At 36.3% G+C, this 57,671-nt stretch carries 44 protein-coding genes (1 of these 44 only partly in view); 22 read left to right on the forward strand and 22 right to left on the reverse strand.

Annotation, left to right across the window (positions count from 1 at the left end):
- Positions 1 to 461 precede the first annotated feature (461 nt).
- The 10 genes from D017_RS00040 (at position 462) to D017_RS00085 (ending at position 11,827) form a co-directional block, all read left to right on the forward strand.
- Positions 462 to 1,094 (forward strand): DUF2306 domain-containing protein, encoded by a 633-nt coding sequence (locus D017_RS00040; RefSeq protein ID WP_035333960.1) that lies wholly within the window; start codon positions 462 to 464, stop codon positions 1,092 to 1,094.
- A 721-nt stretch (positions 1,095 to 1,815) separates the two neighbouring features.
- Positions 1,816 to 2,067 (forward strand): DUF6364 family protein, encoded by a 252-nt coding sequence (locus tag D017_RS00045; RefSeq protein WP_035333961.1) that lies wholly within the window; start codon positions 1,816 to 1,818, stop codon positions 2,065 to 2,067.
- Complete coding sequence (locus D017_RS00050; protein WP_035333962.1) at positions 2,068 to 2,490, forward strand: PIN domain-containing protein; 423 nt, start codon at positions 2,068 to 2,070, stop codon at positions 2,488 to 2,490.
- Positions 2,491 to 2,882: 392 nt separating this feature from the next.
- Positions 2,883 to 3,839 (forward strand): hypothetical protein, encoded by a 957-nt coding sequence (locus D017_RS00055; RefSeq protein ID WP_035333963.1) that lies wholly within the window; start codon positions 2,883 to 2,885, stop codon positions 3,837 to 3,839.
- A 275-nt stretch (positions 3,840 to 4,114) separates the two neighbouring features.
- Complete coding sequence (locus D017_RS14860; protein ID WP_051583747.1) at positions 4,115 to 4,432, forward strand: hypothetical protein; 318 nt, start codon at positions 4,115 to 4,117, stop codon at positions 4,430 to 4,432.
- An 85-nt stretch (positions 4,433 to 4,517) separates the two neighbouring features.
- A complete protein-coding gene (locus D017_RS00065) occupies positions 4,518 to 6,692 on the forward strand; it encodes a TonB-dependent receptor (RefSeq protein WP_035337720.1) in 2,175 nt (724 codons plus the stop codon).
- A 284-nt stretch (positions 6,693 to 6,976) separates the two neighbouring features.
- Positions 6,977 to 8,461: a S41 family peptidase gene (locus tag D017_RS00070; RefSeq protein WP_081804605.1), complete on the forward strand. Its 1,485-nt coding sequence runs from the start codon at positions 6,977 to 6,979 to the stop codon at positions 8,459 to 8,461.
- Positions 8,462 to 8,856: 395 nt separating this feature from the next.
- Positions 8,857 to 9,990 (forward strand): aspartyl protease family protein, encoded by a 1,134-nt coding sequence (locus D017_RS00075; protein ID WP_035333966.1) that lies wholly within the window; start codon positions 8,857 to 8,859, stop codon positions 9,988 to 9,990.
- 386 nt (positions 9,991 to 10,376) lie between these two features.
- Positions 10,377 to 10,574, forward strand: coding sequence for a hypothetical protein (locus tag D017_RS00080; protein WP_035333967.1), 198 nt, complete (start codon positions 10,377 to 10,379; stop codon positions 10,572 to 10,574).
- Between the two features lie 146 nt (positions 10,575 to 10,720).
- The gene (locus tag D017_RS00085) at positions 10,721 to 11,827 is read left to right on the forward strand and encodes a two-component regulator propeller domain-containing protein (protein WP_081804607.1); all 1,107 of its coding nucleotides are present in this window, start codon (positions 10,721 to 10,723) and stop codon (positions 11,825 to 11,827) included.
- Between the two features lie 74 nt (positions 11,828 to 11,901).
- On the opposite strand, the gene D017_RS00090 is transcribed toward D017_RS00085, so the two are convergent.
- The gene (locus D017_RS00090; protein WP_035333969.1) at positions 11,902 to 15,321 is read right to left on the reverse strand and encodes a methylmalonyl-CoA mutase family protein; all 3,420 of its coding nucleotides are present in this window, start codon (positions 15,319 to 15,321) and stop codon (positions 11,902 to 11,904) included.
- A 143-nt stretch (positions 15,322 to 15,464) separates the two neighbouring features.
- Between D017_RS00090 and purU the strand changes: the two genes are divergently transcribed.
- The 3 genes from purU (at position 15,465) to D017_RS15220 (ending at position 17,416) form a co-directional block, all read left to right on the forward strand.
- Positions 15,465 to 16,319, forward strand: coding sequence for a formyltetrahydrofolate deformylase (purU, locus tag D017_RS00095; protein WP_035337724.1), 855 nt, complete (start codon positions 15,465 to 15,467; stop codon positions 16,317 to 16,319).
- Between the two features lie 81 nt (positions 16,320 to 16,400).
- Complete coding sequence (locus D017_RS00100; RefSeq protein ID WP_035333970.1) at positions 16,401 to 17,111, forward strand: DUF4197 domain-containing protein; 711 nt, start codon at positions 16,401 to 16,403, stop codon at positions 17,109 to 17,111.
- Between the two features lie 137 nt (positions 17,112 to 17,248).
- The gene (locus D017_RS15220; protein ID WP_013749631.1) at positions 17,249 to 17,416 is read left to right on the forward strand and encodes a Lacal_2735 family protein; all 168 of its coding nucleotides are present in this window, start codon (positions 17,249 to 17,251) and stop codon (positions 17,414 to 17,416) included.
- Here D017_RS15220 and D017_RS00105 read toward each other — a convergent pair.
- The 6 genes from D017_RS00105 to D017_RS00130 all read right to left on the reverse strand — a co-directional run bounded on the left by D017_RS00105 (position 17,396) and on the right by D017_RS00130 (position 23,389).
- Positions 17,396 to 18,193 (reverse strand): helical backbone metal receptor, encoded by a 798-nt coding sequence (locus tag D017_RS00105; RefSeq protein WP_035333971.1) that lies wholly within the window; start codon positions 18,191 to 18,193, stop codon positions 17,396 to 17,398. The two genes, D017_RS15220 and D017_RS00105, sit on opposite strands and share 21 nt — an antisense overlap.
- 1 nt (position 18,194) lies before the next feature.
- Entirely contained in the window at positions 18,195 to 19,016 is an 822-nt protein-coding gene (pyrF, locus tag D017_RS00110) for an orotidine-5'-phosphate decarboxylase (RefSeq protein WP_035333972.1), read from the reverse strand.
- A 42-nt stretch (positions 19,017 to 19,058) separates the two neighbouring features.
- On the reverse strand, positions 19,059 to 20,138 hold the full coding sequence (gene prfA, locus D017_RS00115; protein ID WP_035333973.1) for a peptide chain release factor 1: 1,080 nt from the start codon (positions 20,136 to 20,138) through the stop codon (positions 19,059 to 19,061).
- A 104-nt stretch (positions 20,139 to 20,242) separates the two neighbouring features.
- The gene (locus D017_RS15225) at positions 20,243 to 20,653 is read right to left on the reverse strand and encodes a hypothetical protein (RefSeq protein ID WP_152023831.1); all 411 of its coding nucleotides are present in this window, start codon (positions 20,651 to 20,653) and stop codon (positions 20,243 to 20,245) included.
- 562 nt (positions 20,654 to 21,215) lie between these two features.
- Positions 21,216 to 21,941: a hypothetical protein gene (locus D017_RS00125; protein WP_035333975.1), complete on the reverse strand. Its 726-nt coding sequence runs from the start codon at positions 21,939 to 21,941 to the stop codon at positions 21,216 to 21,218.
- Between the two features lie 266 nt (positions 21,942 to 22,207).
- Positions 22,208 to 23,389 carry an AIR synthase related protein gene (locus D017_RS00130; RefSeq protein WP_035333976.1) on the reverse strand — a complete coding sequence of 394 codons (1,182 nt, stop codon included), beginning with the start codon at positions 23,387 to 23,389 and terminating at the stop codon, positions 22,208 to 22,210.
- Between the two features lie 325 nt (positions 23,390 to 23,714).
- On the opposite strand from D017_RS00130, the gene D017_RS00135 reads away from it, so the two are divergent.
- Complete coding sequence (locus D017_RS00135) at positions 23,715 to 27,050, forward strand: ankyrin repeat domain-containing protein (RefSeq protein WP_035333977.1); 3,336 nt, start codon at positions 23,715 to 23,717, stop codon at positions 27,048 to 27,050.
- An 81-nt stretch (positions 27,051 to 27,131) separates the two neighbouring features.
- Here the strand turns inward: D017_RS00135 and D017_RS00140 are convergent, their stop codons facing one another.
- From D017_RS00140 to D017_RS00170, 7 genes are all read right to left on the reverse strand, one after another.
- The gene (locus D017_RS00140) at positions 27,132 to 28,658 is read right to left on the reverse strand and encodes a carboxypeptidase-like regulatory domain-containing protein (protein WP_035333978.1); all 1,527 of its coding nucleotides are present in this window, start codon (positions 28,656 to 28,658) and stop codon (positions 27,132 to 27,134) included.
- Between the two features lie 24 nt (positions 28,659 to 28,682).
- Positions 28,683 to 30,092 carry a CsgG/HfaB family protein gene (locus tag D017_RS00145; protein ID WP_035333979.1) on the reverse strand — a complete coding sequence of 470 codons (1,410 nt, stop codon included), beginning with the start codon at positions 30,090 to 30,092 and terminating at the stop codon, positions 28,683 to 28,685.
- Positions 30,093 to 30,101: 9 nt separating this feature from the next.
- Entirely contained in the window at positions 30,102 to 30,506 is a 405-nt protein-coding gene (locus D017_RS00150; protein ID WP_035333980.1) for a curli assembly protein CsgF, read from the reverse strand.
- A gap of 1 nt (position 30,507) precedes the next feature.
- Positions 30,508 to 31,272: a CsgE family curli-type amyloid fiber assembly protein gene (locus tag D017_RS00155; protein ID WP_035333982.1), complete on the reverse strand. Its 765-nt coding sequence runs from the start codon at positions 31,270 to 31,272 to the stop codon at positions 30,508 to 30,510.
- Positions 31,273 to 31,297: 25 nt separating this feature from the next.
- Positions 31,298 to 31,846 (reverse strand): hypothetical protein, encoded by a 549-nt coding sequence (locus D017_RS00160; protein ID WP_035333983.1) that lies wholly within the window; start codon positions 31,844 to 31,846, stop codon positions 31,298 to 31,300.
- A 125-nt stretch (positions 31,847 to 31,971) separates the two neighbouring features.
- Positions 31,972 to 33,495: a hypothetical protein gene (locus D017_RS00165; RefSeq protein WP_035333984.1), complete on the reverse strand. Its 1,524-nt coding sequence runs from the start codon at positions 33,493 to 33,495 to the stop codon at positions 31,972 to 31,974.
- Positions 33,496 to 33,906: 411 nt separating this feature from the next.
- Positions 33,907 to 36,090, reverse strand: a complete 2,184-nt coding sequence (locus tag D017_RS00170) for a glutamine synthetase III (RefSeq protein WP_035333985.1) — start codon at positions 36,088 to 36,090, stop codon at positions 33,907 to 33,909.
- Between the two features lie 309 nt (positions 36,091 to 36,399).
- Between D017_RS00170 and D017_RS00175 the strand changes: the two genes are divergently transcribed.
- Positions 36,400 to 37,410: a glutamine synthetase beta-grasp domain-containing protein gene (locus D017_RS00175; RefSeq protein ID WP_035333987.1), complete on the forward strand. Its 1,011-nt coding sequence runs from the start codon at positions 36,400 to 36,402 to the stop codon at positions 37,408 to 37,410.
- 161 nt (positions 37,411 to 37,571) lie between these two features.
- Here D017_RS00175 and D017_RS00180 read toward each other — a convergent pair whose 3' ends face one another.
- A complete protein-coding gene (locus D017_RS00180; RefSeq protein ID WP_035333988.1) occupies positions 37,572 to 38,522 on the reverse strand; it encodes a calcium/sodium antiporter in 951 nt (316 codons plus the stop codon).
- A 215-nt stretch (positions 38,523 to 38,737) separates the two neighbouring features.
- On the opposite strand from D017_RS00180, the gene D017_RS00185 reads away from it, so the two are divergent.
- The 5 genes from D017_RS00185 to D017_RS00205 all read left to right on the forward strand — a co-directional run bounded on the left by D017_RS00185 (position 38,738) and on the right by D017_RS00205 (position 45,615).
- Positions 38,738 to 40,948 carry a RelA/SpoT family protein gene (locus D017_RS00185; RefSeq protein ID WP_035333989.1) on the forward strand — a complete coding sequence of 737 codons (2,211 nt, stop codon included), beginning with the start codon at positions 38,738 to 38,740 and terminating at the stop codon, positions 40,946 to 40,948.
- 29 nt (positions 40,949 to 40,977) lie between these two features.
- Positions 40,978 to 41,433, forward strand: a complete 456-nt coding sequence (locus tag D017_RS00190) for a transcriptional repressor (protein ID WP_035333992.1) — start codon at positions 40,978 to 40,980, stop codon at positions 41,431 to 41,433.
- Between the two features lie 7 nt (positions 41,434 to 41,440).
- The gene (locus D017_RS00195) at positions 41,441 to 42,715 is read left to right on the forward strand and encodes an adenylosuccinate synthase (protein WP_035333993.1); all 1,275 of its coding nucleotides are present in this window, start codon (positions 41,441 to 41,443) and stop codon (positions 42,713 to 42,715) included.
- Between the two features lie 180 nt (positions 42,716 to 42,895).
- Complete coding sequence (locus D017_RS00200) at positions 42,896 to 44,722, forward strand: OstA-like protein (protein WP_035333994.1); 1,827 nt, start codon at positions 42,896 to 42,898, stop codon at positions 44,720 to 44,722.
- Between the two features lie 197 nt (positions 44,723 to 44,919).
- The gene (locus D017_RS00205) at positions 44,920 to 45,615 is read left to right on the forward strand and encodes a redoxin domain-containing protein (RefSeq protein WP_051583748.1); all 696 of its coding nucleotides are present in this window, start codon (positions 44,920 to 44,922) and stop codon (positions 45,613 to 45,615) included.
- Here the strand turns inward: D017_RS00205 and D017_RS00210 are convergent, their stop codons facing one another.
- The 3 genes from D017_RS00210 to D017_RS00220 form a co-directional block, all read right to left on the reverse strand.
- The gene (locus D017_RS00210; protein WP_035333995.1) at positions 45,616 to 45,984 is read right to left on the reverse strand and encodes a sulfite exporter TauE/SafE family protein; all 369 of its coding nucleotides are present in this window, start codon (positions 45,982 to 45,984) and stop codon (positions 45,616 to 45,618) included.
- A 109-nt stretch (positions 45,985 to 46,093) separates the two neighbouring features.
- A complete protein-coding gene (locus D017_RS00215) occupies positions 46,094 to 47,059 on the reverse strand; it encodes a lytic transglycosylase domain-containing protein (protein WP_035337729.1) in 966 nt (321 codons plus the stop codon).
- Between the two features lie 8 nt (positions 47,060 to 47,067).
- Entirely contained in the window at positions 47,068 to 47,736 is a 669-nt protein-coding gene (locus tag D017_RS00220; RefSeq protein WP_035333996.1) for an alpha/beta hydrolase, read from the reverse strand.
- 201 nt (positions 47,737 to 47,937) lie between these two features.
- On the opposite strand from D017_RS00220, the gene D017_RS00225 reads away from it, so the two are divergent.
- Together D017_RS00225 and D017_RS00230 are read left to right on the forward strand one after the other, a co-directional pair.
- Complete coding sequence (locus D017_RS00225) at positions 47,938 to 48,237, forward strand: hypothetical protein (protein WP_035333998.1); 300 nt, start codon at positions 47,938 to 47,940, stop codon at positions 48,235 to 48,237.
- A 104-nt stretch (positions 48,238 to 48,341) separates the two neighbouring features.
- A complete protein-coding gene (locus D017_RS00230) occupies positions 48,342 to 49,001 on the forward strand; it encodes an esterase (RefSeq protein WP_035334000.1) in 660 nt (219 codons plus the stop codon).
- Between the two features lie 95 nt (positions 49,002 to 49,096).
- On the opposite strand, the gene D017_RS00235 is transcribed toward D017_RS00230, so the two are convergent.
- The 4 genes from D017_RS00235 to dnaK form a co-directional block, all read right to left on the reverse strand.
- Positions 49,097 to 51,121, reverse strand: coding sequence for an OmpA family protein (locus D017_RS00235; protein WP_035334002.1), 2,025 nt, complete (start codon positions 51,119 to 51,121; stop codon positions 49,097 to 49,099).
- A 1-nt stretch (position 51,122) separates the two neighbouring features.
- A complete protein-coding gene (locus D017_RS00240) occupies positions 51,123 to 52,043 on the reverse strand; it encodes a type IX secretion system membrane protein PorP/SprF (protein WP_035334003.1) in 921 nt (306 codons plus the stop codon).
- 15 nt (positions 52,044 to 52,058) lie between these two features.
- Entirely contained in the window at positions 52,059 to 55,862 is a 3,804-nt protein-coding gene (locus tag D017_RS00245; protein ID WP_081804608.1) for a gliding motility-associated C-terminal domain-containing protein, read from the reverse strand.
- 445 nt (positions 55,863 to 56,307) lie between these two features.
- Positions 56,308 to 57,671: the 3' portion of a molecular chaperone DnaK gene (dnaK, locus tag D017_RS00250; protein ID WP_035334012.1), read on the reverse strand. The gene runs 541 nt beyond the window's last position; the window shows 1,364 of its 1,905 coding nt (coding positions 542-1,905); its start codon lies beyond the right edge, outside the window; the stop codon is at positions 56,308 to 56,310.

Genomic DNA, 57,671 nt, shown 5'->3' on the forward strand with positions numbered 1-57,671 from the left:
ATTCCCGCCGTCGTATGGCTCCGCTTCAAAATCAGAACACCTCAAAAATCGTTGAAGTATCGAAGAGTTAGGTATAGATCGAGTAAGGAGTAAATCCGCTAGGATTTTAAAGCTCTTGGTGCTCTCTATTGATAAACGATTTGGGGTGGCTAAGCGGTTCTTTAATGCCTTCCTCTCGCTATGCTCGTCGGAGGCAGGACTCAAAAATGTCTAGAGAAATCATCTAAAGCATAGAAACCTCGAAACGTGGTTGCAACCAGCCACAACTACAGCATAAAGCGAATGAGACATTTTTGAAAGCTCTACGCGCGGCGACAGATCCACAAATAACTGTATATTTAGACAATCAATTAATAAACAAATAAATACAGGCTATCCAGCAAAATGCCGCACTCGCTTTATGCAGTGGCCTGTTGGCAACAAGCTAAAAGCACTGTAACATTTCAGAAAACTATTGAAAAATGAAAAAAGCTTCTTGGTTTATAATTGGAATTTTATCCACGCTTGTTGGTCTATATCCTAGTATTTACTTTTTGATTGACAGGCGATTTGGGCTATTAGCATCAAAGTCAGCAGAACTTTTAAGTGACAGCGTATGGAATATTGCATTTTATGGACATATACTTCTCGGAGGACTTGCACTATTAATCGGATGGTTACAGTTTAGTAAAAAGTTGAGAAGAAAGAATATTAAAATACATAGAACAATTGGAAAAATATATGTGGTTTCTGTTTTAATAAGTGGAGTTTGTGGGCTTTTTATTGCATTATACGCGACAGGTGGAATTATCAGTATACTTGGCTTTTTCACATTGGGAATAATCTGGTTAAGCACAACTATTCTAGGTTTTAAAGCAGTTAAAAATGGAAATGTTGAATTACACGAAAAATTTATGATTTTTAGTTATGCAGCTTGCTTTGCAGCGGTAACCTTAAGAATTTGGCTTCCCGTATTGACAGGAATAATGGGCGAATTCATTGGTGCTTATAGAATAGTTTCTTGGTTATGTTGGATTCCAAATATAATTGTTGCAATCCTCATTGTAAGAAATAAAAGAACACGAACAAAAAAGCCAGTTGCCAACACCGTATAAAATTAATTGCTTGTGCAAGCCTACTTACGAAAATCCTCGCGGATTTTCTATCTGGTTTGTATTTGCTAAATTAGGTACTTAAACACGCAACTAATCTTATACAAGACCGTGGACGGCTGATTGCCAAAGGACATGTTTTTCATCTCAAGATAAGCCACATCCAAAGCAGTAGCATATTTGTAAATTCCCGCCATCGTATGGCTCCTCTTCAAAATCAGAACATCTCAAAAGTCGTTGAAATATCTAAGATTTGGGTATAGATTGAGTAAGGAGTATATCCGCTAGGATTTTAAAGCTCCCACCCTACCAATCAGCCGTCCACAGGCCACTACTCAAAAATGCCTAGGGCATACATCTCAATTATAGAAAGCTCACACGTAGTTGCAGCCTGTGTATTCCTCTCGCTCGTATGTCACTCGTCGGATGCATGAACTACAGCATAAAGCGAATGTTGTGCCTTCCTCTCGCTGCGCTCGTCGGAGGCAAGTTTGAAAGCTCTACGCGCGGCGCACAACTCCAAAATTCATTGTATATTTAGATCAAACAAACAAGACCGCAAATTAAAGCAAACCAGCAATCCCGATAGCTATCGGGAGCCCAACTCGCTTTATGCAGTGGCCTGTTAGCTACAAGTTAACAGCACGTGTTTAAATATAAATATTTACACGTATTCAATAGCTATTTTGTAACTTTGTGAACAGTAACTCATAAACTGATTATTATGAACACAAAGTTGACATTAACAATAGAAAGAGAAATAATTGAAAGAGCTAAAAACTATGCGAAAGAAAAAAATCGCAGTTTATCAGATATTATCGAAAACTATTTAAAAACACTCACCAAAGAAGAACGGAAAAACAAAAGCAAAAAGCTTAATCCTGCGGTAGAATCTCTAAGAGGTTCTTTCAAGATGCCTAAAGATATGGATTATAGAAAAGAGCTTAAAAATCGATTAGAAAAAAAATATATTTAAATGGATAAAGTTCTAATTGATACTGATGTTTTACTCGATTTCTTTTTTGATAGAAAACCATTCGCCGAATATTCAGCAGGAATTTTAAACCTTTGCGCTGAAAAAGAAATAAAAGGATATACAACACCAGTTATAATTTCTAATGTTTATTATTTACTCAGAAAAACTGCAAAGCATGATATTATAGTTGAAAAGATTAAACAACTTCTGAATATAATTGATATTATTAAAATGGATAAAAATGCTGTCTTGGATGCATTAAACTCTCAATTTAAAGATTTTGAAGATGCATTGCAAAACTTTTCCGCCATACAAAATGGTCAAATAAAGATTGTTTTAACAAGAAACTTAAAAGATTTTAAAAAGAGTGAGTTAGCTATTTTGACACCAGAAACTTATCTAAAAGGAAAATCTAGTGACTAACAAAGAACTGAGTTAAAAAAAGCCTACTTTGGCTGCGGTCAGTACAGGCTTTTAAGCTAATTTTAATCTATAGTTTTCGGCGTAGGGTCTTCCTGATTTTATGATGGCTAAGGCTTGCTTTGAGTCCTTGCTTGCTACTATTACAAATGCTCTTCACTTTTTATACTTGGTTACACTTTCGCGAAAGCGTAATAGCCAACTTTGAATGTGCTACGTACAGCAGCAACTCCAAAATTCATTGTATATTTAGATCAAACAAACAAGACCGCAAATTAAAGCAAACTAGCAATCCCGATAGCTATCGGGAGCCGCACTCGCTTTAAGAGTTATCTTTTGGCATTTACTCTAAAGAATGTAGGTTGTTCAAATAGTAACCAATTAGAAATATCACAATGAAAAAAATATTGAAGTTTTTGGTGTTTATCCTAGTAGCATTTATTTATTCGTGTGAACCAGGAGACTCTCCAGAAGAACTTGAGGAAATAATAGAAATAGAAGAAGAAGTTTTAGAAATTTCTGATCCTAATTTCAAATACGCTCTTTTAAATACAAATTGTGTTGATACAAATATTAACCAAATTGGAGATATTGATTTGGATTTAAACAATGATGGAAAATTTCAAATAAGCGAGGTGGAATCTGTAGAAAGTTTAATACTTAAAATGGACTTTTATAAAATCGTTAGGTCTATTGATTTGAGAGAAATTAAATATTTCAAAAATCTTAAGTATTTAGAGTTATCGTACACCACATCAGACGGTTTTGTTGAGAATACTAGTTCAGAACGAATAGTATATGATTTTTCAGATTTAAGAAAATTAGAGACTTTGAAAGTTAATTATCTATACACAGATTTTTGTTCTTCTATCAATTTAGAGGGTCTAGAAAACTTAACCAATTTAGACCTTTCCTATAACAGACCTAGTTTTCTAGTCTCCCCTGATGACTGGGAATATCCAATTCATTTTACAGAGATAAACATGAATAACTGTCCTAATCTTTCTGATCTTAGCATAGTAAATAGCTTCCTAATTACTGATTTTTGCGAGATTCCTTCCCTAAAAAAATTAGACATGCAATATTTAGAAGGCGGCGAACCAAATATTTTTGACTTTCACTGTCTAACTCAATTAGAGTATCTTAACATCTCAGAAAATTATATTGAAAATTTAATATTAAAAAACGGATCGGTTCTTAATACCCTTTTAGTAAATGACATAGGTGCTGTAGGGAATTCTAATTATCCTTTTATTGATTATCTCTGCCTAGATGACAGTCAAGAAGAATATGAGCAAATTATAAACGTCATTGATGATAACACACTAATCAACTATGATTGCACCTTTTAGTTTCAAATATACATGGCGACTCAACATTAACAAAGAACTGAGTTAAAAAACGAGCCTACTTCGGCTGCGGTCAGCACAAGATTTTAAGCTAGTTTTAATCTATAATTTTCATCTTAGGTTTTCCTGATTTTATGATGGATAAGACGTGCTTTAAGTTCTTGTATGCTACTATAACAAATGCTCTTCACTTCTTATACTTGGGTTGCGCTTTCGCGAAAGCGTACTTAAACAACTTTTTATAAACTATACTTTGAGAGTTTTATATCTTTGTTGTAATGAAAACAGCTTGTTATCTATTATCATTTTTAGTACTCTTTCTCTCCACGATGCCATCGTGTTGTGAGGATGCCTGTGATGATGAGCTAGCAACAACACAGTGTGATCTTAATCACAGTGATCACGATGATTATAGCTCTGAGGGGAGCTGCTCTCCATTTTTAACTTGCGGAAGTTGTACGGGTTTTGTGATGTTAAAATCGGCTTTTGAGCTTAAAGAACTTACACCTATTGCCGTAAAAACTAGGGTGACTTATAAACCCTCGTACACAGATTACTTTGCTGCATCTATATGGCAACCGCCAAAACTAAGTTAATAGCAGCGCTTTGCTGCATCGCATAAAATCGCTGCTCCACATTATTATGGAGTGGTCTACCTATCATAAACTTATAAGAGACATTATGAAAACATTCATATTGCCACTGCTTGCAATGCTATATGCATCTGCAATGCTGGGGCAACACACATTTAACGCGCGAGTACTTGATAAAGACACTAAGGAAGCACTCATAGACGCAACCGCTATAGTAGAAGGTACTACAAATGGCGCAATAACAAATAACAAGGGATTATTAGAAATTAAAAATATTGCCAGCGGAAGGCAAACTGTAGTCATAAGCTATCTTGGCTATGAGACCTACCGCCTTACTAAAACCTTCCCGCTTACCTCAACTTCTCCCTTAGAAATATTACTTACTAAGAGTGATGATGAGTCGCTAGAAGAGGTGGTAATTGCGTCTACTAGATCAAAGCGCACCATTTACAATATTCCCACACGTATGGAGGCTATCTCTGGTGAAGAACTAGAAGAAAAAGGGAATATGAAACCTGGTGATATACGTATGATGCTTAACGAGAGTACAGGTATACAAACACAACAAACCTCTGCTACTTCATATAATTCAAGTATACGTATACAAGGACTAGATGGTAAATACACGCAGATATTGCGAGATGGTTTTCCTCTATATGCGGGATTTTCTGGAGGGTTGAGTTTAATGCAAATTGCACCTTTAGATCTCAAACAGGTTGAAGTAATTAAAGGTGCTTCTTCCACCCTATATGGCGGTGGGGCAATTGCAGGTCTAGTAAATCTTGTGTCTAAAAAACCTACAGATGAGCGAGAGCTTAGTTTTATGGTAAATGGAACTTCTGCCTTAGGCCTAGACGTAAGTGGGTTTTATGCAGAGCAATTTGATAAAGTAGGGACGACTATATTTGCCTCATATAACGTAGGAACTCCTTATGATCCAGCAAATATAGGCCTTACAGCCATCCCTAAGTTTACGAGATATACACTTAACCCAAAACTCTTTGTCACGCTATCTGATAAAACAGATGCCGTTATAGGCTTTAATAGTATTCTCGAAGATCGTGTAGGTGGTGATATTACTTTTATAGAAGAAGGTGAGAACTTACCTAACCGCTTTTTTGAAAGAAATGAGACTACACGTCTTAGTTCGCAACTAGGCTTAGATCATCGTCTGGATGATAATCGCTCACTGGCATTTAAAAATAGTGTAAGCTTTTATGACCGTAGTATTGAGATACCTGACTTTACATTTTCTGGAGCACAAATTTCGACCTTTACAGAGGGTACTTACACCACGATTTCTGGTGATTCTGAGTGGGTTTTTGGTGCTAATTTATGGACAGATTCTTTTACTCAGGATCAAGAAGGGATACTAGATGTAGTAGATTATAGCCATACTACGGCTGGCCTATTTGTGCAAAACACTTGGGATATTAATGAGCAGTTTGTGCTTGAGTCTGGCTTAAGAACAGATTATCAGAACGAATATGGCCTCTTTGTTTTACCTAGGGTATCTGCGCTTATGCGTGTTAACCCCAAGCTATCACTACGTCTAGGTGGTGGTCTTGGGTACAAAACACCTACCGTTTTTACCGAAGACGCAGAGCGTATACAGTTTCAAAATGTGCTACCTATAGATGTAGCAAATACAGAAGCAGAGCAAAGTATAGGTGCAAATTTTGATATTAACTATAAAACACCGCTTACAGATAATCTGTCCTTTAGCATAAACACCTTGCTTTTTTATACACAAATACAAGATCCGCTTGTGCTCGTACCACAGGATAACTCTTTTTATCAGTTTGAGCAACCTGATGGTCGTATTGCAACGCAGGGAATAGAAACAAACGTAAAACTTTCTTATAATGACCTCGCCCTATTTATAGGGTATACACTGGCAGATGTAAATCAGCAAATTGAAGGAACCACTAGTACCTTTCCTCTAGTATCAAAACATAGGCTCAATAATGTACTTATGTATGAAGTAGAAGAAAAACTCAAAATGGGTCTGGAGGCTTACTATTTTAGCCCACAGCAGTTAAATGATGGTAGCACCGGGCAGCAGTACTGGCTATTTGGGTTTATGGTAGAAAAGCTCTGGGAAAATTTTTCGGTCTTTATCAATTTTGAAAATTTTGGTGATACGAGACAGACTAAATTTGACACTATTTTTACAGGAAGCGTTACTAATCCTGAGTTTAGAGACATTTATGCTCCCGTAGATGGCTTTGTGATTAATGGAGGATTTAAGATTAAACTATAGCAAACCGTTTCTTATAGCATCATCACACAACAAAATTTCAACAAGGGCTTCTTTATTGCAGAGAAGCCCTTGTTATTATTAATTTTTAACGCTTTCGCGAAAATGTGATTGTCATTTATAAATGTGAATTCTCTATGTGAATCAAGTAACACCGTAATTCATTGTATATTTAGATCAAAAAAACAAGACCGAATACTAAAGCAAACCAGCAATCCCGATAGCTATCAGGAGCCGCACTCGCTTTATGTAGAGGGCTGTTGTGGTTAATTATCGAAAATCTACGAATGAAAAAAATTATATCAGTCTTAACAATAATTTTGGCATCAGTTCAGATTTTATCTGGACAGGATTTTGGGGATTTTCCCAAAATCAAAAAGGATAAATTACTGAATGACCTGGAACTACTCTATCAAGGATTAGACAAATTCCATACAGGAATGTATTGGTACACACCAAAGGATAGTGTAGATTTTGCATTTGAAATGGCTAAGAGTAAAATCACTACAGATTTAAACGTACTTGAATTCCACAAAATAATAGCGCCTTTGGTAGCTTTATCAAGAGAAGACCACACTAATATTTATTTACCTGAATTTGTGAGTGAAAAATTAAATGAGGAGATAAAATTCTTGCCGTTTACGGTCGTTTTTTTAGATAAGCAGCTTTATGTCGTGAAGAATGGCTCAGACTTTGAAGAATTAGATTTACAAGGTAAAGTTATTGAATCTATAAACGGAGAAACACCAATTCAGATAGTTGAAAAAATTGGAAATCTCTTTGCTTCTGATGGATTTATAAAAACTGTAAAATATAGTGATTTGGAAGGTTTTAATCTTTCCAAATACTACTTCTACTTCTACGGACAACTGAGCCAATTTAAAATTAAATTTAAAAACACAGAAGAGATTTTGGTTATCAAATCTCAGACCATTGATACCATAAATAAAAACCTGAAATCACGATATAAAGTCATCACAGGTGATAAGGAGAAAGACTTGTTAGAATTTAAGTTTTTAGATGCCTCAACGGCCTACTTGGGCATTCATTCGTTTTCTAATTCAGATATTAAAGAGGAATCAAAAGAGACCAATCTTAAAACCTTTCTAAGGAATAGTTTTAATCGTATCAAAGAACGCAACATCCAAACACTTATCATTGATGTAAGCGAAAACAGTGGTGGAACTGAAGGCAATGAAGGGATACTCTATTCATATTTCGGAGACAATTATCAAAAATACTTAAAGGTAAAAGCTAAAACGCAAAAAGCAATTTTAGACAATGATGTTGACAAGCCAATTACCTTAAAAACTTTTGGATTTTTAGAGAGAGTATTTGCCAATAAAAAAATGAAAGATAAGTCATACGAAAGAAAACAATGGATTGGATACGGATTGACGGCTTACAATAAAGAACCTGAATATAAATTTAAAGGAAAGATTTATATTATAATTAGTCCCGTCACCTATTCAGGAGGAAGTGAGTTTAGTAATATGATGTTTACGAACGACTTAGCAACTTTTGTAGGACAAGAAACAGGTGGAGGGTATTTAGGAAACACAAGTGGTTATAGCCAAGAATTAAAATTACCAAATTCTCAGATAGAGATTAGTATTCCTGCCTTACAATTCCTAATGAATGTCAAACCAAAACTACCATTTGGAAGTGGTGTAAAACCTCATTACAAAGTGATACCGACTTTTGAACAATATTTGAATGGTGAAAATGCATCTCTACATTATATTTTGGAACAATTAGAAAACAAAAATTAACTGGCTACAACAAAGAACTGAGTTAAAAAACAAGCCTACTTCGGCTACGCTCGGCACAAGCTTTTAAGCTAGTTTTTAATCTATAATTTCCATCTTAGGTTTTCCTGATTTAAGGATTACAACAGCTTTTCTTACGCTATTTGTGCTTCCTAGAAAACATCTATATAGCTATCAACTTTGAAAGCTCTACGCGCGGCACACAACTCCAAAATTCATTGTATATTTAGATCAAACAAACAAGACCATAAACTAAAGCAAACCAGCAATCCCGCTAGCTATCGGGAGCTGCATTCGCTTTATGTAGTGGCTGTTACCTAGAATTTATGAAAAGTCATTATATTTTAATATTTGCAATCCTACTCACAAGTTGTAATTCACTTAAACAATTACAATTAATGAAATCTGGAAAAACTGAACAGAAAGATTTTTTTATAACAACTCCATTTGAATTTCGTGCAGGTTTACCAGTTCTAGAGGTGCAAATAAACGGAATGAAAGGAAATTTTTTATTTGACACAGGAGCTCCAAATATTATTTCATTAGAGTTTGCAAAAAAATTGAGCTTAACGACAAAAGCAAAAGGAAATGTTAGAGATTCAGGGGGGAATACGTCAGCAGACCAGAAATATGTTTCTCTTTCTAATGTTAAAATTGGTTCAGTTAATTTTCTAAATACTGGAGCAATAGTACAAGATTTGAGTTCTTCAGATGTAATGGAATGTATCAAACTTGATGGTATCATTGGTGCTAACCTTATGAAAGAAGCTTTTTGGAAAATTGATTATAAAAATCAAACAATTACTTTAACAGATAACATTTCAAAACTAGATATATCTAGTGATTATGAAGTATTAAAATTCAACCCAAAAATATCAAGTACTCCTTTGATTAGTTTATTAGTGAATGGTACTGAAATTAATAATATAACTTTTGATACTGGTTCAAATGGAGAAATAACTTTACCAAAAAAGTTTTATCACCAATTAAAGAAAGAGGATGTAAACCTAAATAGTACTTTCACAAAAGGTTCAAATACATATGGTGTAAGTGGTATCGCAAAATCTGATACAACTTATTATGCAAAAAGTAAAAGCTTAAGAATTGGAGATACATCTCTTAATGACAAAATCATCCAATTTAGGGAGTATTCAAATATTGTAGGAACAGGTTTTTTGAAGAATTTTAACATCATATTAGATTGGAGAAATAACCAGATATTCCTAAAAAAAATCGAAAAATATGATTACGATTCTATTGAAGATTTTGGATTTAAGCCAAATTTAAAAGACAATAAATTACTTGTTGGAGTCATATTTAACAATTCTAGTTCTTATGGAAAATTAGAAATTGGAGACGAAATATTAGAAATAAATAAAACTGATTTCACAAAATTTTCAAAATTCGATTTTTGTGAATTGATAAATAATGGAAATTGGGAATATGAAAAAAGCGGAAAAATAAAAATTAAGGTTAAAAGAGATAAGGAAATTTTCATTTACGACATCAGGAAATTAGAGGTACTAAACTAAGCACTATTACCAACTAAGAACCAAGCTAAAAAAACAAACCTCCTTTGGCTGCGCTAGGCACAAGCTTTTAAGCTAATCTTGATTTATAGTTTTCATGGTATGGTCTTCCTGATTTTATGATGGCAAAAACTTACTTAAAATCTTTGTTTGCCAATGCGATGAGAGCTAGTTTTTCGCTTCACTCATACTTATTACATTTTCGCGAAAGCGTACTTCTTACAGTCAACTTTCAAATCATTACACGCAGCCCACAACTTCAAAATTCATTGTATATTTAGTCCAAACAAACCAGACCACAAACTAAAACCAATTAGCTATTATGCAAGTCTTAAGGAGCTTAATTTTCTCCATGTTCAGCTTGTTCTAGAAGACCCAACAAAAATAATATGATAAAAAAAGCTTTTGAATACTTGTTAATAATATTGATCATAACTGTAGTAATAGGTTGCTCAAGTGATGACAATTGTCCTGACCAATTAATGATTAACATCAATGATCCAGAAAGTATAGAAAGAGCTGAAGAGTGTGGCCTAAGCCCAGCAGAGCCTTTAGGTGAATCACTTGGGGTTTATAAAATCCAATAAACCAAAAATGATTGAAGCCCTAGATAGTATGCTCATTGTGTGTAAAACTTTTGAGACTATCTGGACAAAAGACAATCAGTAATCATCTCACTTACTAATTGATTTGAATAGTTTACTTTTAAGTATCCACACTTAAATTTATCGCTATGACTTTCGGCAGAATTACTTTGATTGTATTTTCTATAGTGCTACTGCTTAGCATTTCTTGTAAAGAAGCTATACAAACCCCTGTTATAGATGAAGCTCCCCATTTCGCCTTGAGCGATACGACCTCAGCTACTAAAACAATAATGGGACCTACTGTAATTGATTTGGCTCCTCCTCCATTAAGCCAATTTATACGCAGGATCTTTCAAGATTCTCAAGGGAGCTTATGGATGGGAACTAATGGTGATGGCGTGATAAGATATAATGGAACGAGCGTAGACTACTTTTCTTTAGACGAGAGTTTTAATGGCGAGGCAGTGCGAGCAATTCTGGAGGATAAGAATGGTACCATCTGGTTTGGGACCAATCGAGGTCTTGTAAGCTATGATTTGAATGCGACGACATCTCGCAGTAAACCCACTTTTAAAAACTACGCAGAAGCGCAGGGACTTACAGCAAATAATATCTGGAGTATGTTACTAGATTCAAAAGGAACGTTATGGATAGGCGCTTTGAGTGGCATAAACACCTATGACGGAACAACTTTTACTCCTTTCCCGCTACCAGAAACCAGCGTAGATAATTCTCGTGGTGTCTCAAGTACGACCATTGTGCATAGCATAATGGAGGATACAAAAGGACAGCTTTGGTTTGCCTCAAACGGTGGTGCTTTTATATGGGATGGCAATACGCTAGATACCTTGAGCACCAAAGACGGTCTCGCAGGTAATAATGTGAATGATATGCTAGAAGACCGCACAGGCAATATCTGGTTTGCAACACACCATAAAGGCGTGAGCCGTTATGATGGAACTAAGTTTACAAACTTTACTACAGATGGAGCAATTACAGGAGAAGAAGTGTGGAGTCTTTTTGAAGACTCAAAAGGAAACATCTGGTTTCCTGCCGAAAATGCTGGGGTATACAAATACGATGGTAATAGCTTTACCAACTATAATGAGAACGATGGCTTACAAAGCAATGCCATCCAGACCATTTATGAGGATGCTACCGGCACCATCTGGCTAGGTGGATATCAAGGGCTTTCTAGATTAAAAGGTGATAAGATCATACCCGTCACAGAAAGTGGCCCGTGGAAGGATTGAGCAGGTCAAGATTACTCAAAAACAAAAAAGGCGACCATACGGTCGCCTTTTTAAATAATTATTATCTCGTAATATTACATATTACGTCTGTACTGCCCTCCTACTTCAAAGAGCGCACTTGTGATTTGTCCTAGTGAGCAAACCTTAGTTGCTTCCATAAGTTCTTCAAAAATGTTGCGGTTATTAATCGCTGCATCTTGAATTTTTGCAAGCTCTGCTTCTATCTTATCTGCTTTTTCCTTGTGGAGGTTTTCTAGCATTTCGATTTGATATTGCTTCTCCTCTTCGGTAGCTCTAATTACTTCTGCTGGGCGTACTGTTGGACTTCCTTTTGAACTTAAGAAGGTGTTTACTCCGATAATAGGGAACTCACCGTTATGCTTAAGCGTTTCATAATACAAGCTTTCTTCTTGTATTTTAGAACGCTGGTACATTGTCTCCATTGCTCCTAGTACACCACCACGCTCTGTGATTCTGTCAAATTCTAGTAAGACTGCCTCTTCTACAAGCTCTGTAAGTTCTTCTATAATAAATGATCCCTGTATTGGGTTTTCGTTTTTAGTAAGTCCTAGCTCTTTATTGATAATAAGCTGTATTGCCATTGCACGACGTACACTCTCTTCTGTAGGCGTTGTGATTGCCTCATCATAAGCATTTGTGTGTAGCGAGTTACAGTTATCATAAATCGCATACAAGGCTTGCAAGGTTGTACGTATGTCGTTAAAATCAATCTCTTGTGCGTGTAAGCTACGCCCAGATGTCTGGATGTGATACTTAAGCATCTGTGCACGTGAGTTTGCTTTATACTTCTCCTTCATTGCCTTTGCCCAAATCTTACGAGCAACACGACCTATGACCGCATATTCTGGATCGATTCCGTTTGAGAAAAAGAACGATAAGTTAGGACCAAATTTATTGATATCCATCCCACGGCTTAGATAGTACTCTACATACGTAAATCCGTTAGATAATGTAAGTGCAAGTTGTGTGATAGGATTTGCTCCTGCCTCTGCAATGTGATATCCAGAGATAGACACACTATAGAAGTTACGCACTTTTTGCTCGATAAAGTACTCTTGTACATCACCCATTAAGCGCAGTGCAAACTCTGTAGAGAAGATACACGTATTCTGCGCTTGATCTTCTTTAAGAATATCTGCTTGTACCGTACCACGCACTTGTGTAAGTGTCTCTACTTTTATGCGGTTATACACGTCTGCTGGGAGTACTTGGTCACCTGTTACGCCTAGTAACATTAACCCTAGACCATCATTTCCTTCTGGAAGATCACCTTGGTATGCTGGACGTGTTTTTCCTTTATAGATAGCTGCAATCTTTGCTTCTACCTCTGCTTCTAGTCCGTTTTCTTTAATGTACTTCTCACAGTTTTGATCTATAGCGGCATTCATAAAGAAACCTAGCAACATAGGCGCAGGTCCGTTTATGGTCATACTTACAGAGGTCATAGCGTGACTTAAGTCAAAACCAGAGTACAATTTCTTTGCATCATCAAGACAGCAAATACTCACTCCCGCGTTACCTATCTTACCATAAATATCTGGACGGTGACCTGGATCATTACCATATAAAGTTACCGAGTCAAAAGCGGTACTTAATCGCTTAGCCGGCATTCCTAAACTCACGTAGTGAAAACGCTTGTTTGTGCGCTCTGGTCCTCCTTCTCCTGCAAACATACGTGTAGGATCTTCTCCCGTACGTTTAAAAGGATAGAGTCCAGCAGTGTATGGGAATTCTCCCGGTACATTTTCTTGTAAACACCAGATTAAGATATCTCCCCAAGCTTGATACTTTGGCAAGGCTACCTTAGGTATTTCTGTATGTGATAATGACGCACTGTGCGTAGGGATTTTAATCTCCTTGTCTCTTACCTTAAAGGTATACACAGGCGCTTTGTATCTATTTACTTTCTCGTCCCAACCGGTAATAATCTCCCAGTTGTACGGATCGAGATCCATTTTTACTCTGTCAAATTGTGCAAGTAGCAATTTTAATACTTCTCGATTTTCTGATTTATTTGACAAAAAGGAGTCATTAAGACCAGTTTTAGTGATGTGAATTGTGAAATTGGCAATAGACTCAATAGTTTTATAAATACCATAAAGTGTTTGTGCTGTTTCTTGTTGCGCTTTCGCGAAAGCGTCATACCCTCTATTACTCTCTGCAATCTCGCTCAGGTAACGTGTACGCGCTGGAGGTATTACAAAGATCTTCTCACTCATCTCCTGGCTTATCTCAAAAGTACTCGTAAGATCTGCCTCGTTTACCGTGTTTACCTTTTCCATTATACGCTTGTAAAGCGTGTTCATCCCTGGGTCGTTAAACTGGCTTGCAATGGTTCCAAAAACTGGTAACTCATCTTGCGGTGTATCCCACAAGTTATTGTTGCGCATATATTGTTTCTTAACATCACGTAGCGCATCTAGCGATCCACGCTTGTCAAATTTGTTTATCGCAACGAGATCTGCAAAGTCTAGCATATCTATTTTCTCGAGCTGCGTAGCTGCACCAAATTCTGGTGTCATCACATAAAGCGACACATCGCTATGCTCTAGTATCTCTGTATCTGACTGCCCAATACCTGATGTCTCAAGGATGATTAAATCATACTCTGCTGCTTTAAGTACTTCTATGGCTTCGCCTACATACTTAGATAGTGCGAGGTTACTCTGTCTGGTAGCCAGCGAGCGCATATACACACGCTCATTGTTAATCGCATTCATACGGATACGGTCACCTAGTAAGGCTCCGCCCGTTTTACGCTTAGAAGGATCTACAGAAATAAGACCAATGGTCTTCTCTGGAAAATCGATAAGAAATCTACGCACCAGCTCATCTACTAGTGAAGATTTACCTGCTCCTCCAGTACCTGTAATACCAAGTACGGGTGTGAGTGAGGATTCATTCTTTTTATGAATTGCATCAAGCGTATCTTTTGCAACCTCTGGAAAGTTTTCGGCAGCAGAGATTACTCTGGCTATAGCCGTAGGTACTTTATCACTAAGTTGAGAAGCTTGGTTGTCTAGCTTATCTCCTATGGCATAATCAGACTGCTGTACAAGGTCATTAATCATCCCCTGTAACCCCATCGCACGGCCATCATCTGGAGAGTAGATACGAGTAATTCCGTAATCCATAAGCTCCTTAATTTCTTCTGGAAGTATCACACCACCTCCTCCACCGAAGATTTTAATATGTCCCGCACCTTTCTCTTTAAGAAGGTCGTACATATATTTAAAATACTCATTGTGCCCTCCTTGATAAGAGGTCATTGCAATGGCATTTGCATCTTCTTGTATGGCAGTATTTACTACTTCTTCTACACTACGGTCGTGACCTAAATGTATTACCTCTACACCGGTACTTTGTATAATACGGCGCATAATATTTATCGCGGCATCGTGTCCGTCAAAAAGGGAAGCAGCAGTTACTATTCTAACTTTATGCTTAGGAGTATAAGGAGTGGCTTGTTCCATTTGTAATTTTAAGTATGTATAACGATGTAAATTTACGTAATATTCAATAATAAAGCGAGTTGAATATGAATTACACAAAAAAGAAAGTTTATATGTGATTTGCGTTATAATATGTGCAATTTAGAGGTAAGAAAATCAAGCTTATGGCACATCTTACCTTACTTATACACTGCAAAGACCAAAAGGGAATTATCGCCTCGGTGACTAATTTCATTTTAGAAAATGAAGGAAACACCACCTATATAGATCAGCACGTAGATGCGGTGGCAAATGTATTTTTTATGCGCCTTGAGTGTGTTTTTACAAATCCATCTTTTAGCACTGCACAGTTTAAAACGGCTTTTAGAGAAAAGCTGGCAACTACTTTTGAGATGCAATGGCAACTTTATCCCGCTACGCAAAAACTCAAAATGGCCATTTTTGTGTCAAAATATGATCACTGCCTCTATGATATACTAGGCCGCTACAACGCTGGAGAGCTTAACGTAGACATCCCTTTTATCATAAGTAACCATAGTGATCTCGCACATATTGCGGCTAATTTTGGCATTCCTTTTTATCACATCCCAGTGACAAAAGACACCAAAGCTGCTGCAGAGCAAGAACAGCTTAAACTACTCAAAGCACATCAAGTAGACTTTATTGTTCTCGCTCGCTATATGCAAATCGTAACGCCCACGGTAATAAATGAATTTCCACATCGCATTATAAACATACACCACTCTTTCTTACCTGCCTTTGTAGGTGCAAAACCTTATCACGCGGCCTTTGCTCGCGGTGTAAAAATTATAGGCACCACCAGTCACTACGTCACAGAAGAACTAGACGCAGGTCCCATCATCGAGCAAGACACTATACGTGTAACCCACAGCCACACCATCCCAGACCTCATTGCAAAAGGTAGGGACCTGGAGAAAATCGTACTCTCAAGAGCTATAAAATTACACGCACAGCATAAATGCTTTGTGTATGGTAATAAGACGATAATTTTTACCTAAATGAAATGAATAAGCTGGGTTACGCTTTCGCGAAAGCGTAATTATCAATTATATTTACCACAATACTTAAATGACATTATTATGAAAAAGATCATCGCTGTACTCGTTTTATTTTCACTCGTTTCTTGTGCCGAATTACAAGGCGTTATAGATAGTTTACCTACAGAATCTGGAACTTCTGGAATAAGCAACCAGATGATAGGTAGTGGTCTTAAGCAGGCATTAGATTTTGGAATTGATAAGCAAGTAACAAAGCTTACCTCTACAGATGGTTTTTATAAAAATGAATTGGTAAAAATCTTATTACCAGAAGAGTTACAAAAAGTAGATAAAACATTAAGAGCAATAGGCTTAGGAAGTCTTGCAGATGAAGGTATAAAAGCCCTAAACCGCGCTGCCGAAGATGCGGTAAGCGAGGCTACACCAATCTTTGTAGACGCAGTGAAGCAAATTACCTTTAACGATGTGCGTACCATTTTACTAGGAACAGATAATGCGGCAACTCAATATCTAGAAGGAAAAACAAACACGGCATTGTATAATAAATTCAACCCTGTGATTAAAAATAGCTTTGCCAAAGTAGGCGCAGATCAAATCTGGACTAACCTCATCACAAAGTATAATGACTTACCTCTTACAAATAATGTAAATCCAGATCTTACAGATTATGTAACGCAACAAGCACTGCAAGGTGTGTACACAATGATTGCTGTTGAGGAAAAAGAAATAAGAACAAAAACACAAAGTAGAACTACAGATTTACTTAAGCGCGTGTTTGCATTACAAGATTAACAAGATTAACAAGATTAACAAGATTAATCTTACATTAATTACTTGATTTTTATACAGTTACAATAGTTTGGTTCGGTTTTTTTTTAATACATTTATTAATAGAAAATAAGTTTAACCCCAAATTAACTAATTGTACTATGAATTCTCAATATAAGCACCAGCGCATTAAGACCTATATGGAGCGCAAACACAAAAAACTTGTTGAAGAAGCTTACAATCTAAAGTACACAGATCATGAACAGAGCGATGTACTTACCTTTGAAGCCCTGCAACTAGATTCTAAACTAAAGTTCTTGCAATTCTAGTTTAGATCGTAAATCTCTAAAGTATGCGTATGCATTAAGAAGCCTACTCCCATACCAAGAGAAATACTCACCGTCTACTAATACCACTCTAGCAGTGGTATTTTTTTTGAATAATGCGATATGTTCTTCCTTAAATGGAAAAGGTTCTGATGATAAGAAGATGTAATCAAGATCAATAAGCTGTTTTGCTCGAACCTCTGGGTATCTACCTTCTACAGAAGTAAAAGCATTTGTAAAACCAGCTTCTTCTAAAAGTGTGTTTATAAAAGTATCTCCACCAGCAACCATCATTGGTTCTTTCCAGATAAAGTAGCCTACACTATTTTGAGTAGATTTCTTCATTTCCTTCAAAAAATCAGTACGCTCTTTTGTAATAGCTGTAGCTAGTTGTTGCGCTTCTTTCTCTTTTTTAAAAATTACTCCGTACTGAAGTATAAGCTCAAGAGATTCTTGAACGGTTATAATGTCTGATGTATGTACAGAAGTAATTGCTTGAAGACGCTCTACAATCTCTTTGGTGTTTTCTTCTTTATTACAAAGAATAATATCTGGCTGCAGAGCAGTTATTTTTGCAAAATCTACTTGCTTCGTACCGCCTACTACTTCTTTCTCACCACGCAAGTGCAGCGGATGAACACAAAACTTTGTTACACCTACAATGTGATCTTCTAACCCTAGGTCAACTAAGAGTTCTGTCTGACTAGGTACTAATGATACAATACGTTGTGGTGTACGATCAAAAGCTAGACGAGTGCCTATTTGATCAGTGATATGCATACTAAATATGTTCCAAAATGAGCTCACTCATCTCTTCTTGCATTTGCTGTGCAACATTGCGCGCAGCAATTGCGAAGTCTTCTCCTTGAGAATTATAGATAATACCTCGAGAAGAGTTAACTAGAAGACCTATATCTTCAGTCATTCCATATTTACATACTTCACGTAAGCTACCTCCCTGCGCTCCTACTCCTGGTACGAGTAAGAATGCCTCAGGAATAATAGCACGTATATCTGTGAGATACTCTGCTTTTGTCGCTCCTACTACATACATAAGCTGCTCACTATTTGTATATGACTTTGACGTTTCAAGTACGTGCTTGTAAACTTCTTTACCATCGATTTCCTTAGTTTGAAAATCGAATGCTCCTTTATTTGAAGTAAGAGCAAGCAATATCGTGTGCTTATCATCAAAAGCTAAAAAAGGCTCTACAGAGTCTTTACCCATATAAGGCGCTACGGTCACAGAGTCAAAATTGAGATCTTCAAAAAATGCCTTAGCATATCTTGTAGACGTATTCCCTATATCTCCACGTTTTGCATCTGCAATAGTGAATTGCTCAGGGTATTTCTCGTTGATATAATTAATGGTTTTCTCTAGCGCCTGCCATCCTTTGATACCGTAAGCCTCATAAAAAGCAGTGTTAGGTTTGTACCCCACACATAAATCTTGAGTGGCATCTATAATTGCTTTATTAAAAGCAAAGATGGGATCTTCCTCTTTTAATAAGTGCTCAGGTATTTTATCAAGATCTGTATCAAGACCAACTATTAAAAAAGATTGCTTCTTTTTAATCTGAGTAATTAAATCAGCTGTTTTCATTTTTGCTTGTTTCTGGTCTAGATAATAATCAGCTCCGTTATGCTATAATTCTCCTTCTGTAAATTTGAGTTTCTCTGTGTTTTCTACAAGTCTCAATTCCTCAAGAATTTTTTGAATATCACCATTTACAATATTTTGTAAATCATATAGTGTTAAACCTATTCTGTGATCAGTCACACGTCCTTGAGGATAGTTATACGTACGAATCTTAGCACTACGGTCACCACTACTTACTTGAGAGTTACGCTTTGCAGCATCTTCTTCTTGCTTTTTTGCAAGTTCAAGATCATACAGACGTGAGCGTAGTACCTTAAAGGCTTTCTCTTTGTTTTTGTGTTGTGATTTTTGATCTTGACACTGTGCTACAAGACCTGTAGGGATGTGTGTTAATCGTACTGCTGAGTAGGTTGTGTTTACAGACTGCCCTCCTGGTCCTGAAGAACAGAAAAAGTCTACACGTACATCTTTAGGTTCTATTTGTACATCAAACTCTTCGGCTTCTGGAAGTACCATTACTGTAGCTGCACTAGTGTGTACACGACCTTGAGTTTCTGTCTGAGGTACACGCTGTACACGGTGTACTCCAGCCTCAAACTTCATTGTACCATACACATCTTGCCCTGTAATTTCAAACTGGATTTCTTTAAATCCTCCAGAAGTACCTTCTGAGTAGTCTACCGTACTGTGTTTCCAGCCAGGCACGCTATCTACATACTTAGTGTACATTCTATACAAATCTCCTGCAAAGATACTTGCCTCGTCTCCACCCGTTCCCGCACGTATTTCTACTACGACGTTTTTGGCATCTTCTGGATCTTTTGGGATAAGCATCATTCTGATTTTTTCCTCAAGTTCAGGAATACCAGTTTTTGCTTCTTCATATTGTATTTTGGCCATATCGACCATTTCGGCATCGCTGCCATCTGCTATGATTTCTTCGGCTTCTTTAAGATTATCTGTAAGCTCTATATATTCATCGCGCACTTCCATCAGTGCCTTAAGATCACTATACTCCTTGTTGAGCTGCACGTAGCGCTTTTGATCTGTTATAATATCTGGCTGTATGATTAGGTCACTTACCTCATCAAAACGCTGTTTTACTATCTGTAATTTTTCTAACATCTACTTTCTCTAATAAGTAGCGAATTTACGATAATTTAAACAAGGAATAAAAGGTTAATGGAGGTCTATATACGCTTTCGCGAAAGCAAAAAAAGTTAGAACAATTAATAGGATTGAGTAAGTTCATTGTTTTCATCTTCATTATTTACAACATCTAAAACTGTATATGTAAAAAATGCCAAGCCTAATGCGGCAGAGACAAAATCAATATAGTAGAAAAAATTAATTCCATAATAATAGCCCAAAAGAGAGGCGACATCAGAAAAAATAAAGCAAAAAACAAAGAATAGGAATGCTAATGATCTATCACTATTAACAACTTGATTATATAAAACTGCTATTGCCCCCAATAAACTTATAATAACTCCAAAAAGAAAAACAAGACCAGACTGGAAAGATCCTTCATAACTCGCTTTTACCTGAGAGACTAGTTCATTAAGAATAAATAGGTTAAGACCAATAAAGACTAATGTAAGTATTATGGCTACCCTGTCTTTTAAAAATGTCTGGAACATATCTAGCCGTTTAATAATGATAAGGCTATACGTCACACAACCTAAAAGGATGTAGGCTATCTGCCCAAAATTTTTATAGTAGTAGAAAACCGAAAATTCTCGCATCGATAGCATTACTAGAATTGCAATCACGATAAACCTAACATGAGGTGCTTTGATTATGTAGTAAATGAGAAAGACTAGTACTGTAAAAAGTGGCATATACCTTAAGAGATAAACATACTGCCCTGAATAAACAGACAGAATATTTAGTAGTATAAGACCTACGGTGATTAATGGTAAATAATTACCTGCTTTGCGTAATGAAAATTGCATTAGTCAATTGTTAGTTGGGGGGATACTAAAAGCATTTTACTTGTTAATAAAAGTAAGCAAAAGTAAAATTATAACCACCGTAAATAATTGATTTTAACAAAAAACAGTAAATCTAAGTATCTTAAATCAAGATATTTACTAATTGCAACTATACAATTACAACTGCTGTTAGGGATTTTTTATTAAAGGTACTACGGTTAAATTTGAGGTATTTAATTAATAAACGAACAGGTAGATATTGTATTACCTAAGATAACATATCATATTGCTCTGCCTCTTCAATCTGACTGCTAGTTGCTGTGATGGTATAAGAAAATAGACCTAAGCCTACGGCATAAGCTACACGATCTACATAAAAAAGCATCTCATACCCAAAATAATACGCAAATAAAGAGGTGACATCACTGGTAAGAAAACTTATCATAAATAAAATGTAAGCTAGTGATCTGTTACTGTTATAGACTTGATTATATATTATCGCTGTTGCACCAAAAACAATCATAAATACACCATAAACATAAAAGAGATATGGCTCGAAGGGACCTTGAAATCCAATACTCACTAGTTTTGTTATTTCATTAAGAGCAAATGTATTAAGCACAATAAATACTAAAGTAAAAATCAAAGCGCTTTTATCTCTGCTAATAACTTTAAGTATATCTCCCCGCTCTAAACAAATAGTTGCATAAGCGATTACACCAAGTATAAGGTACATTTTATGCCCCAGATTAGTTTCATAAAACATAACGGCTATATCCCTTGCCATTAAACTTAATAGTATTGCAATCACAATAAAACTCTTTTGGGATGCGCGTAAAAAATAGTAGGCGATATATATTCCTATAGTGATCAAGCGCACCACCCTCATTATTTCTAAATCTGAGGTGATAACGGCAATCACATTAATCAATATTGCAAAACCAATAATTAATGGTAATCTCCTAAACTTTATTGCTGATGTAATTTTCTCCATACGGATAGCTATTTGACTTATTAGGGGTAGCTAATTAAACATTTGACTTGGGATGAAAAATATACGAAAAAACTATGGCCAACGGATTTCTTTAATCATAAAAAAAACCTAAAAACAATAGCTAACTTTCCCAATAACAAATTATTATACTGTGCTAAATAAAGGTTAACACTTTCTTTTCTAGAATAAAAAAAAGCCTGTAATAAATACAGACCTCTTTTGCGATTAAAATCATCTTCTTTTCAGAGCGCGATATAAAGTATATCTTAATATGTAAAAGTTCCTTTATCGCTATGTATTGTAAGTCTCTTTCCACTTGTAGAAGCTTCTACCTTACCTACTATTTGCGCATCAACATTATAAGAAGTTGAGATCTTCATAATATCTTCGGCCACCTCTTGAGGGCAGTAAATCTCCATGCGATGTCCCATATTAAACACTTGGTACATCTCTTTCCAGTCTGTACCGCTTTCCTCTTGTATAAGCTTAAAGAGTGGTGGAGTTTCAAATAGATTATCTTTTATAATATGCAAATCCTCAACAAAGTGTAATATTTTTGTTTGAGCACCTCCACTACAGTGCACCATACCGTGTATACTGTCTGAGTTATATTTAGATAAAATATCTTTAATTATAGGTGCATAAGTTCTTGTAGGAGAAAGCACGAGTTTACCTGCATCTAGCGGGCTACCAGGCACTGCGTCTGTAAGCTTTTTTGAACCACTATACACAAGATCTTCTGGCACTGCTGCATCAAAACTTTCTGGATATTTCTGTGCTAAGTACTTGTCAAACACATCATGACGTGCAGAAGTAAGTCCATTACTCCCCATACCTCCATTGTATTCTTTTTCATAGGTCGCTTGACCGCTAGATGAAAGACCTACAATAACATCTCCAGGACGTATGTTTGCATTATCAATAACATCGCTACGCTTCATACGAGCGGTAACCGTTGAATCTACAATAATTGTGCGTACAAGATCACCTACATCTGCCGTTTCTCCGCCTGTAGAGTGAATGGTCACACCGTAAGATTTCAACTCTGCCAAAAGTTCTTCTGACCCATTAATTATGGCCGAAATAACCTCACCAGGAATCACATTCTTATTACGTCCTATTGTTGATGATAACATGATATGGTCTGTCGCACCCACACATAACAAATCATCTATATTCATAATAAGAGCATCTTGAGCGATACCTTTCCACACTGAGATATCACCCGTTTCTTTCCAGTACATATATGCTAGAGCAGACTTTGTCCCAGCACCATCTGCATGCATTACAAGACAGTAATCATCATCACCCGTAAGTGCATCTGGCACAATCTTGCAAAATGCTTTAGGAAATAACCCCTTATCTACATTTTTTATAGCGTTATGTACATCTTCCTTACCTGCAGAGACACCGCGTTGTGCGTATCGTTTAGAAATTTCTTGGCTCATCTATAAATTTTACTCCGCAAAAATAGGGATTATATAATGGGCTTTAAAATTGATTTACAAACAGTTTGATCAAGCTTATAAAATAATTACTTATGTGTTTAATTTTATAATTACGCTTTCGCGAAAGCGTGATAAAACCATTAAAAATCAGTTATTTCTTACAAACATTTCACCTCAAAACCTCTTTAATCCAGTTATTTACAACTTAATCTAATTGAATTTTTTCTTATCCTTTTTATGGGTATTTTAGTTACTTATTGACCATTTTAAATAACTAATATCTAAGCCTTTGGAGACTACACGCTTTTTCCGAAAGGAATATTTTATGCTCCCCCTATTCCTATTAATTTTAAATAACCCCATATTATGCCAGCAAAAACAATTACCTAACCTTATAGGTCAAGGTTTTGACATACGGTATGTTGACGCTCTAGACTGGCTGTCATCATCAAAGGGCAAACAACTCATTAGGGGAAACACGCGGCGCACTTCTATAAACGCTAGACCTACAGAAAGTTTTCATTTTATAACGTCTCCATATGATTTTGAAAAACAAATTTTAAATGCAGATACGCTGTCAAAACCTTATCAAGCGCTAAATAGTAAAGCACACTATAAAGGTTTTAATAACGATAAAGGAAACAAAACCCTATTAGTTTACACTAAAAAACAGGTGCCTTTATCAAAAAACACACTCGTCACTGCAGGTTCTACCATACTAGATAGTGCCATGGTTGAAGATTTTAAAAGATTAGGCCGTGATATTACTCCTGAGGGATTTATAGATCGATACGGTACACATTATGCACATGAAGTTACTTTAGGAGGTACTTTTTTGAAAAGAAATTTAATTACAAATGATGACTTTATATACTCGCCTTATGATCAGAATCAATTTAAAGAAAAAGTAATTGAAGAGATTAAAACGTCTCATCAATCCCCAAAAAATAGAAATCCATACATCACGACTGGCTCTGGAAGTTTATTTACTCGGGGCGGTGATACCAGCAAACAATGGTTTACAGACTGGCAAACTACCTTAGAAAATAATGTCACCGCAATTGATGTCTCATTAGAACCTTGGACAATAGCGCTTAAAAAAGTTGACTTTGAAGACCTTCAGGATAAGGAAAAGAGAATACAACTACTAGATAGTGTTATTGAACTAGCGATTAACAGCTCAAAAAAACAATTACACGCCCCGCAATCTTCTCAATATTTTACGAAGTACTCATTGCGATTTAAACAGTCTATAGATAAATTAATAAAAAAAAGTGCTGGCGCTACATCAAGTGACGAGCATGCTTACACTGGTGATTTATTCTTTGGAGGGTTTTCAAAAGATGAGGCTATGTTACGTACAGCCCCACTTATAGATCGTGGAGGTATACGACTGGAAACTCTAATTACTGACGAGGAAATAAAACTCAATAAGCAGGTACTTATTACAGTAAAACCTGAGGATTTAGAAAGAGGGTATGTGAGTGTATGGGATGACACAAAAAAACTAGTAAAAAGTAAAGCACGTAAGCGTTTGAGAGTTTCTGGACCCGAAAAAGCAAAGACTTTTTACAAAGAAGCACTAACTAAGGATATTTACAAAGATGTAGAGATAACTACTATAGATGGAGATATTTACGAAGTTACTTACGTACTATCTCTTGAGAAAGAGAAAAAATTATTAGAAAATAGCGAACAGCATTACAATACCGCATTACAAACAGAAATAGTAAGAGCTGCAAGTATAGGTGACCTAGCACGCATGAAAATTTTATTAACTCATAATGCAACTAGAAGGATTCCAGGTTTAATCGCCGCTATCATTACCTCAAAACAGTCTTCAGAAATATTAAATTATGTGTTAGACAAAGGAGTGATACCAAGCAGCGAAGACCTAGAATTACTATTTCTTAAAGAATACTTTGATAAACAGAAGATATTAATCCTTTTGGAAAGAGGCGCTCCCTTTAAGAATAATATGATTTACAAAGCGGTTGCTTATCAAAGTGACCCTATCATTTATGCACTATTGAGGGAAGGTGCTACCCCAGTTAATAATGATTTATCATTTGCTTTAGAAACCTATCACTACCCATCTGTAAAAGCTTTAATGAGCGTTGATTTTGACGCATTTGAAGCGGGCAAAAAAGAACTGGCTCTAGCCGTAAAGAACAATGATGCTGATCTCGCTGAAAAATTTACAACACTAGGCGCAACTGCAGATGCATCACTTCTAGATAGCGCTTTAAAAAATGGCAATAACGAGCTTAAAAACATAATCATACCTGTAACTGAAGCAAATGAAAACACCCTCAAAGTCTCATCAATGCTAGACAACACAGAGTTATTCAAATACTTTATCAATAAGAATGCACGTATAACCAGTAATAAAATCCCCAATACAGCAACAGACAACAATAATTTTGAAATTCTAGACATCTCACTTAAAAATGGAGGGAATGCCTCTGAACTTTTAGAGTATGCTATTAAAAAGGAGAATAAAAAAGCTATCCAAGTAGCACTTAACAATAAGGCACAGCCCGATAGCGCACTATTTTATGCTGCTCAAAAAGATGATGCTGAATTATTTAATGATGTACTTAACCTATATGAAGGAAACCCAGATGTAGCTATGACAGCAGCAATTAAGGAAAATAACCTTCCATTTGCAGAGTCTGTGATTGCTATAAAAAAAGAAGATATGAATGTTGATAATTTATTGCCGCTCGCCGTAGCTGGTGAAAATGTTGACATGGTAAAACTGTTAGTTTCTAATAATAGTAATCCTAGTAAAGGAATCAATAAAGCAATAACTATCGAAAACAAAACAATCAGTCAGTACCTAATCTCTATGGGAGCAGACACCACAGACCCACTTCTTATTGAGTCGGCAATTACAAATGAAAACCTAGATCTTGTTGAGTTACTTGTGAATCAAGGTGGAATTAACCTTGACAACGCCTTACTTGACGCAACAGAAACTGAAAATATTGAAATAGTAAACTCCTTATTAGACAGCGGTGCAAAAGCAAATGAAGCACTAGCAAATGCAATGGAAACTAAAAACGAACCTCTCATTTTATTATTGATGGATCATGTTTCTAGTTTGGAAGGCAATGAATTCATTCGCAGCGCAGCCCGCAAAGGAAATTTAACCGTTATAAAAAGATTATTATCTAATGGAGCAAACCCAACCCTTGCTATTGAAGATGCAATCCGCTATAAAATGATAGGTTCGCTTAAAATATTATTACAAAGTGGGGCGAAATGTGATCAAGAACATTTAAGAATAGCTATAGATTATTACTTTACCGAAGGGGTATTAATGCTTTTAAACCGTCCAGAGGTTGATTTGAATATTGCATTTACTAATGGTAGTTACCCTATACACACTGTAAGTAGATCATTAAATGTAGACAGTAAATTAATCATGAAAAACCTCATTGAGCTGGGCGTGCAAGTTAACATTGAAGATCACTCGGGGGATAATGCTTTACACATTCTAGCTAGTCAAAACGAATATGCACTTGATATAATTGAACTTTTACTGGAAAATGGAGCTGATCCCAATCACCGAAACGAAAAAGATAAAAAGCCTATTGACTACGCATTAAATAAAATTACAAGAAGCGCTTTTAAGAAAGCAATGCGAGCGAAATAGATAGAAAACCAATAGACACAAAAGATTAAAGCGCACTGAATGATAATGCGCTTTAATCTTATTGAATGTTATGAAAATGATTTAATCCCAATTTGCCATAGAGGCATTAGAGAATAATTCTTGATTGTTATCTGTCGTCTCTAGACTGACAATAAGTATTTCTGGAGTGGCATTCTGATTATTTAATTTCCTAGTCAAAATCAAACGCCCTTCATCAGGTGAAAAGCTTGGATTTAAGTCATTCTGTCCTAATGCTACATCTGTATTTATACTTGTGGTAGTTGACGTACCTCTATTAAAAACAAATACTCTAGATTTAAACAATCTGTAGACTTGAGGGTCCTCAAACTCATTTACGTCTCTGGCATATATAATATCTGAACCATTAGCACTAATATCTAGGCCTGAATATCCTCCACCTAATCCCTCTGAAACTACTTGCACTTCCTGTTGACTAGATAATGATACAACGACTATTCTACAACCGTAACCTCTTGTATTATTAGTCTTTATAACAATTTCATTAGAATTAGCATTAGAAACTGCAATTTCATTTATCAAGGCTCCATCAGGGGTACTATACAATAATGTATTACCACTTCCATCTGCATTGATTCTATATAATTTATCAAAATTAGGGTATAACAAACTCTGTCCATTTTGGGACCAACTAAATTGAACCTCTTCCTGACGAAATCCTGCTACTGGAACAGCACTTGTAACTTGAGTAATGTTTTCACCAGAAAAATCCATTTTAAAAAGATGAGTTTCGCCTCCTATATTTCTCAGAAAAGCGATTGCCTGAGTTTCTAAATTTCGTTTAGGTCTAAAGCTGTTTGTTTCTTCGTCTGTGAGTTGTAAAACATTTACATCAATATCCTCACTGTCTTCTACATTCTCTGATGAGTCTCCAGAAAAGATTACATTATTTGTGCCAACTCTTTTGACGAATAGAAAGGGATTATTTAATGCCGAAAATGTCTTAAATGATCCTATCTCAGATAAAACATCTGGATTATTCTGATCATTTGCTATTACCTGCCAAAAGTAATTTGTGGAAAGACTAAGATTATCTACAACTAAGGTTGTGTCTTGCGAGACCTCAAAGCTTTCAATTTCATTAGTAGATCCATTCCTTAGCTCTATGAGGTACTCAATTGCGTCATCTTCCGGGTCTACTGAATTCCATGCTAAGGTTACTTCTAAAGGAATATCTTGTGCTCCATCTTCAGGAAATATAAGATCTGGTATGCTGGGAGAGTTATTTATATTATTTGACACCTTCATTTCAAAGGCGACTACTGACACCTGACCTTCATTAACCTCAACTGCTTCAAAATCTGTTAAAAAATCATCCAATTCCGCTTGTACAGAATAATTCCTAACTAACACATTATCAAGTGTAAAAAACCCATCATTATCTGAAAAAGTAGTCGTGGAAGCAGGATTAGTAGTTATTTTAACATCCTGTAATGGTTCACCAGATTCATCGCTAATTACAGTTCCTGTAATAGTCCCAAAAGTTTCCCCCTCTATGCTATCTTCACTACAGCTAAAAAATAGAGAACCAATCAAAATGGCAGTAACAAAGCTTTTTAGATAATTCATTATTCTTTAGTTTTTAATTAAATCTTATTTATTTTGTATTGCTATTTTCTTCTTCTTGAAACTAAAGCCGTACTTCAGTCCAACTCCAAATGTGAAATAAAAGTCATCTCTTTTACCTTGAGAAACACCATCTAATTCATCATCCAACATAATGTTATGCTCGGCAAAAGCATTAAAATGCAATCTAGGAGAAAGTTTATATTGGAGCCCTCCCCCATACTGTAATTTGACAAATGCTTCACCTAATGATAGACCATCCTCACTAGAATTCACACCGTCTATAACTACTCCCGGACCGCCATAAATATAGGGTCCAAAATTGTCGTTAGGCAGTAAGTACATTTTTGAGTTTAAGTCAATACTTCCAAAATAATTTTTCAGAACATCTCCATTATTAATTTGAAATACACTTCCAGCTAGATTTAAGCTAAATGAATTTGAAATGCTCTTTTCGTAAGATAACCTACCTAACAAACCTAGTTTTTTAGGGACATAATCACCATCTATTAAGTTAACACCTGCATCCAGTGACACGTAATTATTATAATCGTTTTTAACAAACATACGGTCATATAACCCTTGAGATTCCTCAAGCGATTTTTCTTCTCTATACTTTGCTACAAGACTATCATTTACAGCGCTTCCCTGCTTAGAACTCCAATACTCATTTTCTATTCCTTCTAATACTAAATCATGTACTGCTTTTTCTATAGCATCTTTTACAGCGATTTGCACAGGTTCACTTTGAGTAATCCCTGTTTCTGCTTCTAGAAGTCTTTGAAACTTAACGAATCTAAAAAAACTAGCATCTAGAGCTTGTGACAATATAGTTTTAGAAACATAAATCGTTTTCAAAATCTCTCCATTTGTAGTTTTGACAGCTCTTAAATATATCGTAATACGATCCTGTCTATACTGCGCTGAACCCCCTAGCCCAAAGTACCTCGCACCTATTCCACCGGTCACGATATTAGTGTCGTAAGAGATTATCCCTCCTTCTAAGATTAGTCCTGCATATAATAAAGGTGGTAACGGAGGCTCGTTCGGGTTGAGGTTTTTGATATATTCTTTTTTTGTGTTACGTATAATATTTCGCTCTGTAGAGAGGTTTGATAAATTCTCACGTTCAATAGGCTTGAACCAGCCACTATCTTCAAGAGCTTTTATTAAAATTGTAGTACCACCTTGAGTCACGGCTGTACTGAAAGTACTACCGTTTTCAACAGGCTTAAATTGACCTGTTTGATCACTGAAATTATATACAGCGACCTCAACTTTAGAAGCTGCTTCTGGTAAATCAAGTAGTTTATTTGACGATTTTGACAACTCTCCTACTCTAGCAGAAGTTTGATTAAATGGTTGGTTAAAATAAGCTCCACAAGAAGCGAGAAGCAATGAACTGAACAAACATACCAGCCTTGTAAATAATTTCATAAAGTGAGTTTAATTTGGAACTATAACTTGGGTTTCTTCCCCATTTGTGGTGTCAAGAATATTAATTACCAAGCCCTCAAATGTTTCAAAAACTTCTACATTAAGATTACCAAATGTAAAAGTGCCTTCTTCTGTTATGTTGAGTCCATCTAATTGTGCGGCAGATAATTCTCTTTCTATTCGGTTAAGCAATTGACCACTTAAATCTCTTCCAAATCTATCAAGATCTGATTCTTGTTCTTGAGCGGTTGTCGTTGCGGTCAAGCCATTTTGAGCTGCTGCAGAACTTAATAATTGTTGATAATTGAACGTATCTCCTCCAAAAAATGGATTTTTAGGCTTATATGAAAATTGCTGACCAACACATATACTCCCATAAAAAGAAAACGCTACTACTATAAAAAATGTTCTCATATTAATATCTTAAATAATCCTCTTTTTGTCTTTCTAAATTTTGCAACTGTACGATACATCTACTCATGGCTAGAGAAGCCATTTCTTGTAAGAATGTTTTCTTTGGTTGTGAAAAAAACTGCCATACAACTTTATCACCCACTTTAACGCTAATTCTAGTAGACCTCTGTCTTCCTGGGATTTCCACAATTATAATATTCTTATTTGTTTTTATTCCCTTATTGTAATAATCACTGTAAAAGAATTTATAAAAATCTCTACCGGCTTTTGTTATTGTCTTTTGAATAACAAGCCCATTAATTTCAAATCCATCTTGAGCAACTTCTTGATCCTTTGAAACTTTACTTAATTTTTCATTTTCACTGGCCTTGGTTTGACTTCCTTGGGGAAGTTCAATTCTATATTTACCAACGGGTTTTCCATCAAGGTCGTAAATCAAAAAGGCGATCACTACTTTATTTGTAAAAGAGTTACTAAGTGATAATGACCTCAAAACTTTTCTTTCTCTACCTTTTATCTCAAACCTCTTTTGCTCATTAGTTTTATTTACCTCTCCATCATCATCTGTCTGAAATATCATAAAATCATATGTTAACGATAGATCAGATGGTGTTTTATTTTCGGCAATAGCAAAGAACTCTAAAAACTCACTATTTCTCTGCACTCTTATTTCTGCCTTTACTTCTTTATTATAAAACTGACTTACAGACATTGTGGACCACAACAACATAATAACTAGAGCTAGTATTTGGCGTATGTCTGTCATCAAGTTTTTAATCTTAATTTTTCATTTAATTATTACTTCGAATTATCAAATATGGCGAGGCTTCTGTCTGTATAAATCTCAAAGATTCTGTCAAAGCATTTGCTCCTTGCCTTTCAAAGTTTAGATTATCTCCGTTTTGTTGTAATTCTAAAGCAATATCAGATGAAGGATTATTGATAAAATCAAAAACAGAATTATTATTTCCATTCTGAGCAATCTCAGCAAATACTGTATTTACATTGTAATTAAGTTGTGTAAGATTTTTATTGCCATTTTGCGATAGATTAATTTCACTAGCTTCGGCCTCAACCCCTACACTTATTTTGTTAAGCTCTCCTATTTGTGTTAAAAAGATCGAATTACCACTCTGATTAGAATCTAGTGTTCTTGTGGATGTACTGAGACCAAAAGTTGATAAAAAACTGGCTCTAGATAACTCATTCGTTTCTGCAACTCCCTGACTATCATCCTGCTCATTTGAATAGGTCTGTCCACTTAAAATTGATGAAAAAGCTAAAAATGAAGCTATTATAATCACATTCAAAAAGCTACGTATGTTCTTAAAAATTCTCATGATTTTAAAATTTTTAATTAAATAATAAGGGAGGAAGTGCTAAACGCTCAATAAATTTACGCCTACCCTTCCCCCTTATTCTATGGTTTATTTCAGAAAAATAACCTTACATTTTCAAACATTTCTTAGTTGATGTTTGTAAGTCCTATTCTTGATGCTCCAACTAAAGTTGATTGTGCAGCTCTAGCTCTAGATAAGAATGCGCTATAATTCTGTTGTGCAGGAAATGCAGATGGATTAGATGGTCCTACTTGAATAACATCTATTGAGTTATTTCCATTTGGCGCTCCTACTGGTGCATTATTTCCTGGTAAGTTTTGCTCTGATACGAAACTCTGTCCAGCATCTTGATAGATTACAACGTCGTTATCAACCCCTCTCTGAGCAGATGTAGCAAAGTTGTCATCCCCATCTTGTACTATTAAGAGACCATTACCTTTACCTCTTTGAGTAGATCCTGCAATGTTTCCGTTTCCATTTTGATCAATCAAAGCTTTGTGCTCACTTCCATTTTGTGCAGAACCAGCGATGTTTGCATCTCCATCTTGAGTATGTGCAAGGTAGTTATCACCACCATTAGGATTACCATAAAGATTTTGATAAGTAAGCGATACGTTGTCATCTCCTAGTTGATATTGCTCAGTATAATTACCTGGCTCACCAAATTGAAAAGTAGTAGCTAGGTTACGTTCACCCTCTTGACGTTGGTACGCTTCTGCTTCTTCCGAACCAGATGCAGGGAGCGTTGAAGGATTACCAATATTATCAACAATGCCATCTAAAACAGCATATCCAAATTGACCTACAGCCGCTAAACCATTAGCATCTGGAAGTGCTCCTTGATTTACATAAGCTACATTACCATCACCAGCAGCACTACCTGTAGAAATTTGAATCTGACTTGAAGCATTACCGTCTCCATTAACTACAGTACGTGCAGTGTTCTTTGCAGAACCTTCTTGATTTACTACTGATGCGTTATCATCACCAAATTGATCTACAAGGGCGTCGTGACCTTCTGTTTGATTTCCATTAGCTTTTTGACGAATATAAGCGGCATTATCCTCTCCATTTTGTACTGTCCAAGCAGTATTATTGTCATACGTTTGGAGCGTGTGTGCATTGTTATCCTCTCCTTGCTGCGTTACTGCTGCAAAGTTATTTTGAGCTTGGTCTCCATTACCTTGCTGGATACGTGCTAAGTTATTTTTACTTAAGTCTGCCGTCCCAAGGTCTGCAAGGCCTTGCTCTATAAGTGCGTCGTTAAAATCACCTTGTTGCTCAACATCTCCTGAGTTTCCTTCACCCACTTGCTCTACTTGAGCTAAGTTGAAAACACCGCTAAAGGCACTTACTCCTCCCTGTTGAACCACTCGCGCTTCATTCATCCCGATGCCGTTTCCATCAGACTGATTTGTATATACACCTTGAAGCGATCCCGTTTGACGTACCTCAAGTAAGTTATCATTTCCGTTTTGAATAGCAAGTCCCTTATTTGCTAGAGGTGCTAGTGCTGGCTGCGTTAACACAACAGATGCTGCCGTACTAGCTGTTCCTACAGTGGCTCCAGTGTTAGATTGCTGAGTAGTCTGCCCCAAAGCAACCGCTCCGATCATGAGTGCCGCGGCACTAAAAATTACTTTTTTCATAATAATTGAGTTTAAATTAATAATATATAAATGGTTAATAAATACTTATTTACAAGACACAACAAACCATCGTCATTGTCATCACAAGTGCGTCTTTTAATCTATTATTACGGGGGAGTAAATATTACAAAGGGGGGAGATAATTGCTGTAATACGAGTACTAAATTAGGAAAATCTACCTCTCTTCCAAGAAGTTACCTACTGTTTTCGATGAAACGTTATGGTATTTTTAACATTTTTCGGTTAGCACTAGTGTTTACAGTAGCTAAGCACGCAGGGGTAAACACCCCTTTATATAGGCGGGTATATAAGAATCAGATTTTTCTTACGAGTTCGCTGACTATAAGAAACTTACAGTCATCTTTTACTTGTACATTATAAAGTCTTGCGTCTTTAATTAGCAAAAACAGCTTAATTTACGAAGAGTAATTCTCTATATTTTGGCAGTGGCCACAGTTCATCCTCTACTAGAAGCTCAAGTTTATCACAATCTCTCCTAATAGCCTTAAAAAATGGCTTCACCTCCTCAGCATAATTAGTTGCCTTGTTTTTAATATCAAGATCGTTTGCTTCTTTGCGAGCATTAATCATTTCTGTTATGAGACTATTAATACTAGCTGTATGATCTGAGATTGATTTAATAATGGATGTTTGCGCTTTCGCGAAAGCGGCAAAATCTTCACCATATATCTCTTTCAAGCCTCTTACATTGTCTATCAATACATTTTGATATCTCAGGGCCGTAGGGATTATATGATTACGAGCTACATCGCCTAGCACTCGGCTCTCTATCTGTATGCGTTTTACATACTCTTCTAACTCAATCTCGTATCGTGCTTGAATCTCAACATTATTCATGATGTTTAAGGACTCAAATAATGCTACTGTTTTCTTACTCACTCGAGCTTCAAGAGCAGATACTGTAGTCTTATTATTGCTAAGCTTGCGCTTTTTTGCTTCTTTTTCCCAAGGGGCACCATATCCATCTCCTTCAAATCTTATTTTCTTACTGTCCTTTATATATTCCCTAAGGATATTAAAGATTGCATCATCCTTTTTCATGTCCTTATTGTCTATAAGAGCATCTACCTCCTTTTTAAAAGCTATAAGTTGTTGAGCAACAATAGCATTAAGCACAGTCATAGGGTTTGCACAATTTGCAGTAGCACCTACAGCTCTAAACTCAAACTTATTACCTGTAAACGCAAAAGGTGAGGTACGATTACGATCTGTATTATCAAGCAAAATCTCAGGGATCTTACCTATTACATTAAGTTTAAGATCTGTTTTTTCTTGTGGAGATAGTTTTCCATCTGTTACTTTCTCGAGCTCATCAAGCACTTGTGTGAGTTGAGAACCTATAAATACTGATATAATTGCTGGCGGCGCTTCGTTTGCTCCAAGACGGTAATCATTTCCTGCACTAGCGATAGAGGCTCTAAGTAAAGCTTCATGCTCACAAACGGCTTTAATAGTATTTACAAAAAAGGTGAGGAATTGTAAATTTTTCATTGGAGTGGTACCTGGACTCAAAAGATTCACTCCTGTGTCTGTAGCTAGTGACCAGTTATTATGTTTACCACTACCATTTATATTTTCAAACGGTTTCTCATGAAAGAGAACCTTAAAATGATGACGTTGCGCTACTTTTTGCATTACATCCATGAGTAATGCATTATGATCTACTGCTAGGTTTGCTTCTTCAAAAATAGGAGCCATCTCAAATTGATTAGGCGCTACTTCATTGTGCCTTGTCTTTAAAGGGATACCTAATAACAAGCATTCTTGCTCCAGCTCCTTTAAATATGCCAGCACCCTGATAGGAATAGATCCAAAGTAATGATCATCGAGTTGCTGTCCTTTTGCGGCAGCATGACCTAAAAGTGTTCTCCCCGTAAGCATCAAGTCTGGTCTCGCAGCTGCTAGTGATGCATCTATAAGAAAAAACTCTTGCTCCCACCCTAGAGTCGCTGTTACTTTATTTACATTTTTATTAAAATATTGAGCTACTGCTGTAGCAGCTTGATCAATCGTGTTTAGAGCTTTTAATAAAGGTGTCTTATAATCAAGTGCCTCTCCTGTATATGCCACAAAAACCGTTGGAATACACAAGGTGTTGTCATATATAAATGCTGGTGATGTAGGATCCCATGCGGTATAACCCCTTGCTTCAAAAGTGTTACGTATGCCTCCATTAGGAAAGCTTGAGGCATCTGGTTCTTGTTGTGCAAGCTGCCCACCGTCAAATTTATCTATAACGTGACCGTCTGATGTGATTTCAAAAAAAGCATCATGCTTTTCTGCCGTGGCACCCGTTAACGGTTGAAACCAATGAGTGTAATGCGTAGCTCCTTTTTCAAGCGCCCAAGATTTCATTCCTGTAGCAATAGCATCTGCAGTTATGCGATCTATGTTATCGCCTTTCCTTATAGCTGTCTGTACACTGTCTATAGTAGATTTAGACAAAAATTGGCGCATGGCCTGCTCTCCAAACACATTAGACTTAAATAATGAAGATGGTCTTCCTAAAGTATCAAAAGTGATGGCTGGTCTATGCTGCACATCATGCAAGGCTTTAAAACGGATTTTTGACATAATTAGTCTAACATTATTAAGGCTACAGTATTTTCAATGACATGGGAGAGAAACCACTATAACACAATGATTATAAATATTTTAGAAGATGTTTAGAAAAAGTTCTTACCAAAAAGCCAATAACACCCCTAAACAAGGACACAAATATAAGGGAAATATAAAAAATATAGCCAAAAATTACAGACCCCCTAAAATTTGAGGGGTTGTTCATAAAATTCAATATTTTTTAATAACTCAGCCCTAAAATACTGATTGCCTTTTAAAATTATTTTATATTTGCCCTCGTTAACTAAAACATTAAATGCTATTATGAGTAAGTCAAAACTAGAATACATTTGGTTAGACGGGTATACACCCACACAAAATATGAGAAGCAAGACTAAAGTTGTAAATGACTTTAGCGGAAAATTAGAAGATTGCCCTATATGGTCTTTTGATGGGTCTTCTACTAAGCAAGCATCTGGAGGAGCTTCAGATTGTCTTCTAAAGCCAGTTGCAATCTACCCAGATCCACAACGTGCAAATGGATTTTTAGTAATGACTGAGGTTTTAAGTGCAGATGGTACACCTCACGAATCAAATCATAGAGCAAAAATAGATGATAATGATAATGATTTCTGGTTCGGTTTTGAACAAGAATACTTTATCATGGACAGAGAGACTCAATTACCTTTAGGTTTTCCAATAGGTGGATACCCAGGACCACAAGGAATGTACTACTGTTCTGTAGGTGGTCGCCATACACACGGTCGTGATTTTGTAGAAGAACACGCAGATCTTTGTATCGAGGCTGGTCTTAACTTTGAAGGAATTAACCAAGAGGTTGCTTCTGGACAATGGGAATACCAACTATTTGCAAAAGGTGCAAAAAAAGCTGGAGATGAGATATGGGTATCACGTTACCTTCTAGATCGTCTTACTGAGCAGTACGGATGGTACATTGAGTATCACCCTAAACCAGTAAAAGGTGACTGGAATGGTTCTGGTATGCACGCAAACTTCTCAAACACAACACTAAGAACTTGTGGATCTGAGGAAACTTACAATAAGATTTGTGAGGCATTCCGCCCAGTAACAAAAGAACACATTAAAGCATACGGAGCTCACAATGAAGAGCGCCTTACAGGAGATCACGAGACTGCTGCTATTACAGACTTCTCTTATGGAGTATCAGATCGTGGAGCATCGTTACGTATTCCTATTATTACCGTAGAGCAAGGATGGAAAGGATGGTTAGAAGATCGTCGTCCAGCTTCAAACGCAGATCCATACCGCGTAGCAGGTCGTATTATCGAGACTGTAAAAACTGCAAAGGTTTAATTCTGATTTATATAAATGTGAAAAATGCTCAACTTAGGTTGAGCATTTTTTTTGTGTCACGCTTTCGCGAAAGCGTACTTAAATTTTTAAAGAGATCTATAACAAGAGTAGTAAATATCTAATGCCATTTACTAGTGCTCAATATTTAAAAAGCGTATGGATTATCCTGCAAATGCAAGCGCTATAAATAATATATAAGCTCCTACAAGGACTAAGCCTTTTATTCTACCTATTTGTAGCTTGGCAGGAATAAAAGCAAGTGGCAATAAAATGGCAGCAAAACCTATCATCCAGTAAATATTAGTTCCTAAAATAGCATCATCTACTACGTTTATGTCCTTGATAAGGGATGTAAAGCCTAACACTGACGCAATGTTAAAAATATTAGAACCTATAAGATTCCCTAGTGATATAGCTTTCTCCTTCTTTAAAGCAGCAATAACAGATGCCGCAAGTTCTGGAACACTAGTACCTATTGCGATAACAGTAACAGAAATAGCATACTCACTAATACCCACAGCCGTTGCAAGATCTTTTGCTCCAGAAACGAGCCACTCAGAACCAAAATATAACGCTGCACCACCTATAATAAGCCATAGTATTATTTTGAAATAAGACGCCTGTCCCAATCCCTCATCTACCCCATCGCCTTCTTCAAGCACAGCACTTTTTCTTGCTCTACGTAATAAGAAATATAAATATACAGCAAGTGTAACAAGCAAGCCTCCACCTTCGGCAGCGGTAAGCTTTCCATCATTTGATAGTAAAAAAAACAAGGCGAGAGAAAAGAACATCATCACAGGCCAGTTAAAACGATAAAAATCACGGTCTATCGCAAGTGCCGAAATAACCGCAGTGATACCTAGAACGAGACCTATATTTGCAATATTAGATCCAATTACATTACCTAGCGCAATATCAGAACTACCGTCTAGCGCTGCTTGTACACTTACTAATAACTCTGGCGCAGAGGTTGCAAAGGAAACAACAGTAAGGCCTATCACCATTTTAGAAAGATTGAGTTTAAACGACAACCCCACAGATGCTCTTACTAAAAACTCCCCTCCTACTACTAGTAATACTAAACCTACTAGAATATAAAATATGCTCATATATTGTAATTTTACAGGCGAAGATAAGAATTAACAGTCATGTGCACTTAGAATTAATAAGAGAGGAAAGTGGTAATGTTAGTACGCTTTCGCGAAAGCGTTATCTAAAATTTCAACCCCATTTACCTTAATAAGACATCGTTATATAAATCATCTCAAGATGTTGTTATTATATATTGTTCATTTATGAGAAAATGGTACATTTAAGATATCATATGGAATTAACGACAGAATTTATAGAGGCAGAGAATAAGGAGCTGACAAGACAGTATAAAAAACTGCTACGCATAAGCTATCAAACCTTATCAGAGGATGATAAAAAAATGATTCGCAAAGCATTTGACGTAGCTGTAGATGCTCACAAATCACAACGTCGAAAATCTGGCGAAGCTTACATCTTTCATCCAGTTGCCGTAGCACAAATTGTAGCTAGCGAGATAGGTCTCGATGCTACATCTATAGCTAGTGCATTATTGCATGATGTTGTAGAAGACACGGAGTATACCTTACCTGATCTTGAGCAAATGTTTGGGGAGACTGTTGCTCGTATAGTAGATGGGCTTACTAAAATATCTAGCTTAAAAAAGGATAGAGACGTCTCTTTACAAGCAGAAAATTTTAGAAAAATGTTGCTTACTATTAATGATGACCCACGGGTGATTATTATTAAAATAGCAGACCGTCTCCACAATATGCAAACCATGGATTCCATGCGTCCAGATAAGCAATCAAAAATTGCAAGTGAGACGCTATATATCTATGCGCCCCTAGCACATAGAATGGGACTGTACAATATAAAAACAGAGCTTGAAGACTTAAGCTTAAAATATACCGAACCAGAAGTATATAAAGATCTTTCCGGCAAAATCACAGAGAGCAAAGCACAGCAAGACGATTATATAAAGGAATTCAAAAAGGTTATAGAAGACTCCCTAGATGAAGAAGGACTTAATTATGAAATTAAAGGACGTCCAAAGTCTATATACAGCATAAGACGTAAGATTCTCGCACAAGGAGTAACTTTTGAAGAAGTGTATGATAAGTTTGCGATACGTATCATCTATAAGAGTGATAAGGCAAACGAAAAATTCTTAGCCTGGAAGATCTACTCTATAGTTACAGACCACTTTAGACCTAACCCTACTCGCCTTAGAGACTGGATTTCTTCTCCTAAAACCACTGGATACGAGGCACTACATATTACTGTAATGGGTCTCAAAGGACGATGGGTAGAAGTACAGATTCGTTCTGAACGAATGAACGAAATCGCCGAAAAGGGGTATGCAGCTCACTTCAAGTATAAACAAGGAAACGACGGAGATTCTACACTAGACGACTGGATCAATAAACTACAGGAAGCACTAGAAAACCCTGATCAAAATGCGGTAGATTTTGTCGAAAATTTCAAACTCAATCTATACAATAAGGAAATCTTTGTATTTACACCGCAAGGAGAACTCAAATCTCTCCCTAAAGGTGCAACTCCGCTAGATTTTGCTTTTAGTGTACATACAGAAATAGGGCTTCACACTCGTGGGGCAAGAGTAAATGGTAGACTAGTACCACTTAGTCACGAACTTAAAAGTGGTGACCAGGTAGAAATCATCACATCAGAATCTGCGCACCCTACAAACAACTGGCTTGACTATGCAACAACAGCAAGAGCACGCGCAAAGATAAAATCATCTCTTAAAGATGAAAAGAAAGAACTTGCAGATGACGGTAAGGCTATCTTAAATCGTAAACTTAAATCTCAAAAGATACCTCTTAATGAGAAAACTATAAACGAACTAGTTTCTTACTTTAAGTTGAACACAAGTCTTGATTTATTTTATCGTGTAGGTAACGGAACAATAGACAATAAAATGATTAAAGAGTTTGCAGCACAGCGCAGCAACGCTTTAATGTCATTTATAAAAAGTAAAATACGCAAGCCTAACAGTCCGCCAGACGTCAACAAAGATGAAATCACTAACAATTATGACTCACTAGTTTTTGGTCCAGAAGATCAGAAACTCGATTATTCATTTGCAAAGTGTTGTAGCCCTATACCTGGGGATCCTGTATTTGGGTTTACCACAATAAACGACGGGATAAAGGTGCACAAAAACAATTGCCCTAACGCAATATCGATGAGGAGTAACTATGCCTATAGAATTATTAAGGCAAAGTGGGTAGACTCATCAGACACTGGTTATCAAACTGACATTATACTTACTGGTATTGATAACTTAGGGCTTGTAAATACTGTGACCGCTGAGATTTCAAAGCACCAGCATGTAGAAATAAAGGGTATAAACTTCACCACGCAAGGAGGTGTTTTTAAGGGAAAAATAACAGTACTAGTGAGAAACAATGAATTGTTGAAAACCTTGATAGAAAATCTTAAAAAAATAGACGGTATCGACCAAGTGACTCGAGTATAAATCCGTAAATTCGTCCTTTACTAAAAACGATGCCACTAAAAGCTACTATTAATAAGGATCAAGACGTTGTAAAAGGCGTTTTTACAGCCTATCTAGAAGAAAAAGGTCACCGCAAAACACCTGAACGTTTTGCAATCTTGCAAGAGATATACAGCAATGAAGAGCACTTTGATATCGAGACGCTCTACATTAGTATGAAAAACAAGAACTACAGGGTGAGCCGTGCTACATTATATAATACCATAGAACTTTTACTAGAATGTGGGCTGGTACGTAAACACCAGTTTGGTAATAATCAAGCGCAGTATGAGAAGTCATACTTTGATAAGCAACACGATCACGTTATACTTACAGATACAGGAGAAGTAATAGAATTTTGCGATCCTCGTATACAGTCTATTAAAAAAACCATAGAAGAGGTTTTTGATATTACCATAGACAAGCATTCACTCTATTTTTACGGAAAGAAAAACACGACTAATTAACATAACAATGGCTGTAGATTTACTACTGGGCCTCCAATGGGGCGACGAAGGAAAAGGAAAAATTGTAGACGTTCTCACGAAGGACTACGATATTATTGCACGTTTTCAAGGAGGACCTAATGCAGGTCATACTCTTGAATTTGACGGTATAAAGCACGTATTACATACGATTCCTTCTGGAATTTTTCATGACAACGCAATGAACGTCATAGGTAATGGCGTTGTAATTGACCCTGTAATTTTTAAGAAAGAACTTCAAAATCTTGATAAGTTTGAAGGACTAGATTATAAAGCAAAAATGGTGATCTCTCGTAAAGCACACCTTATACTTCCTACACACCGCTTACTAGATGCAGCTTCTGAAGCTTCAAAAGGAAAGGCAAAAATAGGTTCTACTCTTAAGGGAATAGGTCCTACTTACATGGATAAGACTGGTCGTAATGGTATACGCGTAGGAGATCTAGAACTTGCAGACTGGAAAGAGCGTTATGCTACTTTAAGAGACAAGCATATCTCAATGATTGACTTTTATGATGCAAAGATTGATTACGATCTAGACGAACTAGAAACAGAATTCTTTGCTGCTATAAAGACACTTAAAACATTACAATTTATAGACTCAGAAGAGTATTTATACCAAGCACAAAAATCTGGTAAATCTATACTTGCAGAAGGAGCTCAAGGATCACTACTAGATATTGATTTTGGTACTTATCCTTACGTAACATCATCAAACACAACAGCAGCAGGAGCTTGTACAGGTCTTGGTGTTGCTCCTAATCAAATAGGTGAAGTATTTGGAATCTTTAAGGCTTACACAACTCGTGTAGGTTCTGGACCTTTCCCTACAGAACTTTTTGACGAAGATGGTGAGACTATGGGACGCGTAGGTAATGAATTTGGCGCTACTACTGGCCGTGCACGTCGTTGTGGATGGTTAGACCTTGTTGCTCTTAAATATGCTGTGCGTGTAAACGGAGTTACACAACTTATGATGATGAAAGGCGATGTACTTTCTGGTTTTAAAACACTAAAAGTTTGCACTGCTTACAAATATAAAGGAGAGACTATCGAGCACCTTCCTTATAATATTGAACCAGAAAACGTTGAAGTAGTTTATAAAGAAATGGCTGGATGGTCTGAAGATCTTACAGGCATGACTACTGCAGACCAGCTTCCGCAGGCACTTAATGAATATATAGATTATCTTGAGAAAGAACTTGAGACTCCTATTAAGATTGTATCTGTAGGACCAGATCGTACTCAAACGATACTTAGATAAGCTTACAAAAATTCAAATTATAAAAAAGCCTTCAGATTCATATCTGGAGGCTTTTTATATACACTTATCTCAAATAAAATACGTTAAAAGAATACCCTAATGTAGATACAAAGCGGTATCACCTCCTTTTTGATAAAGTGTTATCGATTTCGGCAGGCAATTTGATTATTTTTGACACTGATGAAAAATTACTTTTACATTTTACTTACTGGGATGTTTTTATGTTCTGCTTTCGCGAAAGCGCAACAAAACCAACCTAAAGAAATCCTCATAGAATCTGACATTGAACGCATCAATGAAGAAGAATTTCCTGGCGCAATTATTTTTCAGAAATCAAATAAGCAAGTGTATATACAACACGAAGGCGCCGAAATGTGGTGCGATCTTGCTTTTTATTATAAAGACGAGAACTTCGTAAAAGCATATAGAAATGTACGCTTAAAACAGGGCGACTCAATCTCTATGCGTGGGAGATATATAGAATATAATGGTGATACAAAGTTTGCTTATGCAGCAGGAGATGTCTTCTTAAAGAAGGACACCACTACGGTGACTACAGACACCATGTACTTTAATCGTATAAGCCAGCAAGCGTATTATCGTACAGGAGGAGTTGTAACATCACCTAATAGCAAAATAACTAGCCGCGTAGGTCGCTACTATATAGAGCAGGATAAAATCTCTTTTATTAATGATGTTGTGGTTACAAATACTGAGTACGTAATTAATAGTGAGCAACTAGATTTTTACAGTATCCCAGAACATGCTTATTTATATGGCCCTACCACAATAACAAGCCCATCATCTAAGGTTTATTGCGAGCGCGGGTTTTATGACACAGCAAATGACTACGGTTATTTTGTAAAAAACTCGAGAATAGATTACGACAATAGGCAAGTGTATGGAGATAGTCTCTATTTTGACAGAAATAGAAACTTTGCGAGTGCTACTAACAATATTAAAGTTCTTGACACCTTAAATAGAAGCCTTGTAAAGGGACATTATGCTGAAGTTTATAGAGCAAAAGATTCTGTTTTAATCACACAACGAGCTGTTGCTATTACTGTAGAAGACAATGATTCTGTTTATGTACATGGCGATAGGCTCTTACTTACCGGGAAGCCAGAGAATCGGATTATTAGAGCGTTTAAAAACGTAAAACTCTACAAGAGTAATATGAGCGGTAAAAGTGACTCCCTACACAGTAACCAGCGCACAGGACTAACGCAAATGATAGGAAAACCTATATTATGGAGTGAGAAAAGTCAAATTACTGGAGATAGCATTCACCTTCTCAATAATCTAGAAACAGAGAAAATTGACTCGCTTAAGGTCTTTGATAATGCTTTTATCGCTCAGAAAGACACGATTTCTGGATTTAATCAAGTCAAAGGACAGAAACTATATGGCTTTTTTGATGATGAAAATCAGCTTAAACAAGTAGACATTATAAACAACGCAGAGACAATAATGTATATGCGTGAAGAAAATGGTGACCTTACAGGCATAGACAGAGGCACCTCTGCTCGTATAGAAATTACTTTTTTTGAAAATACGATAGACGAGATTAATAAACTCAAAAGTCCGGGAGGAACCATTTTCCCCGAATCACAATTTAAAAATGAACCACAAACCTTTGAAGGTTTTAACTGGAGAGGTGATGAGGAGTTGTTGAGCAAGGAGGATATATTTAAAGGCGAAGCACCATTTGTGCTTACTAAGATTCAAGGTATTCCTCTTCCCGAAATAGATGAGGGTTTCTTTTCACCTAATGATGATCCTACAGTCAAACCATTATCTGAAAGTTCAGATATAAAAGAAGGAACACTAGAAAACAGAGAAGAAAACAAGCCAAAATATGGTCAAGAAAATCTCGATACAAAAGGTAAACTTGAAAAAGAAGCGTTGTTAGAGCGCAACCAGAATACCTCCACACAACGCCTACAAAATTTACCGCTCAAAAAACAACGAAGACTATTGAAGCCCACTAAAAAGGATGGAAATTAATAGCTAATATGTAAAGTAAAATACTCTTAAGGATATGATATTCTCACTAAATAGACTAAATACCAGATTTTTACGCAACAAAAAAAGGTGAAAAATCGCAAAATATTGCTTTTTAACCCAATTTATAAGTCAGTTGGCGAAAATATTTTTCAAGACCTTCCCTCCCTCCTATCTTTATAGTCCCAAATCATCAGACTATGAGAAAATTTTTACTTTTACTCGTATTTACAACAGCTTCTAGCCTTACAGCACAAAACTCTCAGATGTTTTTTTCTGAAGCGCTAGACGCTCACCTTCCTTCTTATTTATTACAAGCCGAAGAAGCGATTAGAAATCTTGAACAAGACAAAGTCAAAGTCCTTTTTGACAACCTTGTAGAAGATAAACTTGTAGGATCTTTAATGAATAACTTTAAGGTTAAAAACACTTCAAAAAAAAATAAAGCTCTTGAAGACTATGAAAAGCCTGTAATGCTTCTCACATACTCTAGCTGGAGAATAAGCAGTAAAGGAGAAAAAGCCGCACTAAATGAACTCGCTAATCAATATAGTGATGACGTAGCAGTAGTTCTCTTGTTTTGGGGAGATGTAAAGCAAGTAAAAAAACTAAGCAAAGGATATGATCGTAATATTGATATACTCTACGTTGATGACTCAGAAAATAATTATTCTTTAATCATCAAGAATCTTAAGCATTCATTAGGGCTACCACTTGCTTATACCATTACTTCAGAAAAGGAAATTATTGATATTAAGAGACGTCTACCTAACAAGCTGTCTCAAGATGAAGCAATATCTACTGCCAATAATTTTGAATTATACAAAGGTATGCTTACAGAGTTATTGTATAACCAGCAGCGATTGAGTGATGAACCAATAGTAATTAACAAATAGTTACTTACCCCACAGCATTTTGATAGAAAGAATAAGGAGTATGGCTCCAAAAATTCTTTTGAGCGTTTTTTGATCAAGGTTAACGGCTAGTTTTGATCCTAGAAAGCCTCCTACCACAAAAAAGACAGCGATAACCGCTGCATATTTCCAGTTTACATACCCCTCATTATAGTAGTTGTAAGCTGCAAGAAATGTTACAGGTACAGCAAGTACTGCAAGGCTAGTACCCTGAGCTTGATGCTGATTAAAATGTAGTAACATAATCATAAGCGGAATCATAATTACGCCTCCACCTACTCCCATAATCCCACTCAGCACTCCAGCGATAAGACCAATGGCTATGAGCGCTATAATAACTGATGCATTCATTGTAACAAATTTTGATTTATTAAAAATACCATATTACACACTCTTATAAATAAAAATAGGCATCTCATTTTAGTAAATGAGATGCCTATTTTAATTTATTCTGTCGTTATTATCTACCAAGATTGTAAACTCCCTTTTCTGGTATTTCTATGTAATATTTTTTTCTTGAACTATTATTGAGTTTAGTCTCACGCAACCAAGGGTTGTGGAGCTTGAGAAGCTTGTAATTGATACCAAAGCGTTCTGCAAATTTTACAAAGTCTGTCACTGCCGTATCTACTTCTACCTTGTATGTAGGTACTTCTGCATACAAGTCTTCTGCTCTAAAGTTGAAACCATACTTCTTTGGATTACTTAAAATCTCTTTAAGAGCAATAATTCTAAATACATAACGACCGGTTTCCTCTCCCAAAAGCAAATCATAATAGTCTTGCACATTCTGCTCTTTAAATCGGCGAGAAACTCCATAATTACCAGCGTTATAAGCTGCTGCTGCAGCTGTCCAGCTCCCAAATTTCTCTTTAGACTGTCTTAAATATTTACAAGCAGCGCGTGTAGACTTTTCTACATGATATCTTTCATCTACGTTATCATTTACTTCTAGACCATATTCTCTACCAGTTTCTTTTAAAATTTGCCAGAAACCCGTTGCTCTAGCAGGAGAAACTGCTTGTGTAAGTCCGCTTTCTATTACTGCCAGGTATTTCAGATCATCTGGTACACCCTCTTCTGCTAGTATTTTTTCTATGGTTGGAAAGTATTTATTTGCTCTTTTAAAAATAAGCAGCGCATTAGACTGCCAGTAAGTATTCACAAGAAGCTCGCGGTCCATACGCTCTTTAATGTCTGGATTTTCTACAGGAACCGCTTCGCCAGCAAAGTTTAACCCATCTGGCATAGGTATAGCATAGACATTATAGTCATTAAGTAATCTATTTGACGTCATTTTTTCAATCTGCACTTCTACTTCGTCTTGCAGTATTTCTTCCTCCTGCGGTGCTTGTGCAGAGTTTATAACCAGGCCTGCGATAGCTACTACCGCTATACCTGCAACTACTTTCTTTATCATTATCATCATCTTTTCTATTTTAAATCAATGTAATCATTTTCAATCAGTTCGATTAAGTTTTTATTAAACCATTTTGCTCGAGTTATCACCATAATGTGAGTTCCTCCTTCAATATTTATACAGGTATCAATGTACTTTAACGGAAACACTTTATCTGCGCTTCCATGTATGTGAATTATTCCTTGCGGCGCAGTTTCTTGGTCCCAACAGACCATTTCTTTCACTGCCCAACTCAAGTATTTTCTGTCATTCATAGATAAATACTTTTTATAAAGGGCTACTCTGTTTTTTATGGTCTCACCAAAAGCATATTTTGCGAGTGTATCTATATCTTCTACCAATCGCATAGGCAGTAGCTTGTATAACTTTAGCTTTCGCGAAAGCTTCATTCTGCGTGGCAATTCATACTTAGTCTTAACACTACTTACAATGATAAGTTTTGCCACCTTGATGTGCTTAGCCATTTCCTGCACCAGGACTCCACCAAAGCTTACGCCTAATAAAACAATATTATCATGTGCGATGTGAGTGGTCATTCTCAAAGCATAATCTTGTAGTGACTCATCCGGCACTGGCAAAAACCATTCTAGTAAATGTATTTGATAAGAATCATTAGGCAAACTTAAATTCTCAAAAATAGAAGGATTGGCCGCCATACCCGGCATTAAATACACATGCGTCATGTAACTTATAAGTAAGGGTTTAACATAAGCGAAGCGCTCTATTTCGGGAATTTTTTATACATTTGCAAGACTTTCTCAAAAAGAAATTATTAAGATTTGATTATCTTTTAATTTCTACCTCTCAGGGGTTCAAAATTAAGGAGAGATTTCTAATAACCCCGTTAATAATTTTACAAATACTTTAAATATTTTTCAAAATTTATGGAAGCGACGACAGCAGTTGAATTGACAGATAATGAGTTCCAAAGACAGTTTGAAGCAACATTTGCAGGCAAAATGGCAAAAATTGAATACTCATTACAAGAGCGTAAAATCTTCCTGACTAAAATTTTCATGCCAGAAGGCACAGAAGACCACATGAATGAATTTATTATAGCAGTATTTAATGAAGTTGCAGAGAGAGAAATAAACCTCGTACCAACGAGTCCTGAAATTGCAAAATTCATGCGTTCTAACAGACGTAAATACAAAAGATTATTACCTGTAGGTATTAACATATAGGTAATCGTATTCTATAAAAAACCACTCATTGAGTGGTTTTTTTTATGCATTATTGTGAAATTAAACTACCCTAAAGATAAAGCTCACAACATTTAAAACTAGTTATGACAGAAAAACAAATCTCCTACACGCATATAAATACATTCTCCACTCTTAATGATCTATCAGAAAAAACTAAGAATATTTGGTTTGTTGTACACGGCATGGGTTACCTGTCAAGATATTTTATAAATTACTTTAAAGAACTACCCCCAGAAGAAAATTACATTATAGCTCCTCAAGCACCTAGTAAGTATTACCAAGACAAACGTTTTAAGTATGTAGGCGCTAGCTGGCTCACTAAAGAAAACACAGAAACAGAAAAGCACAATGTTTTTAACTATCTTGATGAGTTATGGGCTACGGAACTAGCGCCTATAGATAAAAGTGCCGTAAACGTGATTATGATGGGGTATTCTCAAGGTGTATCTATCGTTACAAGATGGATTGCTTCTAGAAAAATAGACTGCACTTATCTTTTACTACATTCTGGCGCAATACCAGCCGAGTTAAATCCACCAGATTTTGAGCACCTTTCCACTGCTACCCCTGTCACTTATCTCTATGGAGACAAGGATGAGTATGTTACAGAAGCTCGTGTCACAGAACAACAGCTTAAAGGGTCTGCTCTTTTTGGCAATCGTCTTGACGTAGTAGTATTTTCTGGTATTCATGAGGTTCACAAATCATTCTTTCCAAAAATATTAACTGCTCTAAAAGAGTAAATCAATGGTGTAGATAACGCTTTCGCGAAAGCGTAAAACAAAAAAAAATCGGCAACTCATTGAATTGCCGATTTTATTATTTAACGAAATGCTTATTAATAGCCAGTGATTTCAAATTCACTACGCCTGTTAAGCTGATGATCATCTTCTGTACATTTACCTATAGGACAATTAATCACTGGCTGTGTATCGCCATATCCTTGGTATTGTATTCTTGAGGCATCAACTCCTTTACTAACTAGATAATCATAGGTGCTTTTTGCTCTTTTTCCTGATAGCGGCATATTATATGCTGCTGGACCACGACTATCTGTGTGTGAGCTTATTTTTATTTTGATACGTTTGTATTTAACAAGCTTAGCTGCTAGTCTATCAAGTACAATTCTTGAATCTTCTCGTACTTCATAAAGATCAAAATCAAAATAAATAGGAGCTACATCCATGTACAGCTTACCCTCTTTCTCAACTACTTGTGGTGCATTTACATCTGTAAGTAATTCAAAACGACTTGGATCTTTCTCTTTAAGGTCCTTAGAAAGATTCTTTTCCTTCATAAGAGCGAGCTCAGTATCTGTAAATATTCTCTTTACTTTGATTACATAAGGTGTTGTCTGTACTCCTCTTATTTGAATATCCATGCGTCCTTCTTCATGATTATCTCCAGAAGCTATAAAAGTATAATCATCTACAGTAAGTGGTACCTGGAAAGGTGTAGCATCACTTTTACGGTTTGCATAAACTTCCTTGCCTTGATATCCTAAGATTTGTATTGCTGCATCTGAGATAAGTTCATCTGTATCTGCGTCACGCACCTCAAACTGAGTTTGAAACTCACGAGTTATGATTTCTCCAGTTTGTACAAAACTATAGATATCATCATCTGTTCCATTACGATTAGTGGCATACAACCCATTATTATCAGAATAGTAGCTTAAACTAAAATCATCATATTTAGAATTAATAGGTGCTCCTAGATTAATAGGCTCAGTAAATCCTTTTACTGTAAGTGGTGCTACAAAAATATCAAGCAGACCTAAACCTAAACGTCCATCTGTAGCAAAATATAAATCTCCTGTGTTTGAAACAAACGGAAACTGCTCCCTATGAATAGTATTAATTGTAGGTCCCAAATTTACGGGAGTACTATAAGTACCATCTAGTCGTACAGTTACATAGTAGATATCAAACCCTCCAAGGCCTCCTTCCATATCTGAGGCAAAGTACAAGCGTTTTCCATCTCTGGTAAGTGTAGGATGCATATAAGAGTAGTTCTCATTTACAAATGATAGGCGCTCAGCCTCTCTCCATATGCCATCTATGCGAACACTTTTGTAAAGATGCACTCTATTAGTTCCTTCCTCATCAAAAATCTTCCCACTATCACCATTTTCATATGCACTACGAGACAAGTACATCTCATCTCCTGCAGTGTTAAAACACAAGTTACCATCATGCAATGGGGAGTTTACTCCTTGTTCAAGCCTAACTGCTTGACCAGCGAGTTCGTTCTTATCATTTACTCTTACGCCATAAATATCTAAAAATGGTCTTTGTGTTGTTTTAAAACGCTTTGCAAATAAGGTTCTAAGCACGTCGTCATTTAATCTATCTGACGTAAAGAAAACACTATCCCCTACTCTTACAGGTCCAAAATCATCTGCTTCTGAGCTTATATTACTCTTAGTTGCGTCAAATTTTGGATTCCTTTTTCTCAACTCTTTGATAAGATCAAGAGCCACTACTTTATCAAAGTCTTCACCTCTATTTTTATAATAAAGATCAAGGTAATCTACCACCTTATCTGAACTTACGGTAGCATTAAGAACATGGTACATTTTAAAATTGAACTCATTATCATACGTTCTATCTGCATCATTAAATCGCTGTCCAACTAGCTGATTAAGATATATAGATGCGTTTCTATAATCTTGATCTAAATAATAAGCGTCAATAAGCTTTCCTAATATTTCTTTAGAGTTATTTTTTCTTAAAGCTACTTCATAATACTTTGCAGCACCCGCGTAGTCTCCTTTATTAAAAAAACGATCTCCCTTTTGTACTTGCCCAAATGCACTCGCACTTACACAAAGTATAATAAGTAATGTGTATATATTTTTCATCTTAGTAAAATCTTGGTGAGATGTAACGTTTTTGTAAGCCTAGCAAATCAAATGTATATAATAGAACTACCTCGTGACTTCCATTGTTAAAACGATTAAGATCGCTCACATTGAAGTCATAACTGTATCCTATTTTTAAATCATTTGTAATATTAAATCCTGCTAATGCTGCGATAGCATCTTGATGTCTATATGACACTCCTAGTTCAAATTTTTCATCATATAAGGCGTTTAGAGAGAGATCATAAGTTAATGGTGCACCACTTATCCATTTTGCAACTGCCGAAGGCTTAATTTTAAGTACGTCACTAACATCATAAACATAACCTGCCATTAAATAAGCAGTAGGATCTTTCTTATATAGAATAGAGGAATCTCCATTGCCTAAATTATTCTCAATTTTATACGGTATAACACTTGGCGAACTCAACCCAACGTAGTAATTATCTTTAAATAAGAAAGCACCAACTCCAACATCAAGTGAGGTAGTTTGTCCATTTTGAAAAGCCAAATCTCCTCCTACGTTTTGACCTGTGAAATCGAGACTCTGATTATCTACCCCTAACTTTAATCCAAAAGATAAGTTTGTAGTTTCTGCTACATTAATTCTGTAAGCAAAATTTACATTAAAATTATTTGTAGTAAGTACATCTCCTATTTGATCATTTACATAGTTTACACCGATTTCCACTCGCTCGTTAAGAGGAATATTTGCAAATACATTTGCAGTTTTCGGAGCACCATCCAGACCTACCCATTGAGAGCGGTACAAACTACCTACTCTTATAAGTCCTGGTTCATTAATCATATAGGCTGGATTTACCACACCTTGGTTGTACATGTACTGAGTGTACTGTGGTTCTTGTTGAGCAAACGTAGATAAACTACAAAATGCCGCTAGTATGAATATTTTAAATTTCATCTTGAGGTTGTTTTTTTATCTACTTAAGTAAAAAGATCCGTCTATTGGTGCTGAGTTTGAATCATTAGGATAGAAGATATAGAAATATACTCCAGTAGGTAATTGATCACCTAATCCAGATCCAGTATTAGAACTTCCATCAAAGAGTGGCGTATTTCTATTACCTCTGTAAACAATAGTTCCGTATCTATTAAAAATTTGAATATCAAAATTTGGAAAGATATCTGGTAAAGTACCTAATTCTAAAAAGTCATTCTGACCATCATCATTATCTGATACTCCATCAGAGATTTCAATCTGACATCTTCCGTCGCTTAGTGGTAAAACGTCTGCTAGATATGGTACTCGCGGAGATTCACATCCATTTTCATTTATCGCACTTACATAATACGTAGTATCATCTACTAGTAATGTAGATAATGGTAATGGATCTCCACCTTCCGCGGAAGCGTACCAAACAAAATCATCTACACTTACCTCTAGATTCCCTAGAGTAACCCCATCATTAATACAGATAAACTGCTCATTTAATACCACTGTTGGTGCCATGACAGGTGTAATGGTAAAAGTGACAGTTACATCATCTTGACCACAAGCGTCTGTAAAAACTATATACAGATATGAGAAAGTACCTTCACCTAAGGCTTCTACATCTATTAATCCATCTACTATAGTTTCTGATGTGTCAATATTTATAAATTCTCCAGTAAGCTGGGCATCATCAGATAATAATCCAAATAAAGAAGTGGTGTAATCTCCAGCACATACAAAAGTATCTATATCGTTTCCTGCATTAGAAACCGGCACGATAGTTACTGATATGGTTGCACTCACCGCATCACACGCACCGTTTGCTGCAATGCTATACACGTAGTCACCGCTCACTGCAGTTGTAGGATTAATAGAGCCATCATTACTTGTGGTAGTATATCCTTCTGGACCTGACCAAGTACCGTTACTATCAGGACTTCCTCCTAAAATTGTAAATAAATCTACAGCAGCTCCATCCTCACAAACCTGAAAAGTAGCTCCAGTTCCAGCATCACTACTCTCGAAAACAGTAAACGACAATGTTGCTGCATCTCCACAACCATCATCTGTAGTTGTTGTGTAGGTAAAACTAAATACTTGCTGCTCATCTATCGCAGGAACTGTAAATGGATTAGTAACTACATCGCCAGTGGCAGTGTCTGTCCATACACCCTGAGCTCCTTCATATATTGTATCTGTCCCGTTAGTATCTAATAATGTGATGAGATCAATAGGATTTGTAAAACTCTCGTCACAAAGCTCTACTCCTGTAGTATCTTCTCCAGCATAATTAGTAGCAAAAAATGAAACCGTCACTGTTGTTGTAACCGCTTCACATGCTCCGTTTGCGGCCAAAGTATAAACATAAGCTCCAGCTGCATTTACAGATGGGTCAAAGTTTGCTTCATTATCTGTAGTTGTAAATCCGCTAGGACCAGACCAAGTACCATTAGTATCTGGTGTCCCTCCTAATAATGTAAAGAGATTTATAGTGGTTCCATCTTGACAAGTTTCATAAGCTGCATCTAGTCCTGCATCACCTTGTTCAAAAACCGTAAGAGATAATGTCGCTGTATCTTCACAACCACCACCCCCTGTAGTGTAGATAAATTCAAAAGTTTGAGAATTTGTAATTGTCGGTATTGTAAATGGATTTACTACAACTGCTCCAGAGCCATCAGTCCACTCACCACTAGTATCAATAGTATCTGTACCGTTATCTTCTAGCAGAGTAATTAAATCTACAGTGAGCGTTGTATTACATAACTCAACGCCTGTAGTATCTTCGCCGGCATAAAGTGCATCTCCTAAAGTTACATCTACCGTTGCAGAAGACTCTGCACAAGTTCCATTTACTGCCACAGTATAAATATATTCACCCTCCACACTTGCTCCTGGTGTAAATAGGGCAACATTATCTGTTGTTGTAAAACCATCAGGGCCAGACCAAGTACCGTTTGTGTCTGGAGTTCCGCCTAAAAGAGTAAAGAGATCAACCTCAGCTGCATCACTACAAACTGCAAGTGGTCCACTTTCTCCTGGATCGTACTGCTGGTATACAGTAAAGCTTAAGGTAGCACTGTCTTCACATCCATTTTCGGTTATCGTAGTATATTCAAAGTTGAATAATTGAGAGTCTGTAATAGTTGGTATTTCAAAGTTATTATCAACTACGTCTCCATTTGCTGTATTAGTCCATACTCCGTCTTCACCTACATAAATAGGAGCTTCAGTATCATTTACCTCTAATAAGTCTGTAAGTACTAATGGACTCTCTATTTCACAAATCTCTAGATCTGCAGTATCTTCTCCTGCATAGTTAATTGGGTTAACTATTAAAGTAACTAGTGTAGATTGAGATTCACATGGTTGGTCTCCAGACACGACTACTTCGCAGCCATCTGGACCTATATATGTTTGCGTGATACCTGGACCACAATGATAACTTGCATTTACAATGAATTCAAAAACATAAGTTCCTGCAGAGGTATTGTCGGTCAATGTAGATACATCAATTGTACCAGCACTGGTATAGTCGACATCTCCTACAAGTGAACATATTTCATCTAAGTTAGAGACAAGCCCTAGATTTGAAGGACCAGAGACCAATCTCCAGTTTGTACAACTATTATTTGGGTAATCAAATAATGTAGTACCTTCTTGTGCAAAATCAATATAGTCATATAAATTCAAGGTAGTTAGAGTTTCATCTCCTACACATAATTCTGGAACGTCATTTTGTTCAAAAGCTCGTATATACTCATAGAATGTAAATCTGATTGTACTTTGTTGATCAGAACAAATGGATGATCTACTTTCTACAAAATAGGTGAAGTCATATGTCATACATCCAAATTCTGGAGTAGTAGCTACAAGGTCGTCATAAATTTCTCTAAGATTGATTATAGAATCACCAGGTCCAGATATTTGCCCTGTAGGATCCGTTAACCAAATACCTTCAATATTTTCATTGACCAAATATCCATCGTCACGTAAATTGATATCCATATCAAAATTACCCGCTAATAACTCTGTCTCACAAATCGCAAAAGAATTTGCAAATCCAGCAAATGGCTCTTTGGTCACTGATACTAAGACAGACGTAATTTCTTCTGTTGAGCAAGGAGTAATTCCAGGCACTCGATATTCTAGCTCAAAGGTCTCTTCGTCAACTAGTGGAGGCCCTGCTTGATATGGTATATTAACATTAAGAAACCTATTTCCTGAAATCCCAACGTAATTAGGACTTGAACCTACGTAGAACCACTCACCATTACCATGCGGACTTGGATTAGATAACATGGTTTGAAATAAATCAATATTTGTGGTGCTATCACATTCAAACGGTGGTGCACCTTGACACACCTGAAGATTCACTCCTCCGGCAGTAGTACTTGCTGCAGTTCCTGAGTAAGGTCCTAACACCACATTCAATAAAAACTGCACATCATCTGGACAATTTGTTGCTCCATTAAGGAACTCAAACTGGTAGTCTGCGATATTTTCAGATGAGCTATCAAGATCCCATAAAAATAGATCTCCTGTTACAACATCAAGTGCAAAGTTAAAATTAGGGTCAAACCACATACCATCTGCAGGAGTGATTGTTGTACCAGAAATTGCAGAAAACTCTTCATAAAGATTTATGATTCCATCTGGAATGGAATCACCATTACCATCTACAACGGTCATGTCGCACACAGTAAAAGTCTCTACCTCGGCACACTGACTAAATGCCGTGACCGTAGAGCATAACAATAAAGTAAGAAAAAGGTATAATTTCCCCATAGTTAAGTTGAATTAAGGTGCAACGAAGATAAATCAGACCGATTATACAAACCTAATATTATGTTAATTAATATCGACGAAATACACATACCTCTCGTTATAATACCTTGTCACACCTGATTATCAATCGATTACAAAAGCAAAAAATCTTTGTTATACTTTATAAATATAGAATAAACTGACATTAATGCGCTGAAAATATGAGCTTTATGACAGAAAATCATACAAAACAAAACTCATATTTGATCAAAGCATCCTAAACGGTTATTACTCAACCGTAAATTTATCCATAAAAAAAGCCTCACAACATACGTCGTGAGGCTTCTCTTAATTATAAATTGAAGACTATATGAGATATTACCTTATACATCTCAAATAACTTCGCTTTCGCGAAATGATTACTTGGCTTCTTCGAAGTCTATACTTCGACTTCGCTCAGCACAGACTACTTAACTTCTTCGAAGTCTACGTCTTCTACATCGCTAGCGGTATCTGCGCCTGCATCTCCTCCAGCTTGTGCATCAGGTCCTGGTTGTCCAGCTCCTTCGGCTTGTGCTTTGTACATTTCTTCAGAGGCTACTTTCCATGCTTCATTGATTTTATCAAGTGCTGGAGTAATAGCATCTACAGACTTAGTTTCGTAAGCTGCTTTAAGCTCTGCAAGTGCATCTTCAATTGGCTTTTTCTTATCATCAGATAATTTATCACCAAATTCAGTTAGTTGCTTTTCCGTTTGGAAAATCATTCCATCTGCTTCATTGATCTTGTCTGCAGTTTCTTTTGCTTTTGCATCAGACTCTGCATTTGCTTCTGCTTCTGCTTTCATCTTTGCAATTTCTTCTTCAGATAGTCCAGAAGATGCCTCGATACGAATATCTTGAGATTTTCCAGTAGCCTTATCTATTGCAGAAACTTTGATGATTCCGTTTGCATCAATATCAAAAACAACTTCAATTTGAGGTACTCCACGTTGTGCAGGTGGAATATCTGTTAGTTGGAAACGTCCTATGGTATTGTTATCTGCGGCCATTGGTCGCTCTCCTTGTAATACGTGGATATCAACACTTGGCTGATTATCTGCCGCAGTAGAGAATACTTGTGACTTCTTAGTAGGGATTGTTGTATTTGCTTCGATAAGCTTAGTAAATACATTACCCATTGTCTCAATACCTAATGAAAGTGGAGTTACATCAAGAAGTAAAACATCTTTTACATCTCCTGTAAGTACACCTCCTTGGATAGCAGCTCCTACAGCCACAACCTCATCAGGATTTACTCCTTTTGATGGTGCTTTACCAAAGAATTTTTCTACCGCTGCCTGTACTGCAGGAATACGAGTAGATCCTCCTACTAATATAATCTCATCTATATCACCAGTGCTTAATCCAGCAGATTTAAGTGCTGTTTGACATGGCTCAATTGTTCTTTTTACTAGGTCATCTATAAGTGCCTCAAACTTTGCACGGCTTAATGTACGTACTAAGTGCTTTGGCCCAGAAGCCGTTGCTGTTACATACGGTAAGTTTATCTCAGTAGATGTAGATGATGAAAGCTCGATTTTTGCTTTCTCTGCTGCTTCTTTAAGTCTCTGGAGTGCCATAGGATCTTTACGAAGATCCATATCTTCCTCTGTCTTAAACTCTTCTGCAAGCCAGTTGATTATCTTTTGATCTACGTCATCTCCTCCTAGGTGAGTATCACCATCGGTAGATAATACTTCAAATACTCCGTCACCTAACTCAAGGATAGAAACATCATGCGTTCCTCCTCCAAAGTCAAATACAACGATTTTTTGATCTGTATCTTTCT

The organism is Dokdonia sp. PRO95 (assembly GCF_000355805.1).
Classification (GTDB): Bacteria; Bacteroidota; Bacteroidia; order Flavobacteriales; family Flavobacteriaceae; genus Dokdonia.

What these genes read in the sequence shown, in the direction of transcription:
- D017_RS00040 (WP_035333960.1), top strand. Translation starts at nt 462, where the DNA reads ATGAAAAAAGCTTCTTGGTTTATAATTGGAATTTTATCCACGCTTGTT.
- D017_RS00045 (WP_035333961.1), top strand. Translation starts at nt 1,816, where the DNA reads ATGAACACAAAGTTGACATTAACAATAGAAAGAGAAATAATTGAAAGA.
- D017_RS00050 (WP_035333962.1), top strand. Translation starts at nt 2,068, where the DNA reads ATGGATAAAGTTCTAATTGATACTGATGTTTTACTCGATTTCTTTTTT.
- D017_RS00055 (WP_035333963.1), top strand. Translation starts at nt 2,883, where the DNA reads ATGAAAAAAATATTGAAGTTTTTGGTGTTTATCCTAGTAGCATTTATT.
- D017_RS14860 (WP_051583747.1), top strand. Translation starts at nt 4,115, where the DNA reads ATGAAAACAGCTTGTTATCTATTATCATTTTTAGTACTCTTTCTCTCC.
- D017_RS00065 (WP_035337720.1), top strand. Translation starts at nt 4,518, where the DNA reads ATGAAAACATTCATATTGCCACTGCTTGCAATGCTATATGCATCTGCA.
- D017_RS00070 (WP_081804605.1), top strand. Translation starts at nt 6,977, where the DNA reads ATGAAAAAAATTATATCAGTCTTAACAATAATTTTGGCATCAGTTCAG.
- D017_RS00075 (WP_035333966.1), top strand. Translation starts at nt 8,857, where the DNA reads ATGAAATCTGGAAAAACTGAACAGAAAGATTTTTTTATAACAACTCCA.
- D017_RS00080 (WP_035333967.1), top strand. Translation starts at nt 10,377, where the DNA reads ATGATAAAAAAAGCTTTTGAATACTTGTTAATAATATTGATCATAACT.
- D017_RS00085 (WP_081804607.1), top strand. Translation starts at nt 10,721, where the DNA reads ATGACTTTCGGCAGAATTACTTTGATTGTATTTTCTATAGTGCTACTG.
- D017_RS00090 (WP_035333969.1), bottom strand. Translation starts at nt 15,321, where the DNA reads ATGGAACAAGCCACTCCTTATACTCCTAAGCATAAAGTTAGAATAGTA.
- purU (WP_035337724.1), top strand. Translation starts at nt 15,465, where the DNA reads ATGGCACATCTTACCTTACTTATACACTGCAAAGACCAAAAGGGAATT.
- D017_RS00100 (WP_035333970.1), top strand. Translation starts at nt 16,401, where the DNA reads ATGAAAAAGATCATCGCTGTACTCGTTTTATTTTCACTCGTTTCTTGT.
- D017_RS15220 (WP_013749631.1), top strand. Translation starts at nt 17,249, where the DNA reads ATGAATTCTCAATATAAGCACCAGCGCATTAAGACCTATATGGAGCGC.
- D017_RS00105 (WP_035333971.1), bottom strand. Translation starts at nt 18,193, where the DNA reads ATGCATATCACTGATCAAATAGGCACTCGTCTAGCTTTTGATCGTACA.
- pyrF (WP_035333972.1), bottom strand. Translation starts at nt 19,016, where the DNA reads ATGAAAACAGCTGATTTAATTACTCAGATTAAAAAGAAGCAATCTTTT.
- prfA (WP_035333973.1), bottom strand. Translation starts at nt 20,138, where the DNA reads ATGTTAGAAAAATTACAGATAGTAAAACAGCGTTTTGATGAGGTAAGT.
- D017_RS15225 (WP_152023831.1), bottom strand. Translation starts at nt 20,653, where the DNA reads ATGTTCCAGACATTTTTAAAAGACAGGGTAGCCATAATACTTACATTA.
- D017_RS00125 (WP_035333975.1), bottom strand. Translation starts at nt 21,941, where the DNA reads ATGGAGAAAATTACATCAGCAATAAAGTTTAGGAGATTACCATTAATT.
- D017_RS00130 (WP_035333976.1), bottom strand. Translation starts at nt 23,389, where the DNA reads ATGAGCCAAGAAATTTCTAAACGATACGCACAACGCGGTGTCTCTGCA.
- D017_RS00135 (WP_035333977.1), top strand. Translation starts at nt 23,715, where the DNA reads ATGCTCCCCCTATTCCTATTAATTTTAAATAACCCCATATTATGCCAG.
- D017_RS00140 (WP_035333978.1), bottom strand. Translation starts at nt 28,658, where the DNA reads ATGAATTATCTAAAAAGCTTTGTTACTGCCATTTTGATTGGTTCTCTA.
- D017_RS00145 (WP_035333979.1), bottom strand. Translation starts at nt 30,092, where the DNA reads ATGAAATTATTTACAAGGCTGGTATGTTTGTTCAGTTCATTGCTTCTC.
- D017_RS00150 (WP_035333980.1), bottom strand. Translation starts at nt 30,506, where the DNA reads ATGAGAACATTTTTTATAGTAGTAGCGTTTTCTTTTTATGGGAGTATA.
- D017_RS00155 (WP_035333982.1), bottom strand. Translation starts at nt 31,272, where the DNA reads ATGACAGACATACGCCAAATACTAGCTCTAGTTATTATGTTGTTGTGG.
- D017_RS00160 (WP_035333983.1), bottom strand. Translation starts at nt 31,846, where the DNA reads ATGAGAATTTTTAAGAACATACGTAGCTTTTTGAATGTGATTATAATA.
- D017_RS00165 (WP_035333984.1), bottom strand. Translation starts at nt 33,495, where the DNA reads ATGAAAAAAGTAATTTTTAGTGCCGCGGCACTCATGATCGGAGCGGTT.
- D017_RS00170 (WP_035333985.1), bottom strand. Translation starts at nt 36,090, where the DNA reads ATGTCAAAAATCCGTTTTAAAGCCTTGCATGATGTGCAGCATAGACCA.
- D017_RS00175 (WP_035333987.1), top strand. Translation starts at nt 36,400, where the DNA reads ATGAGTAAGTCAAAACTAGAATACATTTGGTTAGACGGGTATACACCC.
- D017_RS00180 (WP_035333988.1), bottom strand. Translation starts at nt 38,522, where the DNA reads ATGAGCATATTTTATATTCTAGTAGGTTTAGTATTACTAGTAGTAGGA.
- D017_RS00185 (WP_035333989.1), top strand. Translation starts at nt 38,738, where the DNA reads ATGGAATTAACGACAGAATTTATAGAGGCAGAGAATAAGGAGCTGACA.
- D017_RS00190 (WP_035333992.1), top strand. Translation starts at nt 40,978, where the DNA reads ATGCCACTAAAAGCTACTATTAATAAGGATCAAGACGTTGTAAAAGGC.
- D017_RS00195 (WP_035333993.1), top strand. Translation starts at nt 41,441, where the DNA reads ATGGCTGTAGATTTACTACTGGGCCTCCAATGGGGCGACGAAGGAAAA.
- D017_RS00200 (WP_035333994.1), top strand. Translation starts at nt 42,896, where the DNA reads ATGAAAAATTACTTTTACATTTTACTTACTGGGATGTTTTTATGTTCT.
- D017_RS00205 (WP_051583748.1), top strand. Translation starts at nt 44,920, where the DNA reads ATGAGAAAATTTTTACTTTTACTCGTATTTACAACAGCTTCTAGCCTT.
- D017_RS00210 (WP_035333995.1), bottom strand. Translation starts at nt 45,984, where the DNA reads ATGAATGCATCAGTTATTATAGCGCTCATAGCCATTGGTCTTATCGCT.
- D017_RS00215 (WP_035337729.1), bottom strand. Translation starts at nt 47,059, where the DNA reads ATGATAATGATAAAGAAAGTAGTTGCAGGTATAGCGGTAGTAGCTATC.
- D017_RS00220 (WP_035333996.1), bottom strand. Translation starts at nt 47,736, where the DNA reads ATGACGCATGTGTATTTAATGCCGGGTATGGCGGCCAATCCTTCTATT.
- D017_RS00225 (WP_035333998.1), top strand. Translation starts at nt 47,938, where the DNA reads ATGGAAGCGACGACAGCAGTTGAATTGACAGATAATGAGTTCCAAAGA.
- D017_RS00230 (WP_035334000.1), top strand. Translation starts at nt 48,342, where the DNA reads ATGACAGAAAAACAAATCTCCTACACGCATATAAATACATTCTCCACT.
- D017_RS00235 (WP_035334002.1), bottom strand. Translation starts at nt 51,121, where the DNA reads ATGAAAAATATATACACATTACTTATTATACTTTGTGTAAGTGCGAGT.
- D017_RS00240 (WP_035334003.1), bottom strand. Translation starts at nt 52,043, where the DNA reads ATGAAATTTAAAATATTCATACTAGCGGCATTTTGTAGTTTATCTACG.
- D017_RS00245 (WP_081804608.1), bottom strand. Translation starts at nt 55,862, where the DNA reads ATGGGGAAATTATACCTTTTTCTTACTTTATTGTTATGCTCTACGGTC.